Below are 57671 nucleotides of genomic sequence, written 5' to 3'. Positions count from 1 at the left end.
CCGGTACATCGGTGCTGGCGGCCGCTGCCACCTACGCGGGCATCCAGGTGCGCGGCACGCTGCGGGAGCTGCGGGCCCGGCTGCTCCCCTGGGAGAACGCCGCCGCTCTCGAGCAGGAGAGCGCCCTGGACACCGCCAGCCAGGCACTGGTCCCGAGGATCTTGGACGAGGCCGGCCGCGCCGACGTCGCCGACGAGACACTGCGACTGGCAGGGCGGGTCCTGGACCGCTTCGCCGGGGCGCAGCCGGTCTCCGGCATGCTCCTGGCGGATCTTCGCGACGACGAACTTCTCACGCACGACGAGGCGGCCCGGCTGATCCTCGGCCTCCAGGACCGCGCGACCCGTGACCGCGCGGCCGAGTGGATGGAGGGCGACGAGGCCGGACTCGCCCTGCGCCTCTGGCGGTCGCTGGCCCGCCGCTGCGTCGGCCCCTATGGCGAGCACGCCGCGGCGCCGCTCACTCTCGCCGGATGGGTCGCCTGGTCCACGGGCGACGAACTGGAGGCCCGGGAAGCCCTCGCCATGGCCCTGGCCGCGGACCCCGACTATCTCTTCGCCCGTCTCCTGCACGAGGCCTGCAACGAGGGACTCGACCCGGAGTCGATCCGCAGCTGCCTGCGAGCGGAGCGGGACGGCCGTGGGAGCTCGGGCGCCGACGAGTCGGCGGCTCGTGTCGACGGCGTGGGTGCCGGGGCGGGCGGCTCCCTGGCTCGGGCGGAAGAGGCGGAAGAGGCGGAAGAGTCTGCCGATCGGCTCGAGGACCCCCTTGTCCCGATGGACGACGTGGCCGGGCGGGCGACCGGCTCCGTCGAGCCGTGCGACACCTCGCCCGCCCGGTCCACGACCGACGAGATCGCCCCGGGCGAGGCAGCCGCGTCCGATTTCGAGCCGGAGCCCGCAGGCGCGGCCACGCCGGTGCCCTCACGTCGTCGACGCCGTACCCGTTCCACCCGTTCCACCGGTGCGGTCGGCACCACCCCGGGTGATGCCCGCAGGGGAGAACGCATCCCCGGCGCCCGGGGTCCCCGCCGGCGCACACCGGAAGGCCCTACGCGCCCTGCCGGTGCCGCAGAGGTCGGCACGCGTGCCGGGCGAGCGACCGCGGGCACGGCACGGTCCGGCAGCGGACGCACGAGCGGCACGCGTGCGCGTACGTCGGGGAAGACGGCCATGCCATGCGGGAGCATCGGCCAGGAGGGCGCACAGCCCGACCAGGGCACGGAGGGGGAGGAGTGAGTGCCCGCATGGGGTCGGCGACGCACGCGGGGCGGGGACACGGGCGTGACCCGAAGGAGGCTCACGCCGTTCACCTGAGTGGCGGAACGCCTGGACGGGCCGTGACGCCGCACCGCTCCTGCCCCGCCGGAACGCTCCGGCACCGGCGCCCAACCCGATCGAGGCGCACAGAGCGCAGAGGAAGCCTCTCCATGCATCAGCCGACTCCGCCCTCCGCCGCCGACGACCGCCATGCCCCGGGTGGGCCGCCAGCACCTCGTGGGTCGGGCCCCGGCCGGCCCGAGGCAGGCACTCCACGGTCGGGGGCCCAGAACGCCCCTCCGCGGGCGGCGGCACGCGTCGACGGCTTCGGGCCCAGGTTCCCCGGAGGTGCCTCACCCGCCTCGCTGCCCACCGGCCCGGACACCTGCCCGCCCTCGACACAGGCCCGGGGCCGTTCGGCACTCCAGGGGGCGGGCCCGAAACTCCAGGGGGCGAGCCCGAACCGCCGCCCCGGTTCCGCGTCGGCGTACGGCTCGCCCTCGCCGCCCGTGGCCCAGAGCCGGGGCCCGTCCCCCACCGGGCAGCCCGCCGCGCCTCCCCGGGGCGCCACGATCCCCGGGCTGCGCTGGTCCGCCGACCTGCCGCCCGCCCACACCATGATGATCTGTGTCGCGCTTCCCGGTCTGGCCATCTCGACGCAGGAAGGGCAGATGACCGGCCGGGGACTGGAAGGGTTCTACCGCGCCGGCCGGCGGGTGCTCTCCCGGTGCGAAGTCCGCGTGGCCGGGCGGGAACCGCTCGCCGTGCAGGCCCGTATGGCTGCGGCCGACCGCGCCAGGTTCGTGGGCACGCTCCGCACGTCGCCGCAGGCAGGCCCGGACCCGGACGTGGTCGTGGAACGCAACCGTCTCGCGGACGGCACGGAGCGGATCACCCTGCACAACTCGGCTCCCCATCCGCTGCGTCTGCCGGTCGAGGTGTCCCTGGGCACGGACCTGGCCGACCTGGGGGCGATCGCCTCGGGCCGCGCCGGACCCGAACTCCCTGCCAGCGTCCACGACTCAGGCCTGCGCTGGTCCTGCGCCACCGGCAACGCGTCCGTCACGGCCGCACCGCCTCCCTTGGACGCCCTGGCCTCGGCGGGGCTGCTGCGGTGGGAGCTCGACCTGCCGCCGGGCGGCAGCAGAAGCGTGGAACTGCGGGTGCGGCCCGACGGCGCCGGTCCCCTCCGGGCCGTGGGCCGCGCCGCGACCAGCCCCCTCGCCGCCGCACGAGCGGAAGGCGACGACCCGAGAGTCCCCCCACTGCTCAGGACGAGCATCGAGGACCTCCAGGCCCTCCTGCTGCGTGATTCCGCGAACCCCGCTGACACGCACCTCGCGGCCGGGGCACCCTGGCGCTGCGGTCTGGCCCCCGCCGACGCGTTCGTGGCCGCCCGGATGGCACTGCCGCTCGGTACGGGCCTGGCGGCGGGGACGCTGCGGATCCTCGCCCGTACGCAACTCACCGGCCCAGGACCACAGTCCGGGATGATCCCCGGTCCGAGGCGGGACGCGGGCCCGCACCTTCCGCCCCAGTGCACCGGTACGGAGGCCACACTGCTCTTTCCCGCCCTGCTCGCCGAGGCCCGCCGCTGGGGCCTCGGCGAGCAGGAGACAGAGGAACTGCTGCCCGCTGTCGAGCGCTGTCTGACCTGGCTGCGCACCACCGTGGGGGACGACACGTACCTGCGCGACCCGCATCCCGGCGGTCCCGTCCGCTGCGAGACACAGGCCCACGCCCACCGTGCCGCGCTCCTCGGCGCCGACTTGCTCGACGCCTGCGGCCGCACGGGCGGACCGGCACTCCGGCAGTGGGCGCAGGCCTTACGGACCGCCTTCCGCGAGGACTTCTGGGTCGACGACCTCGGGGGTGGCCGGCCCGCAGCAGCCCGTGCCCCGGACGGCAGGCCGGTGCCTCACCTGGGCGCGGCCGCCGTCCACCTCCTCGACACCGGCCTGCTGGGCGAGGGCGCCCTGGCGCCGGGTCTGCTCGACAAGGTGCAGACCGAGAACCTCGCCCGGCTGCTCGGCAGCCCTGTCATGGACTCGGGCTGGGGCCTGCGCGGACTGGGCACCAAGGAACCGGGGTTCAATCCGTTCGGTCACCGCGCCGGGGCCGTACGGGTCCAGGAGACCGCACTCGCCGTCGCGGGCCTGGCCGCCGCCGGCTACGACAACGAGGCGACCTCACTGCTGCGCGGCGTACTCGCGGCCGCCGAGACCTTCGCCCACCGGCTGCCCGACATGTACGCGGGGGAACAGCGCACGGAGGGCAGCGCTCCCCTCCCACACCCGGCCGCCTGCCGCCCCGCGGCCACATCGGCGGCCGCGGGAGTGCTGCTGCTGACCACGCTCGCCGGCATCCGCCCCGACGCCCCGGCAGGGACGGTCACCCTGCGCCCGATGCGCAGTGCGCCCCTGGGCGAGATCGGCTTCACGGGCCTGCGGATCGCCGGCGCCCCGTTCTCCGTGCGGGTCAGCCGGCTCGGCCTCGCCATGGTCGAGGAAGCGGCCGACGGACTTCAACTGGGGGTGTGACCTGGTACGACGTTCAACTGCTGGGCCACCGAGCTCCACAGCGGGGTCCATGTCCGACCGACGTGGATCAGTCGCCGATGGGACCGGCGAAGGGAGTGTTTATCGTCAGGCAGACGACTATGATCGCGGCATGCCCTACGACCCGTCAGCGTTTCCGCCCTTCGCCGTCACCGTGGACCTGGTCGTGCTGACCGTTCGCCGCCATGCCCTGTGTGCGCTGGCGGTACGCAGGGGGGAACCGCCGTTCCAGGGGCGTTGGGCGCTCCCCGGCGGCTTCGTGAGGGCCGACGAGGACCTGGCGCAGGCCGCGGCGCGCGAGCTGGCCGAGGAGACCGGACTGCGCGTCCACGACCCGTCCGTCCCCGCCCAGGACAACGGGGCGCATCTGGAACAGCTCGCCACCTACGGCGACCCCAAGCGGGACCCCAGGATGCGGGTCGTCAGTGTCGCCCACCTCGCACTAGCTCCCGACCTGCCCGCGCCCAGGGCCGGCGGCGACGCCAGCAACGCGCGCTGGGCCCCGGTGGAGGAACTGCTGCGGCAGGGCGGTTACGGGCGTGACGCCGAACCGGTCGCGCCGCTCGCGTTCGATCACGCGCAGATCCTGTCGGACGGAGTGGAGCGCGCCCGCTCCAAGATCGAGTACTCGTCGCTGGCCACGGCCTTCTGCCCGCCCGAGTTCACCGTTGGCGAGCTGCGCCGTGTCTACGAAGCGGTCTGGGGCGTGGCGCTCGACCCGCGCAACTTCCACCGCAAGGTCACGGGCACACCGGGCTTCCTCGTCCCCACCGGTGGGACGACCACCCGCCAGGGCGGGCGCCCGGCTCAGCTCTTCCGTGCCGGCGGTGCGACCCTCCTCAACCCCCCGATGCTGCGCCCCGAGGTCTGACGCGGATCCGGAACGCCAGGCGCCCGCTGCCCGGACAAGGGGCGTGTCGTGCCCGAGGCAGGCCTCGTGCTGCCCGAAAAACCGGACATAGCGCGCTATCTTGCTGCGGGTGATCCAGGCCTTCGGACTGACCAGCAACCCCCGCAAAGGGCTTCCGCCCGCAGCCGATGACGTCTCCTTCGAGGCGCGAGCGGGCCGCGTCACCGCGCTGCTCGGAGCACCGGGGGCCGGCAAGACGACAGTCCTCAGACTCATGCTGGAACTCCAACAGGGCCGTGGCATCACCTACTTCCGGGGCCGCCCCCTGCACCGCATCGCCCATCCCTCGCGCGAGGTCGGTGTGCTGCTGGGCGACGTTCCGGGGCACCCGGCCCGCACGGTCCGCGGTCATCTGCGCATGCTGTGCGCCGCGGCAGGGGTCCCGGTCCGGCGTGCCGACGAAGTCCTCGAGGCGGTCGGGCTCGTGAGCCTGCGCGACGAACGCCTCGGCACCCTCTCGCGCGGCATGGACCGCCGCCTGGGCCTGGCCTGCGTCCTCCTGGCCGATCCGCACACGCTCGTCCTCGACGACCCGGCCGACGGCCTGTCCGTCCGCGAGAGCCACTGGCTGCACGGCATGCTGCGCGCCCACGCCGCCCAGGGCGGCACGGTCCTGCTCACCACGGCCGACCCCAAGGAGGCCGCCCGCACCGCCGACCGCGTCGTCACGATGGAGCAGGGCAGGCTCGTGGCCGATCAGGAGATCGCGGAGTTCTCGCGCACCCGCCTGCGTCCCCGGGTCGCCGTACGCAGCCCGCACGCGGCGCGTCTGGCGGTTCTCCTGACCAAGCAGGCCCGCACCGCGCGGCGCTCCGTCGAAGTCGTACGAGAAGGCGGCAACCGCCTCTCCGTGTACGGCAGTACCTGCGCCGAGGTCGGCGAGACGGCGTTCCGTCACGGCATCGTCGTCCACCAACTCGCCGACGAGATCGGCGACATGGGGCCGGGGGCAGGAGCGGCGCGGGCAGGTGAGCCGCAGGTCAGCCGTGACCCGGTGCCGGGCACGGCAGGGCAGACGGCGGGCGGCTCGCACGCGGCCGCCGACACAGTGCGAACGCCGGCCGGCGCGCTCGGGAACGTCGGCGCCGAGCCGGAGTGTGCCGACCCGGCGTGCGCCGACCCCAGGCCAGGGCACTTCACCGACGCGCACCGGACGACCGTTGCGTTCCAGGCCGCCGACGGTGAACCGCGCCCCTCCCTCGACGCTCCTAAGCCCGTCCCGGTCACGGTCACGGCCGAGCCCGTGGCCGCCGGCGCCGAGCCGCGGCCCCCGGCTGAGTCACGACCTGCCGTTGACGCGCCGAAGCCGGTCACCGACGAGCCGTTGTCCTCCGACGGGCCCGCACAGCCCGCCACAGAGCCGCGGGAAAACCCGGACGTTCCCTCGGTCGGCCACCTGTCCGACGCCGATGCCCGTCCTGAGGAGACGACAGCGCCTCTCGCTCTCCACCGCACCGGCGCACGCACGGCGCGCACACTCGACGCACTGCCCCCTCTGCCGCCTCCCATCTCCGTCCGCCCCGCCCCCAGCCCCCTCCGTCCCCTCCGCTACGAGATCCGCCGTGCCGCCGGGATCGGCACCGGGTTCCTCACCGGGGCCGCCGTGCTCGCCGTGTCCGCCGTGACCGCCGTCGTGCTCGCCCGGATCGGGCACACCCCGCAGCCGCGCCTGCTGGCCGCATGGCCACAGGAGCTGCCCCTGCCGCCCGCGGCGCTAGGCGCGGGACTGCTCGGCGCGCTGGCCTTCGGCGACGAGTTCCGCCACCCCGCCCTGGCCGCGGACCGTGGCACCGTGCCCCGTCGGCTGGGGCTGCTGGCCGCCAAACTGCTCGTCGCCACGGCCACGGCGCTGTTTCTGGCCGCCCTCACCGTCGGCTGCGACGCCGAAGTGCTCTATCTCGTCTACGGACGGGAGCTCGCCCAGGTTCCCGCCGACTGGCTGTCCATGAGTGCGAGTTGGATCGGGCTCGTGGTCGGTTGCGCGTGGGCGGGCGTACTGGCCGCGGGCGTCTTCCGGTCCACCACGGCCGGGCTCGCCGCCGTGGCCGCCGTGCCGCTTCTCGTCGTACCCGCGGTGCACAAGGTCCTGGAAGGACCGTCCGTGCGGACCGCGGCGGGACTTCCCATGCGGCTGCGCGAGGCTCTCCTGCCGCGATGGCCCTTCGGGGGAGAGCGCTATCTGGAAGCAGCGCTCAGCATGATCTCCCAACCCGTCGGCGGCGCACTGACGTTGTCGCTGACCGCACTGCTCTGCGCGTACCTGCTCACCGCGCTGCGGAGCCGGTTCCGGTGACGACTGTCCGTAACCCTTAGTTCGGCCATGCGCACAACTCCCCGCAGAACGCCCATTTCTTTCCGATAAGGCGTCAATTGCGACGGGGTGAGCGATCACCCTTTCGTGTGCTTTTCACCAAAGACCTCAAGGGAGTTGGAGACGGCGCCGACAAAGGATGCGTGAGTACCCTTGCGCACACCATGATGACCGCCGCCCGCTCCGCTGAATCCGGCCTCGCGAGCCCGGGCGAACTCGACCGCTACCCCTTCGCGGAGGCCCCCGCCGTCGACCGCGTCGGTGCCCCTGCCTGGGACGGCGGGGACCCCGAGCTGGGCCGGGTGGGCAGGCGCGCCGCGGGCAGCCGCGGACGCGGGCTGCACGGCCAACTCGTCCAGCAGCTCGGTCAGATGATCGTCTCCGGCGACCTGGGCGCCGACCGCCCGCTGGTGCCCGAGGAGATCGGCCAGCGGTTCGAGGTCTCCCGCACCGTCGTCCGCGAGTCGCTCCGCGTCCTGGAGGCCAAGGGCCTGGTGAGCGCCCGCCCGAACGTCGGCACGCGCGTGCGCCCCGTCAGTGACTGGAACCTTCTCGATCCGGACATCATCGAGTGGCGGGCCTTCGGTCCGCAGCGCGACGACCAGCGCCGCGAGCTGAGCGAGCTGCGCTGGACGATCGAGCCGCTCGCCGCCCGCCTGGCCGCCGGGCACGGGCGCGAGGACGTCCAGCAGCGCCTGACGGACATGGTCGAGATCATGGGGCACGCGTTGGCCCAGGGTGACGCGCTCACCTTCTCCCGCGCCGACTCCGAGTTCCACTCGCTGCTCATCCAGGTCGCCGGCAACCGCATGCTGGAGCACCTCTCCGGGATCGTGTCCGCGGCCCTCCAGGTTTCCGGAGGCCCGGTCGCCGGCTGTGACCGGCCGAACGAGACGTCGCTGGCGCACCACGGCCGCATCTGCGACGCCCTCGCCGCCGGCGACGGAGCCGCGGCCGAGGCGGCGATGCGACAACTCCTCACGGTCCATCCAGAGGTGGAACGCGTAGTGCCCGCTCCTCGCGAGCACTGACCGCGTTCCGCGGGCGGCGCGGCCGGGTGTGCCACCCCCCTCCTGTGGCAGTGCCCGTTCGGTGATCCGCCTCCCGTCGGACCCCGCAGGATCTGGCGATCCTGCGGGGTCCGACGGCGCGAAGGGGCCGCATGATCCGCCCGAGCGGCCGGGTAACAACCAGGTGTGACCTACTTTGCCCACGTTTGATCTATTTTGTGCGCTTACGGGGTGTGACTCGGGCCACGCGAATTGGGCGTAACGCTCGCGGGAAGAACGCGATGACCTAAGAGGTGACAGCCGCGGAGGGAATACGGACGCCGTTCACGGCGCTGTGAATCTTCCCGGCCCCCGCCCGCGCCGTCGGCCCACCCCCAAGCCGGCGGTCGGCTCCTGTCCACTGTGGACGGGGCCGGAAGCCGTTTTCCAACGTTCCGAGAGGTTGTTCGTGTCGGCCAGCACATCCCGTACGCTCCCGCCGGAGATCGCCGAGTCCGTCTCTGTCATGGCTCTCATTGAGCGGGGAAAGGCTGAGGGGCAGATCGCCGGCGATGACGTGCGTCGGGCCTTCGAAGCTGACCAGATTCCGGCCACTCAGTGGAAGAACGTACTGCGCAGCCTCAACCAGATCCTCGAGGAAGAGGGTGTGACGCTGATGGTCAGTGCCGCAGAGCCCAAGCGCACCCGAAAGAGCGTCGCAGCGAAGAGTCCCGCCAAGCGCACCGCCACCAAGACGGTCGCGGCCAAGGCGGTGACCACCAGGAAGCCCACCGCCACCGCCACGCCGGAGGCGCCCGCCGCCGAGCCCGCGGCCGAGGAAGAGGCGCCCGCCAAGAAGGCAGCAGCCAAGAAGACGACCGCCAAGAAGGCGGCCGCGAAGAAGGCTCCCGCCAAGAAGACCGCGGCCAAGAAGACCAGCGCCAAGAAGGACGACGTCGAGCTTCTCGAAGAGGAGGTGCTCGAGGAGGCCGCTCCCGGCAAGGCCGTCGAGGAGCCCGAGGGCACGGAGAACGCCGGCTTCGTGCTGTCCGACGAGGACGAGGACGACGCGCCGGCGCAGCAGGTCGCCGCCGCCGGTGCCACCGCCGACCCGGTCAAGGACTACCTCAAGCAGATCGGCAAGGTCCCCCTGCTCAACGCCGAGCAGGAGGTCGAGCTCGCCAAGCGCATCGAGGCCGGTCTGTTCGCCGAGGACAAGCTGGCCAACGCCGACAAGCTCGCCCCGAAGCTCAAGCGCGAGCTGGAGATCATCGCCGAGGACGGCCGCCGCGCCAAGAACCACCTCCTGGAGGCCAACCTCCGTCTGGTGGTCTCCCTGGCCAAGCGCTACACCGGTCGCGGCATGCTCTTCCTGGACCTCATCCAGGAGGGCAACCTCGGTCTGATCCGCGCGGTCGAGAAGTTCGACTACACCAAGGGCTACAAGTTCTCCACGTACGCCACCTGGTGGATCCGTCAGGCGATCACCCGCGCCATGGCCGACCAGGCCCGCACCATCCGTATCCCGGTGCACATGGTCGAGGTCATCAACAAGCTCGCGCGCGTGCAGCGCCAGATGCTCCAGGACCTGGGCCGCGAGCCCACCCCGGAGGAGCTGGCCAAGGAGCTCGACATGACCCCCGAGAAGGTCATCGAGGTCCAGAAGTACGGCCGCGAGCCCATCTCGCTGCACACCCCGCTGGGCGAGGACGGCGACAGCGAGTTCGGTGACCTCATCGAGGACTCCGAGGCGGTCGTCCCGGCCGACGCGGTCAGCTTCACGCTCCTCCAGGAGCAGCTGCACTCCGTGCTCGACACCCTGTCCGAGCGCGAGGCGGGTGTGGTCTCGATGCGCTTCGGTCTCACCGACGGTCAGCCGAAGACCCTCGACGAGATCGGCAAGGTGTACGGCGTCACGCGTGAGCGTATCCGCCAGATCGAGTCCAAGACCATGTCGAAGCTGCGTCACCCGTCCCGTTCCCAGGTGCTGCGCGACTACCTCGACTAGTCGTCGCGGTCGTACGACGCGGAAGGCCCGGCCCCCTCAGGGGACCGGGCCTTCTTCATGCCTCTCTGCGGGTGCGGGCCGCCACGGCGTGAATCACTCTGGGTGTGTTGCCGACACCACGGAGTGAGGAGTGTGTATGCGTCGTCGCTTTGGCCGGGCCTTGGCCGGACCGCTGGTCGTGGCAGCCGCGGTATCCGCCCTGTCAGTGGGCTCCAGTGCGCCTGCGGCCGCCGACAAGGTGGTCATAGGAGGATTCCCCGTCGACGCGTCGGAGAGCCCCTGGACGGTGGCCCTGTCCAGTCGTGACCGGTTCGGGGGTACGCGTGCGGGGCAGTTCTGCGGCGGCGTGGCGGTCGGCCGCACCACCGTGCTCACCGCGGCCCACTGCGTGGACAAGGAGGTCCTGGGCGGGCCACCGGAGCGCGTACGCGATCTCCGGGTCATAGCAGGGCGCACAGACCTGCTCTCGGACCGCGGTGGCAGGGAGGTCGCCGTGCGGGACACCTGGGTGAACCCGGCCTACGACGGTGTCAGCAACGTCGGGGACTTCGCCGTACTCACGCTGGCCGAGCCCCTCTCCGCCGACTCGGTCATCGACATGGCGGCCGCGGGTGACCCCGCGTATGCCGTGGGCGGGACCGCGACGGTGTACGGATGGGGCGATGTCTCGGGCGCCGGGGAGTATCCGAACAGCCTGCGGGCGGCACGCGTGCGGGTGCTTTCCGACGCTCTCTGTGAGGAGGCGTATCCGGGAGGCGCGGACGGCGTCTACGACCCCCGGAGCATGCTGTGCGCCGGAGAAGTGAAGGGGGGCCGGGATGCATGCCAGGGTGACAGCGGGGGCCCGCTGGTGGCCCAGGGGCGGTTGATCGGCCTCGTGTCCTGGGGGATCGGCTGCGGCCGGGCCGGCAGCCCCGGGGTGTACATGCGGGTGTCCGACATCATGCGCACGCTCGGGTGGTCACGGGCGTGAAGCCGGACACCGGCGTGGGGCTGAATACGGGCGTGAAGCCAGCCACGGGCGTGACGGTGACGCCGGTCACCGTGTGAAGGTCGTGTGCACGTTCGGCTGAGCGTGGGTGTGAAGAAGGCGCGCGGCGTGCGCACAGAGGGACCTGGACGGACGCGCGGGAACGAGGACGGGCGGCTGCCTCGGTGGTGAGGCAGCCGCCCGTTCACCGGCCTGTGCCGGGCTGGCTCGTCGTCGGACGCGAGGTGTCAGCGCTCTTCTTCGGAGGCAGTCGTCGCGGGAGCGGACGTCAGCCGCTCCGTCTCGTCCTGTATCTCAGCGGCGATCTTCTTGAGTTCCGGCTCGAACTTGCGCCCGTGGTGGGCACAGAAGAGCAGTTCTCCGCCGCTGAGCAGGACGACGCGCAGGTACGCCTGGGCGCCGCAGCGGTCGCAGCGATCAGCGGCCGTCAACTGGCTCGCAGGGGTCAGAACAGTAGTCACGTCGCCTCTTCTCTAGCTCGACGAGCTGTCGTACCAGGGTCAACATCCAACCAGCCCCAAAACGTTCCCGCTCGTGGCTTTTCCTCGAAAAAATCTTTGCGAGGCGGCTGTCTGCTGCCGGTTGGCGGCGAATGTGCCGTATTGCGTGTCTATGTGTCTTACGGAGCTTCGCGTTGTATCGGTGGTCGGTCCTCCCGGCTGGGTTGCCGGTTGTTCATGAGGACGTGCCCGGAGCCTAAATGGTTCATGCCTCGAAGGGAACGTGATGTGTGCTTCACTCCAACGAGGGATCGAACAAGCATACGAGTCTCGACTAGGGTGAGTTTCCGATGAGGGTGGCGTTACAACGGCTCTACCAGGCCTCGGTACCCTCTCACCGGTGACTGAAGCCGCGCCCTTACCCATGAGGGCCCCATCTGAAATTCAGCGAGGAGCGAACCGCGTGACCGCCGAAACGTCCGTGCCGTCCACAGCTCTGCTGGCAGGAGCAGACCGGGACGGTTCCAACTACACCGCGCGGCACCTGCTCGTCCTCGAGGGGCTCGAGGCCGTGCGGAAGCGCCCCGGAATGTATATCGGGTCGACCGACAGCCGTGGCCTGATGCACTGCCTCTGGGAGATCATCGACAATTCCGTCGACGAGGCCCTCGGCGGCTACTGCGACCACATCGAGGTCATCCTCCAGGACGACGGCTCGGTCGAGGTCCGGGACAACGGCCGGGGCATCCCGGTCGACGTCGAGCCCAAGACCGGCCTCTCAGGTGTCGAGGTCGTCATGACCAAGCTGCACGCCGGCGGCAAGTTCGGCGGCGGCTCCTACGCCGCCTCCGGCGGTCTGCACGGCGTCGGTGCCTCCGTGGTGAACGCACTGTCCGCCCGTCTGGACGTCGAGGTGGACCGCGGTGGCCACACCCACGCGATCAGCTTCCGGCGCGGTGTCCCCGGTGCCTTCGCCGGAAACGGCCCGGACGCCAAGTTCGAGGCCAAGAGCGGCCTGCGCAAGGCCAAGAAGATCCCGAAGACCCGCACCGGCACGCGCGTGCGGTACTGGGCCGACCGACAGATCTTCCTCAAGGACGCCAAGCTCTCCCTGGAGAACCTGCACCAGCGCGCCCGCCAGACCGCGTTCCTGGTGCCCGGCCTGACCATCGTCGTGCGCGACGAGTACGGGCTCGGCGAGGGCGGCAGCAAGGGCGAGGAGTCCTTCCGCTTCGACGGCGGGATCAGCGAGTTCTGCGAGTACCTGGCGAACGACAAGCCGATCTGCGACGTCCTCCGCTTCTCCGGATCGGGCTCCTTCAAGGAGACCGTTCCCGTCCTGGACGACCACGGCCAGATGACCCCCACCGAGGTCACCCGGGAACTCGGAGTCGACGTCGCGCTGCGCTGGGGCACCGGCTACGACACGACGCTCAGGTCGTTCGTCAACATCATCGCCACCCCCAAGGGCGGCACCCACGTCGCCGGCTTCGAGCAGGCCGTCGCCAAGACGATGAACGAGGTGCTGCGCGCCAAGAAGCTCCTGCGCGTCGCCGAGGACGACATCGTCAAGGACGACGCCCTGGAGGGCCTGACCGCGGTCGTCACCGTGCGTCTCGCCGAGCCGCAGTTCGAGGGCCAGACCAAGGAGGTCCTCGGGACCTCGGCGGCCCGCCGCATCGTGAACAGCGTGGTCACCAAGGAACTCAAGGCGTTCCTGACGTCCACGAAGCGGGACGCCGCCCAGCAGGCCCGCGTGGTCATGGAGAAGGCCGTCGCCGCGGCCCGTACGCGCATCGCCGCCCGGCAGCACAAGGACGCGCAGCGCCGCAAGACGGCCCTGGAGTCCTCCTCGCTGCCGGCCAAGCTCGCAGACTGCCGCAGCGACGACGTCGACCGCAGCGAGCTGTTCATCGTGGAGGGCGACTCCGCGCTCGGTACGGCGAAGCTCGCCCGGAACTCCGAGTTCCAGGCGCTGCTGCCGATCCGGGGCAAGATCCTCAACGTCCAGAAGTCGTCCGTGACGGACATGCTCAAGAACGCCGAGTGCGGCGCGATCATCCAGGTCATAGGAGCCGGATCGGGGCGGACCTTCGACATCGACACCGCCCGCTACGGCAAGATCATCATGATGACCGACGCCGACGTCGACGGCTCGCACATCCGCACCCTGCTCCTGACCCTGTTCCACCGCTACATGCGGCCCATGGTCGAGGCCGGCCGGGTCTTCGCGGCGGTGCCGCCGCTGCACCGCATCGAGATCGTCCAGCCGAAGAAGGGCCAGGACAAGTACATCTACACCTACTCGGACCGGGAGCTGCGCGACAAGCTCATGGAGCTCCAGGGCAAGGGCGTCCGCTACAAGGACTCGATCCAGCGCTACAAGGGTCTCGGCGAGATGGACGCCGACCAGCTGGCCGAGACGACCATGGACCCGCGCCACCGCACCCTGCGCCGGATCAACCTCTCCGACCTGGAGGCAGCCGAGCAGGTCTTCGATCTGCTGATGGGCAACGACGTCGCGCCGCGCAAGGAGTTCATCTCCAACTCGGCGGCGACGCTGGATCGGTCGCGGATCGACGCGTAGCCGCTGCGCCGGCCTTGGCGGGCGCGGAGGCACGGAGCTGGGCCGGGCTGGGCAGGTCCGGCCCGGTTCGATTTCCGATTTCCGTGGTCCTCGTTGGGTCCGGCTCCGCCGGGAAGCCAGCGCATGTGCGAGCCATGCCTGGTGCACCAACGGACCGGCTTGGACGACCCGGTCCGGATACGGCCCTGGTCTGGATACGGCCCTGGTCTGGATACGGCCCCGGCCCGGATACAACCCCGGCCGCCGGGTCCCCGTGCCTGAGCCGTTTCTCCACCCCTGGGTGGAGAAACGCCCGGTCGCGGATCCACCCATGATCCACCCGCACTCCGATCCCGTGACCTGGCGATATCCGTAACGTCGAAGGCGTCGGCGGCACCGCCGCCGGCATCTCCTTCCTCGCTCACGGAGGTCATGATGTCCGGGCTCGTCGACGCGCTGGTGATCGTGGTCGTGGCCATGCTGGTGATCGCCCGGCAGTTCCGCGCAACCCCACTCGACGGCGAGCGCCGCTGGTGGCTCTTGCCCGCGATCCTGGCCGTCGTCGCACTGCGCGAGCCCGGCATACTCGACGACCGTCACCACACGGCCTCAGCGCTGCTGCTCGGTGCCGAACTGCTCGTCGGCCTGGCCACCGGAGCGGCGTGGGCCTGGAGCACCCGCATATGGGTGGAGCCGGACGGCACCGTGTGGGGCAAGAGCAGCCGCGCGAGCGTCGCCGTCTGGCTCGTCGGAATCGGGCTGCGTGCCGGGCTCTTCGCCCTCGGCGCCGTGGTGGGCGTTCACCAGGACAGCCCCGCCCTCCTGCTGGGGCTCGCCGGCACCCTGCTCGTCCGAGCCGGAATCCTGGCCTGGCGCGGTCGGTTGCTGCCCCCTGCCGTGAACTCGAGCCCGGCGTACGGTGACAGCACATCTGCGCCCGCGTGGAAGGAGTGCGTGTGAAGGAGAACGCCTCGACACGCTGGCCTTCCCGGGAGGCGCTCAGCCGCGAGGGACTCTCACGCTCCCGGTGCCTGCTGGCCTGGACGGTGCGGGCTCTGGTCCTCGGCGTGCTCGTGTGGGGTGCCTTCGCCGAGAGCGAGGCGCGTGGCTGGAAGGCGGTGGCCGGAGTCGGCGGGGTGCTTCTGGCGGCGCTGCTCGCCTGGGCGTTCTTCCGGACCACGCTCCAGCACCGGCTCTGGCCGTCGCTGGCGTCGCTCGCGCTGCTTCAGGGCGTCGCCGTCGCCGCCCATCTGTCAGGCTTCAAAGCCGCGGCCCTGGTCCTGTGGTGCGGATGCGCCGTCTCGGCGCTGGAGCGGCTCCCACCTGCAGTCGCCCTCAGCGCAGCGGGCGTGGCGCTCGGTTCCTTCGGGGTCGTCAACAACGACGACCCGATGACATCCGTGGTCACCGGCGTCGGCCTCGCCCTGGCGGGGTACACCCTGCGCCTGGACGCCGAGGCCCGCGGCAGCGCCCAGCGGCTGCTCGCCCAGGAGCGGGCCGCCCGTGCGGCCGAGGCGGAGACTGCGGCGCTCGCGGAGCGGGCCCGCATAGCGCGGGAGATTCACGACGTGCTGGCGCACAGCCTGTCTGCCCAGCTCGTACACCTGGAGGCGGCCCGGCTGCTGATCGAGCGCGGCGGGGAGCAGGAGCAGGTTCTCGAACGGGTGGTGGCGGCACGGGAGATGGCGCGAGGCGGGCTCGCCGAGACACGGCAGGCGCTCTCCGCCCTGCGCGGGGAGCTGACCCCGCTGGAGGAGTTCCTGAACCAATTGGTGGGAACCACCGACGGTGCCGAGATCACCATCACGGGTGAACGCAGAGCGCTGCCGGCCGAGGCTTCGCAGGCGGTGCGCAGAGCGGCTCAGGAGGCTTTGACGAACGCCCGCAAGCACGCCCCGGGCGCCAAGGTGCGCCTGCGCCTCGACTACGACCCGCACGAAGTGACCCTGGATGTGCGGGACTCGGGCGGCTCGCCGGGCGAGCTGACCGGGACGGGAGCCGGATACGGTCTGCTGGGCATGCGGGAGCGAGCAGAGCTGCTGGGCGGTTCGCTGGAGGCCGGGCCGGGTGAGGAGGGGTTCGTGGTGACGTTGAAGGTGCCGGTATGACGGATGAGGCCGAGCGGAAGACCGCTCGGGTGGTGGTCGCGGACGACCAGACCGTGGTGCGGGAGGGCATCGTGATGCTGCTCGGTCTGCTGCCCGGGATCGAGGTCGTCGGCGCGGCGGGGGACGGGGAGGAGGCGGTGCGGCTCGTGGCCGAAGTCGCCCCGGACGTGGTTCTGATGGACCTGCGGATGCCTCGCTGCGACGGAGTGGAGGCGACCCGCAGGATCCGCGCGGAGCACCCTGGTACGCAGGTGGTGGTGCTCACGACATACGCCGACGACGAGTCGCTCTTCCCGGCACTGGCAGCGGGAGCGCGCGGCTATCTCACGAAGGACGCCGGCGCAGAGGAGATCGTGCGGGCGGTGCACAGCGTGCTGTCGGGGGACGCGGGGCTTGCGCCCAGCATTCAGAGGCGGCTGCTGGAGCGTCTGACGGAGACCGGGGTGAGACCGGCCGCGCCGCCCGAGGCCCCGGACGGGCTCACCGTGCGGGAGACGGAGGTGCTGCTGCTCATCGCCGAGGGGCTGAGCAACCAGGAGATCGGCCGCAGGCTGCATGTCTCCACCGCGACGGTGAAGACCCACATCAACAACTTGTTCGCCAAGACAGGGCTCAAGGACCGTGCGCAGGCGGTGCGTTACGCGTACGGAAAGGGGCTGGTCCGTCCCCCGACGCGCTGAGTCACCTGATGGGGTGAAGAGCGCGGGGAAGAAGAGTCGGGGAGCTTTCCGTTCTGTCCATCCTTGGGCATGCAGCCAAGCAAGGGCCGTCCCCGTAGAGACGGGGCTGGTCAGGAAAGTCCGGTCGAGCGACTCGACGGTGTCGGCCCGGCCGAGGAGGCCGGACATCTGAGGTACGACGATCCCTGGTACGACGCCCTCGCCTCCGGGTGGGGCGAGCCGGACGGTGCCGGGGGGCAGACTCCGGTCGTGGTTCCGTCGGCACGCGGGGAGGGCGAGACCGGTGTGGCGGCGGCCGATGTGTATCTGGAAGTGCAGCGCAGCGCGGCCTTCCAGGAGGTGCGGCGGCGGTACCGGAGGTTCGTGGTGCCGGCCTTCGTGGCGTTCTTCGCCTGGTACGTGGGTTACGTCGTGGCTGCCACGGCCGCGCCGGAGCTGATGGCCCGGCCCGTGGTGGGGGCGGTGAACGTGGGGCTGGTGGCGGGGCTCGGGCAGTTCCTGACCACGTTCCTGTTCACCTGGGCCTATTCGCGGCACGCGCGGCTGCGCAGGGACCGGGCGGCGCTCGACCTGCGCTGGGACACACAGGAGCTGACGCGAGGCGTGAACGGAGGTGCCTCGTGACGGATGAACACCAGACCCTGGCGCTGCTGCTGTTCAGCGGGTTCGTCGCGGTCACGCTGGCGATCACGACATGGGTGAGCCGTAACCGGCGCGGTTCGGCGGAGGAGTTCTACGCGGGTGGGAGGCTCTTCTCACCCATGGAGAATGGTTTTGCCATCGCGGGCGACTACATGTCGGCCGCCTCCTTCCTCGGGGTCACCGGGCTCATCGCGCTGTTCGGCTACGACGGGCTGCTGTATGTCGTCGGCTTCCTCGTGGCCTGGCTGGTGGTGCTGTTCCTCGTGGCCGAACTGGTCCGCAACTGCGGCCGGTTCACGCTCGCCGACGTCGTGGCGGCGAGGATGAGGGAGCGTCCGGTACGGATCGCGGCGGGAACTTCCTCGGTCACCGTGTCCGTTCTGTATCTGGTGGCGCAGATGGTCGGCGCGGGCAGCCTGGTGGCGCTGCTGCTCGGGGGCACGAGCGGGGCGGCGCGGGCCTGGACCGTCATCGGCATCGGCGCGCTCATGGTGATCTACGTGTCGCTGGGAGGGATGCGGGCGACGACGTGGATCCAGATCGTCAAGGCAGTCCTGCTGCTCGGCGGCACGATCGCGCTGACGGCGCTCGTCCTGGTGCGTTTCCACGGCGACCTGGACCGGCTGCTGCTCACAGCGGCCGAGCGCAGCGGTCATGGGGAAGCGTTTCTGGCGCCGGGGCTGAAGTACGGCGGGGACTGGACCGCCCGTTTCGACTTCATCAGTCTGGGGCTGGCCCTGGTGCTGGGCACGGCCGGGCTGCCGCACATCCTGTCCCGGTTCTACACCGTGCCCACCGCGTGCGCCGCACGCCGCTCGGTCGTCTGGGCCGTCGGGCTCATCGGCGGTTTCTACCTGATGACGATCGTGCTCGGGTTCGGCGCGGCGGCGATCGTCGGGCCGGACGCGGTTCGCGGGTCGAACGCATCCGGGAACACGGCCGTTCCGCTGCTGGCGCTCGACCTGGGTGGTGGTGCCGGGTCCACGGGTGGAACGGTTCTCTTCGCGGTGGTCGCCGCGGTCGCCTTCGCCACGATCCTCGCCGTCGTTGCCGGGATTACGCTCGCTTCCTCGGCGTCGGTCGCTCATGACCTGTATGCGTCCCTGCGGCGCCGGGGCGGCAAGCCCCGCAGCGAGGTGGCCGTGGCCCGGGTCGCGGCCGTCGGTGTCGGCGTGGTGGCGATCGCCCTCGGTCTGCTGGCGCGGGATCTCAACGTCGCGTTCCTGGTGGGCCTCGCTTTCGCCGTCGCGGCGTCGGCGAACCTCCCGGTGCTGCTCTACTCCCTGTTCTGGCGTGGCTTCACCACGCGGGGTGCCGTGTGGGCCGTCTATGGCGGTCTGATCCCGGCCGTGGTGCTCGTCGGGCTCTCCCCGGTGGCCTCCGGAAGCCCCGACTCGCTGTTCCCGAACGTCGATATCCAGTACTTCCCGTTGCAGAACCCGGGCCTGGTCTCGATCCCGCTGGGCTTCCTCGCGGGCTGGCTGGGCACGGTCACCGCGGCGGAGGTGCCGGACGAGGCCAAGCACGCGGAGACCGAGGTGCGGTCGCTGACCGGCGCGGGAGCCGCGTAGGGGCGGCCCTGCACGGCTGGAGGGCTGTCCCGCACGGCCGTGGAGGGCGGTCCCGCACAGGGCCGTGGGGCTAGGGCGCCACCCACGCGTAGCGGTGTTCGGGCCGGCCTGTGTCGCCGTACTTGAGGGAGAGGCGCAGGCGGCCGGACTGTTCCAGGCGGCGCAGGTAGCGCTGGGCGGTGGAGCGGCTCAGTCCGGTCTCGGCGGCGACCTCGTGGGCGGAGAGCGGGTGGTCGGCGCGGTGCAGGACGCGGCAGATCAGTTCCGTCGTCGGTTCCGAGTTCCCGCTCGGCAGGCCCGGCGACGCGAGGACCGGGGTGGTCCGCAGGGCGCTGAAGATCCGGTCGACCTGTTCCTGGACGGCGACGCCGCGGCCGCCGCCGACCCGCTCGACGGTGCGGCGCAGGGCGGCGTAGGACTCCAGGCGGGTGTGCAGCGCGGCGAAGGTGAACGGCTTGACCAGGTAATGCAGGGCGCCCAGGCGCATGGCGGCCTGGATGGTCGCCACGTCGCCGTCCGCAGTGATCATGATGACGTCGGCGCCGTGGCCTTGTTCTCTCATGCGGTGGACGAGTTCGAGCCCCGTTCCGTCGGGGAGATAGTGGTCCAGCAGCACCAGATCGATCCCTCCGCGCTGAACCGCCGCCAGCCCCTGGGCAGCGCTGTGCGCGCGGGCCGCCACCCGGAAGCCGGGGACCCTTCCCACGTACCTCGCGTTGATCTCGGCGACACGGAAGTCGTCGTCCACGACCAGGACGTCAATCATCGGGCCTCTTTCCCTCAAGGCCATGCGGGCGTCAAGCCCTTGTTTCGGCTACGTTTTTGTATCCCGCGCAAAACGAGCACAACAGGTTCTTGCGAGCAAAAGAACGGTATGCGCTCACAAGACTGATGCCGCCGGCCGAGCCGGACCTACCGTCCCCGGCCATGAGCGCAGACACCAGCCCCGCCATTGAGCTGCGGGGCGCGAGCAAGACGTTCAGGACCCCGTCGGGAGGCCTGCACACGGCCGTCCGGGACCTGGATCTCACGGTCGGCCGTGGGGAGTTCGTCGCGGTCGTCGGCCCCACGGGCTGCGGCAAGTCGACCACGTTGACCCTGGTCAGCGGCCTGGAGGAGCCCACGGAGGGTGACGTGCTGGTCGCCGGGGAGCCGGTGCGCGGCGTCGGCGACAAGGTCGGCTTCGTCTTCCAGCAGGACGCCACCTTCCCCTGGCGCACGGTGCTGTCCAACGTGATGGCGGGACCCCGCTTCCGTGGCGTGCCCAAGGCGGAGGCCAAGCGGAAGGCGCGCGACTGGCTGGCCCGGGTCGGCCTCGAGGCCTTCGAGGACCGCTACCCGCACCAGCTCTCCGGCGGTCAGCGCAAACGCGTCGCGCTCGCCGCGACCTTCGTCAACGACCCCGAGATCCTTCTTATGGACGAGCCGTTCTCGGCACTCGACGTGCAGACCAGGGCGCTGATGTCGGACGAGCTGCTCGAACTGTGGGAAGGCACACGCGCCTCGGTCGTCTTCGTCACGCACGACCTGGAGGAGTCCATCGCGCTGGCCGACAAGGTCGTCGTGATGACCGCCGGGCCCGCGACCGTCAAGCACGTCTTCACCATCGACCTGCCGCGGCCCCGCAAGGTCGAGGCGGTGCGCCTGGAGCCGCGGTTCATAGAGATCTACCGCGAGATCTGGGAGTCGCTCGGCGAAGAGGTGCGGATCACCCGCGAGAGGAGCGCCGCGCATGTCGCCTGAGCTCCTCAGCACACCGGTCGTGGAGACGGCCAAGGCACCGGACCGCGCCCACTCGCGGGCCCGGGCCGCGCGCAAGCGGAAAGTCCTGATCAACCTCGTCCGGGCGCTCCTGCTGGTCGGAGTCCTCGGACTGTGGGAGGTGCTGTCCCGGGCCAAGGTCATCGACCCGTTCAACTTCTCCATGCCCTCACAGATCTGGGACCAGATCTCCACCTGGGTCATGCACGGGACCGCGCTCGGCTCCCTGGGCGAGCAGATCTGGTACACGCTCTACGAGGCACTGCTCGGCTGGGTCCTCGGTGTGGTCACGGGTGTCGTGCTCGGCATCGCGCTGGGGCGGATCGCATTGCTCGCCGATGTTCTTGGTCCATACATCAAGGTGCTCAACTCGATTCCCAGGATCGTCCTCGCGCCGATCTTCGTGATCTGGTTCGGACTCGGCCCGGCCTCCAAGGTCGCCTCGGCTGTCGTCCTGGTCTTCTTCCCGGTGTTCTTCAACGCCTTCCAGGGCGCCCGCGAGGTGGACCGGAACCTCGTCTCCAACGCCCGGATCCTGGGTGCGAGCGACCGCCGGGTGACCTTCCAGGTGGTCATCCCGTCCGCCACGTCCTGGATCTTCACCAGCCTCCACGTCAGCTTCGGCTTCGCCCTCATCGGCGCCATCGTCGGCGAGTACATCGGTGCCACCAAGGGCATCGGCCTGCTCGTCGCGCAGTCCCAGGGCACCTTCAACGCGGCCGGGGTGTACGCGGCGATGGTCATCCTCGCCGTCGTCGCGCTCCTCGCCGAAGGGCTGCTCACGTTCGCCGAGCGCCGCATCTTCCGCTGGAAGCCCGCGGACTCCGAGCACTGACACCCACTCCGGACACCCTCTTTTTTCCTCCCTTCACAAGGACGTGAACCGCCATGCGCACCAACGCCCGATACGCCGCCCTGGCCGCCGTCGGCCTGCTCGCCCTGTCCTCGCTCACCGCCTGTGCCAATGACGCCGCCAGCACGGCGTCGACCGGCTCCGGCAGCGGAGGCGGAGGCAAGGGCGAGCAGGTCAAGATCATGGTCGGCGGTCTGGACAAGGTCATCTACCTGCCCGCCATGCTCACCCAGCGGCTCGGCTACTTCGACGCGGAGGGACTCAATGTGCAGTTGCTGAGCGAGCCCGCCGGCGTCCAGGCCGAGACGGCGCTGGTCTCCGGCCAGGTCCAGGGGGCCGTCGGCTTCTACGACCACACCCTCGACCTCCAGACCAAGGGCAAGCAGGTCGAGTCGGTCGTGCAGTTCTCGCGCGCGCCCGGTGAGGTCGAGATCGTCTCCTCCAAGGCAGCGGGCGACATCACCTCGCCCAAGGACTTCAAGGGGAAGAAGCTCGGCATCACCGGCCTCGGTTCCTCGACGGACTTCCTCACCAAGTACCTCGCCGTCAAGAACGGCGTGAAGGTCAGCGACTTCACGCCCGTCGCTGTCGGTGCCGGCCCGACCTTCATCTCAGCGCTCCAGAAGGGCTCGATCGACGGCGGCATGACGACCGATCCGACGGTGGCGCAGGTCCTGGACAAGAAGGCGGGCAAAATCCTGCTCGACATGCGGACGCCGCAGGGGTCCCAGGAGGCGCTCGGCGGTCCCTATCCGTCGTCAAGTCTGTACATGCAGACGGACTGGGTGAACAGCCACAAGGCCACCGTCCAGAAGCTCGTCAACGCATTCGTCAAGACGCTCACGTGGATGTCCACCCACAGCGCGTCCCAGATCGCCGCCAAGATGCCGGCCGACTACTCGCAGGGCGACAAGGCGCTTTACGCACAGGCGATCAAGAGCACGCTGCCGATGTTCACCAAGGACGGCGTGATGCCCGCGGACGGTCCCGAGACGGTCGAGAAGGTGCTCAAGGCGTTCAACCCCAACATCAAGAGCGCCAAGATCGACCTGAGTCGGACCTACACGACCGAGTTCGCGAAGAAGGCCACGGGCTGACACCCGAAACGGCCTCCGACCGGCACTCTCTAGGCGCGGGTCGCCCACACGTAACGGTGTTCCGGGCGGCCCGCGTCGCCGTATTTCAGGGTCAGCCTGGCCCGTCCCGTGCGCTCCAGGAGCTTCAGATAGCGCTGGGCGGTCTGGCGGCTCACCCCGGTCCGTTCGGCGATCTCCTGGGCGGACAGGGGCCCGTCGGCGTTCATCAGGGACTGACGGACCAGCTCCGCGGTGGTGGGGGAGTGCCCCTTGGGCAGATCCGGCTCGGAGGGGGCCGACAGCGCCCCGAAGATGCGGTCCACCTCCGCCTGCTCCGCCTCCCCGCCGCCGTCGAGGGTGCGGCGCAACTCCGCGTACGCCTCCAGCTTGGCGCGCAGACCGGCGAAGGCGAACGGCTTGACCAGGTACTGCAACGCGCCGTGCCGCATCGCCGCCTGCACGGTGGACACGTCCCTGGCCGCCGTCACCATGATCACGTCGGTCTGGTGGCCGCGCCGCCGCATCTCCTGCACGACCGCGAGTCCCGTCTCGTCCGGCAGGTAGTGGTCCATGAGCACCAGGTCGAGCCGGGGCAGCGTCTCCAGCCGGCTCAGCGCTTCCGCTGCGCTGTGGGCTTCACCCGCGACATGGAAGCCCGGCACCTTCTCGACATAGGCGGCGTTGACCCGCGCGACCCTTGTGTCGTCGTCCACGACCAGGACCTCGATCATCACGACTTCTCCTTGGCGGTCTGCGGACCTGACGGCACGGGCAGGGCCGGTTCCGGGCCCGGCTCGGCCAATGCCTCCGGCAGGACGACGGTGAACTCCGCACCCCCGCCATGAGCATCCCCGACGGTCGCGCTGCCCCCCTGCCGCTCGGCGAGCCTGCGCACCAGGGAGAGTCCGATTCCCCGCTCGCGGTGCGCGGGCGGCTTCTTCGTGGACCATCCCTCGGTGAAGATCAACTCTTGGTGCTCCGGCGGGATTCCCGGGCCCGTGTCGCACACCCGGAGGATCACCGTACGGCCCTCGGCGCGCAGTTCGACCTCCACGCGCGCGTGCGGCTTGCCCGCGACGGCGTCGAGGGCGTTGTCCACCAGGTTGCCGACGACGGTGACGAGCCCCTGGGGATCGATCAGCCGGTCGGGCAGCCTGGTCCGGTCCGACACCCACAGGGCGACGCCCCGCTCGGCCGCGACGGTCGCCTTGCCGACCAGCAGGGCGGCGAGCAGCGGGTCCGCGATGCGTTCGGTGACCTGTTCCGCGGTGGCCCGGTGGTCACCGACCACTTCGCCGACGAACTCCACGGCGTCGTCGTACATCTCCAGTTCGAGCAGCCCCAGGAGCGTGTGCATACGGTTGGCGTGCTCGTGGTCCTGGGCGCGCAGGGCGTCGATCAGGCCGCGGGTGGAGTCCAGCTCGCGGCCCAGCTGCTCCAGCTCGGTGCGGTCGCGCAGGGTGGCCACGGCGCCGCCGTCGTCGGTGGGCATGCGGTTGGCGACCAGCACCCGCTGGCCCCGCACGGTGAGCAGGTCCGTGCCCGTCACGCGCCCGGCCAGCACATCGGCCGTGCGGCCGACGCCGAGCGCCTCGTCGGGGGAGCGGCCCACCACCCCGTCCCCGATGCTCAACAGGCGCTGCGCCTCGTCGTTGACGAGGCGGATACGACCGCTGCGGTCCAGGGCGACGACGCCTTCCCGGATGCCGTGCAGCATCGCCTCCCGCTCCGACAGCAGTGCCGCGATGTCCGAGAAGGCCAGGTCCCTGGTCTGCCGGTGGACCCGCCGGGAGATGAGCCACGCGGCCAGCGCGCCGACGGCCAGGGCACCTCCGGCGTACGCGAGCAGCCCCGGGATCGCGTGGATCAGCCGGGCCCGGACGCTGTCGTAGGCGATGCCGACCGAGACGGCGCCGACGACCGTGCCGTCGCTGTCACGCAGCGGCACCTTGCCGCGGGCGGAGCGGCCGAGGGTGCCGCTGTCGATCTCCATGACCTCCTTGCCGGCCAGGGCCTGGCCCGGGTCGGTCGAGACGATGCCGCCGATCTGCTTCGGGTCGGTGTGGGACCAGCGCACGCCCCGCCAGTCCATCACCACGATGTACTCGGCTTTGGTGGCCTTCCGGATCCTCTCCGCCTCCCGCTGCACCGGACCGTTCGGTGAGGGAGGCGTGTCCCTCACCTCCTCCGCGAGGCCCGGCTGCTGCGCGGTGGTCTGCGCGATGGCGAGGGCGCGGCGCATCGCCTGGTCGTCCAGCTGGTCGCTCAGGGGCGCGAGGAACAGCCCGGTCGCGAGAACCGCGACGCCCGCGGCGATCGCCACCTGCATCAGCAGTACCTGCGAGAACACCCGCCGCGGCAGGCCGAGGCGCAGGCGGCGTGCGGGGGGAGTGGGGCTCATACCCAAGAAGGTACGTGGGGCCGGCTACCTGCCGTAACGGGTGTGGCGTGGATCTCTTGATCAATGCTTGAGGAGACGGCGCGGACCGCGGCCGGCGGACCGGTCAGCCGGCGAGCGCCGTCGTCATCCTCACCTCGTGCACCGCCATCACATCCATCCGCGCGGGTGAACCGAGGACCGCCGCTCCACAGCTCTCCGGCCGGGGCGGCAGCGCCGCGCCCTGGGCCACCTCGACCCGCCAGCGGCGCCCGTCGGCGTGGGCGACGGTCACCTCCCAGCGCGGGGCCGCACCGGCCGTCCGTACGACGCTCAGCGTCTCCGCGGCGTACTCGCCTGTCGTGGTGCGCACGGCGAGCTCGGCCGCCTGGCCGGGCCGTTCCCAGGCCGAGCTGCCCCGGCACCCCTCGACGACGATCCGCCCCTCTCGAGCGCCCTGCAGGACCTCTTTGAGGGTGTGCGCCTCGGCCCGGCCGTACGCGTATCCGTACGGCAGCACGAGCGCTGTCGGGGAGAAGCGGTGACCACCCAGATGGGTGACCTCCCAGACGCCTTCGACTCCGGACGCGGCGAGTTCGGCCGCGAGCGGGCGGCCGAGGAGGGCGCAGCAGCGGTCGCGTTTGCCGTTGGTGCAGACGAGGGCGAGCGGATCGCCGTCGTGGGGCCGTCCGCCGAGCACCGCGTCGAAGGTGCTGTGGTCGCCCCGCCCGAGTGCGGCGAAGTCGAGGTCGAGGAGCTGCTCGGGGTCCGAGGTGGTGGCGCCGTGCAGCCACACGTTTCCCGGAACGGTGTGGGCCGCGTAGACCCGGCGGGTGGTGGGCATCCGGCGGTCCGCGTGACGTCCCGGGCGGCGGATGAGCACGATCCGTACGCCCGTGTTCTTGGCGGCCGCTTCCAGGGCGCGGCCCAGTGCGGGGTCCAGGTGGCTCGAAGTGAGCGCCTTGGCACCCCACGGACCGGGCTGTTCCAGCAACAGCCAGGTCCTCGCGGTGGCCGCGGTTCCCGAAACGGGCTCGTCGGAGTCCCGGGAGACGCTTGAGCACGTACTCACAGAGGTGAGCCTAACCTGAGTTGGGCCGCAGCTCATTTCGGCCCCGCCCTTGCCTACTCCGGCAGTGGCTGCGGCGGCTTCGGCCCCGCGTAGAGACCGCTCGGACGCATGCGCAGCGGGCGCTCGCCGTACTCCTCGAGGGCGTGGGCGATCCAGCCCGCCGTACGGGCCACAGCGAAGATCGTCTCGCCCGCGGTCGGGGGCATGCCGCAGGACGTGGTGAGCACGGCGAGCGCGAGGTCGACGTTGGCGTGCAGCGGGGCGTGGCGGGCGGTGGTCTCGACGATGTCGCGGGCGGCGAGGAGAGCGGGTTCCGCGCGCGGGATCTGCTCCAGGAGGGCGAACAGGGCACGCGCGCGTGGGTCCTCGCCGGGGTAGAGCCGGTGGCCGAGCCCCGGGATACGGCGGCCTGCGCGCAGTTCGTCCGCGATCACCGGTGCCGCGTCGCCCTGGTCGAGCACGTCCTGGAGCAGCCGGTGGGCGAGCCCGCTGGCCGCGCCGTGCAGCGGGCCCTCGATCACCCCGAGTCCGGCGGAGACCGCCGCGTAGGCGTGGGCACGGGCCGACGCGGCGACGCGCACCGCGAGGGTCGAGGCGGCCAGGTCGTGGTCGACGAGGAGGGCGAGCGCGGTGTCCAGGGCCCGCAGGGACGCCTCGTCGGGGTCCTTGTGCGCCGACAGCCTGGTCCACAGGCGGTGGGCCAGGGGGCCTTCGTCACGGCGCCGGCGCGACGCCGGGGGCAGGGCGGCGACCAGCGTGGGAATGAGGGTGCGCGCGGTGCCGAGGACGGCCCCCTCGGACAGGTCGAAGCGCAGGGGATCGGCGGTCGCGGCGGCGATCGTCGCGACGCGCAGCAGGTCGGTGGGCGCGGCGTGTTCGGGCAGTGAGTCGACGGCCCGGCGGGCCACGGCGACCGAGGTGGCCGGCGCGGTGAACGTGCTGCCCGGCCGCATCCGGCCGGTCCACAGCCACTCGGCGACCTCCTCATACGTGTGCCGCGTGGCCAGGTCGACCGCGTCGACACCGCGGTAGTAGTAGCGGTCGCTCTCGATGAGTGTGATGCGGGTCCGTACGGACAACTCGCCGCCGGAAGGGGAACTTCCGGCGCTTTCCCGCCTGTTGCGCCGGGCGAGCGCCTCGACCTCCCTGGCGTCGAAGGTGCTGCCCCGGCCGCCGGCCACCCGCCGGCTGCTGAGCTGACCGCGGCTCACGTAGGCGTACACGGTCTCCGGCTTCACGCCGAGCAGCTCGGCGGCCTCCTTGGTGCTCAGCCGCCGTTCCGCGTCGAGAGGGGCGGGTTCTTGATCGCGCATGGGGGTCACCGTATCCGCCTAGCGGCCCATTGACTGATGCATTGATCCAATCAATATTGACACAACTCAAGTCAACCATGGACAGTCGAATCAAGTCCAGGGAGGAAGACATGTCCGTCAACAGGTCCGCAACCGCTCTCATCGACGCACCGCGGGGACTCGCCGGTGTCGTCGTCACCGACACCCGGATCGGTGACGTCCGTGGCGTCGAGGGCTTCTACCACTACCGGCAGTACTCCGCCGTCGACCTCGCGCGGACCCGCGCCTTCGAGGACGTCTGGCATCTGCTCGTGCTCGGCGACCTGCCGGACGCCGGGCAGAGCGCGGCCTTCGCGGCGCGGACCGCGGCCCTGCGGCGGCTGCCCGACGAGGTCCGCGCGGCCCTGCCGGCCATCGCGGCGGCCGGCGGGCGCTCCGGCCCGCTCGCCGGGATGCGCACGGCGCTGTCGCTGCTGGGCGCGGCCAAGGGCTTCCGGCCCATGTATGACGTCGATGCCGACCGGCGCAGGCAGGACACCATCGAGGCGACCGCGGCCGTACCGACGCTGCTCACCGCGCTGCATCGGCTGGGGAAGGGGCTCGAGCCGGTGGAGCCGCGTGAGGACCTGTCCTACGCGGCCAATTACCTGTACATGTTGACCGGTTCGGTGCCGACCGAGCGGCATGCACGGGCGATCGAGCAATACCTGATCTCAACTATTGATCACGGATTCAATGCATCAACCTTCACGGCCCGGGTCATCGCGTCGACGGGTGCGGACGTGGCGGCGTGCCTCGCCGGCGCGGTTGCGGCCCTGTCGGGGCCGTTGCACGGGGGAGCGCCCAGTCGTGCGCTGGACACCCTGGACGCGATCGGCACCCCGGACCGCATCGACTCCTGGGTGCGGCAGCGGGTGCTCGCCGGTGAGCGCATCATGGGCTTCGGCCACGCGATCTACCGCACGGAGGACCCCAGGTCGCGGATGCTGCGCGAGGTCGCCCAGGGGTTCGGCGGTCCACGGGTGGACTTCGCCGTGGAGGTCGAACGGCACGTCGAGGCGATCCTGACGGAGCTGAAGCCCGGCCGTGAACTCCACACCAACGTCGAGTACTACGCGGGCGTGGTCATGGAACTCTGCGGCCTGCCCCGCGAGATGTTCACACCGACGTTCGCCGCCGCGCGCGTCGTCGGCTGGAGCGCCAACATTCTGGAGCAGGCGGAGGACACGAAGATCATCAGGCCGGTGGCGCGCTATGTGGGACCGGAGGCGCCGGCGCCCGTGCCCGCCTGACGGACGGCGCCACAGGAACACGGAGGGTCCGGCACCAAGAGGTGCCGGACCCGAGCCGCAGGACCGTGCTCGACGGGTGCCCGACCCGCGGGGGCGGCAGGTAAGCCCGCGGACCCGACGGGCACCGACGAGATCAGGCGTCAGGAATATCGGCCTTGGCATCGATTAGGGTCTTGCGCGTGACCACGACGATGCGCTCGTAGTCCGCTCTGGACGCGTCGCCGGGGAGCTTGCCGTCGAGTTCCTCCGTGAGGTCGGTGCCGATTACAGCGAACCTGCCGTCGGACAGCTCGAAGATATCGGGGCAATTGGCACCAGTCGCACTTCCCCGCGCGCTCGGAGGGGTGCCAATCCGACGGATGATGTGGCTCACTGTTCTGGCGTTCCTTTTGATCTCGAGGCTTGGTGCGCACTGTAGCCTGCGGTGCGATGCGGCCCTGTGGGGCCGCGGCCTCGACAACCGGGCGGCGTGGAGCGGCGGTTCGGCGGTGGTCGACCCGGTTCGCGGGATGCGCAGTAGTCAACCTTGTTGGCATCTGGGGAAACGCGCCGGTTTATGGGTTCGTTACCGCCCAGCCGTGTGATGCGTTCGAGAGAGTGATCCGGAAGGTACGGCGCTTACGGCCGAGGCCCGGCGCCAGGGGGCTTCTGGTCGATCTCCACCAGGAGCCCCCTACTCGCCCGGCGGCTCCCCGACCACCCACCACTGGTCGGTGTCCGCCTCCTCCAACTGCACGAGCAGGTCGTCGACCATGCGTCCGAGCCTGGCCTCCTCGGACGAGTCGGCGAGGGTCGCCCGATGCGGGCGGGAGGCGTACCAGTACTCCCTGAAGACGGCGTTCTGCAGCATGCTCCGGGCGAAGCCGAAGAACTCCTCCCGGGTCATGTTGCCCATGCGGTGATAACACAGGGCGTTGGTGTAGAGGGCGTTGGCGAAGAGGAACTGGCGGAGTTTCCTGGGCGAGACGGTCCCGTCGTACACGTCCAGCACCTCGGCCAGCTCCGGATCGTCCATCGCCTTGCTCAGCAACTCCCAGTGCAGGCGCTGCTGGTGGGCGAAGTTGGCCCGGCGCTGTGACTGTGCGGCCTCCTCAAGGTGCTCGATCCGGGTGCGCAACGCATGGAACGCCGGCCGCTGCGCGGCCATGGCGACGACGGCGCCCGCCGCCAGGACGATCCCTGCCGAGGCGGTGGCACCCAGCCCCCGAAAGCTCATTTTCCGTGTGCCCATGTCAACCCCCGATTCAGGCGGCCGTCCGCCGGTCGTCGGTACGCGGGTCGACTGGAGGGGACCGGCGAGCGGTGGGCGGCGCTTGCCGTCTCCCAGAGTGCCGAGCGGCTCTGATCGGCGGGGAGGCGGAGAGGAGGCGCACGGAGGGAAGCGAGGGTCGCACAAACCGGCGCCATGCCCAACGTCTGCCCCGCGAGTGCTGCTAACAATCGTTCACTTCGCCGCGATTCCGACGGCTCGTATCCTGGGGCGGCATCCCATCCTCATACGTGTGCCGGGAACGCGAGCCGGTGCACGCGTCGGCGTGAGAGAGGTCGCACGGTGAGCCTGCCGAGCCCGGAACCGCAGCAGATCCCGGTCGTCGTCCTGGCCGGATTCCTCGGCTCGGGGAAGACCACACTGCTCAACCACCTCCTCCACCGCAGCGGCGGCAGCCGTATCGGCGCCATCGTCAACGACTTCGGGGCCATCGAGATCGACGCGATGGCCGTGGCGGGAGCGCTCGGCGACTCGACGGTCTCGCTCGGCAACGGCTGTCTGTGCTGTGCCGTCGACGCGAGCGAGCTGGACCAGTACCTGGAACGGCTGGCGGAACCCTCCCTCGGCATCGACGTCATCGTCATCGAGGCGAGCGGGCTGGCCGAGCCGCAGGAACTCGTGCGGATGGTGCTCGCCAGCGAGCATCCGGGGATCGTGTACGGCGGGCTCGTCGAGGTCGTGGACGCCGCCGAGTTCGACGACACCCGGTCCAGGCACCCGGAGATCGACCGGCATCTCGCGCTGGCCGATCTCGTCGTGGTCAACAAGCTCGACCGGGCGGCGGACGGCGAACGCGTCCTCGGGCTGGTCCGCTCCCTCGTCGACCGCGCCGCCGTCGTCCCGGCCTCCTACGGCCGGATCGACCCCGAGTTCCTCTTCGACTGCCGGCCGAGTGAGGAACGCATCGGGCAGCTGTCCTTCGACGACCTGCACGAGCGCGGCGCGGACGACCACGCCGAGCACCTGCACAGCGCCTACGACAGCCTGTCGTTCGTCTCGCCGGAGCCCCTCGACCCCCGCCGGCTCATGGAGTTCCTCGACAGCCGTCCCGACGGGCTGTACCGGATCAAGGGCTATGTCGACTTCGGGCCCTACGACGTCCACAACCGCTACGCCGTCCATGCCGTCGGGCGGTTCCTGCGTTTCTATCCGGAGCCCTGGCCGGCCGGTGGCGAACGCCTCACCCAGCTGGTGCTCATCGGCTCCGGCATCGACGCCCCCGCCCTCGACAAGGAACTCGGCGCGTGCAGGAGCGACGCCCCGCACGCCGACGAGCGCGGCATGTGGGGCGTCCTCAGGTACGTACAGAGCCCGGAGGAGGACCCGGCAGAGCCTGCCTGAGCCCTCCGCCGGACGGCTCTAGACCGGCCCCGCCACCACGGCCACCGTCTTCGCCAGGGACACACCCGAGCCGTCACGCCGCGGGTCCATCTCCGGGAGGTCGGCCGGGGTGCCGTTCTTCTGCGCGGCGAGCGCCGGGGCCGGGCCCGCCCAGGCCAGGGACAGGCAGTCCTCGCCCTTCAGGAACCGCTGGCAGCGGACGCCGCCGGTGGCGCGGCCCTTGCGCGGGTACTGGTCGAACGGGGTCATCTTGGCCGTCGTCTGCACGGAGTCGTCCAGCGTGCCCCGCGAGCCGGCGACGGTGAAGACGACGGCGTCCACCGCCGGGTCCACCGCCGTGAACGAGATGACCTTCGCGCCCTCGGCGAGCTTGATGCCGGCCACGCCGCCGGCCGGGCGGCCCTGCGGCCGGACCTGGGACGCCTGGAAGCGCAGCAACTGGGCGTCGTCGGTGATGAAGACCAGATCCTCCTCGCCGGTGCGCAGCTCGACCGCGCCGACGATCCGGTCGCCCTCCTTGAGGGTGATCACCTCGAGCTCTTCCTTGTTGGCCGGGTAGTCCGGCACCACGCGCTTGACGACGCCCTGTGCCGTGCCGAGCGCCAGGCCGGGCGACGACTCGTCGAGCGTCGTCAGACAGACGACCGTCTCGTCGTCCTCCAGGGAGACGAACTCGGCCAGCGGGGCGCCTCCCGCGAGGTTCGGCGCCGGCATCGACTCCGGGAGCTGGGGCAGGTCGATCACGTTCAGCCGCAGCAGCCGGCCCGCCGAGGTGACCGCGCCCACCTCGCCGCGGGCGGTGGCGGGCACCGCCGAGACGATCACGTCGTGCTTGACGCGCTTGGCGCCGGAGTCCTCCGGGAACGGTTCGCCGTTCGCCGTACGGGCCAGCAGACCCGTCGAGGACAGCAGCACCCGGCACGGGTCGTCGGCCACCTGGAGCGGCACCGTGGCGACCGTGGCGCCACCCGACTCCAGCAGGACCGTCCGCCGGTCGGTGCCGAACTTCTTGGCGACCGTGGCCAGTTCCGTGGAGACCAGCTTGCGCAGCTCCGTGTCCGAGTCGAGGATCCGGGTCAGTTCCTCGATCTCCGCGTTGAGCCGGTCCTTCTCGGTCTCCAGCTCGATGCGGTCGTACTTGGTCAGGCGGCGCAGCGGCGTGTCGAGGATGTACTGCGTCTGCACCTCGCTCAGCGAGAACTGCTCCATCAGGCGCTGCTTCGCCTGCGCGGAGTTCTCGCTGGAGCGGATGAGGCGGATGACCTCGTCGATGTCCAGCAGGGCCGTCAGCAGACCCTCGACCAGGTGCAGCCGGTCCCGCTTCTTGGTGCGGCGGAACTCCGAACGCCGCCGCACGACCGTGAAGCGGTGGTCGAGATAGACCTCCAGCAGCTCCTTCAGACCCAGCGTGAGCGGCTGGCCGTCGACCAGGGCGACGTTGTTGATGCCGAAGGACTCCTCCATCGGCGTCAGCTTGTACAGCTGCTCCAGGACCGCCTCCGGCACGAAGCCGTTCTTGATCTCGATGACCAGGCGCAGCCCGTGCTCGCGGTCGGTGAGGTCCTTGACGTCGGCGATGCCCTGGAGCTTCTTCGAGCCCACCAGGTCCTTGATCTTGGCGATCACCTTCTCCGGGCCGACCGTGAAGGGCAGCTCGGTGACCACGAGGCCCTTGCGGCGGGCCGTCACGGGCTCCACGGACACCGTGGCGCGCATCTTGAACGAGCCGCGGCCCGTCTCGTACGCGTCCCGGATGCCGGACAGGCCGACGATCCGGCCGCCGGTGGGCAGGTCGGGGCCCGGCACGTGCTTCATCAGGGCGTCGAGATCGGCGTTCGGGTACCTGATCAGGTGGCGGGCGGCGGCGATCACCTCGCGCAGGTTGTGCGGCGGCATGTTCGTGGCCATACCGACCGCGATGCCCGAGGCGCCGTTGACCAGGAGGTTCGGGAAGGCGGCGGGCAGCGCCACCGGTTCCCGCTCCTGGCCGTCGTAGTTCGGGTTGAAGTCGACGGTGTCCTCGTCGATGGACTCCGTCATGAGGCTCGTGGCCTCGGCCATCCGGCACTCGGTGTACCGCATGGCGGCCGGCGGGTCGTCGTTGCCCAGCGAGCCGAAGTTGCCGTGGCCGTCGACCAGGGGGACGCGCATCGAGAAGGGCTGCGCCATGCGCACGAGCGCGTCGTAGATCGACGCGTCACCGTGCGGGTGCAGCTTGCCCATCACCTCGCCGACGACGCGGGCGCACTTGACGTACCCGCGCTCGGGGCGCAGGCCCATCTCGTTCATCTGGTAGACGATGCGGCGGTGCACCGGCTTGAGACCGTCGCGCGCGTCGGGCAGGGCGCGGGAGTAGATGACCGAGTACGCGTACTCGAGGAAGGAGCCCTGCATCTCGTCGACGACGTCGATGTCGAGGATTCTCTCCTCGTACGAGTCGTCGGGCGGCGGGGTCTTCGTGCTGCGGCGGGCCATCGCTGCCGGCTCCTTGCTGAAGCGTTGAACGAGATCTGACGCCGACCATTGTGGACCGCCGCACTGACAACCGGGACCAGGACCCGGTCTACGGCCTCCCCGGCACGGGACCAGGACCCGGTCTACGGCCTCCCCGGCAGGGGTTCGTACCCGGGCCGAGGATGCCGCTCGCCGGGCTCGGGCGGAGGACCGGACGCTGCCGGAGGAGCGCCGCGGGCCGCCCGGTCGGGCCGGCGGCTTTGGGGGTCTTCCGCCGGTCTTCTCCCGGCCCCGGGACCGGCCCGCCGTCACCACCGCGCACCGCCCCGGCCGCTTCCCTCTCACGCTCTCCGCGTACGCCCCCCGGGAACTTCACCAGGGCCCCGCACGCTTGCATACAGTGGCAGGACTCGCCAGGAAAACCGCGGTTCGAGCGACCGCGCCGCGATCGAAGGGACGTACATGCCCATGGGTCACACGGCCACAGCCCAGGCAGGCTCCGGGGGCCTGACAGCGACCGAGCACCGCCTGGCCAACGGCCTGCGCGTGGTGCTCTCCGAGGACCACCTGACCCCGGTCGCGGCGGTGTGCCTCTGGTACGACGTCGGCTCGCGCCACGAAGTCAAGGGGCGTACCGGCCTGGCTCACCTTTTCGAGCACCTGATGTTCCAGGGTTCCGCCCAGGTCAAGGGAAACGGCCACTTCGAGCTCGTCCAGGGCGCCGGCGGCTCGCTGAACGGCACCACCAGCTTCGAGCGGACCAACTACTTCGAGACCATGCCCGCCCACCAGCTGGAGCTCGCCCTCTGGCTGGAGGCCGACCGCATGGGCTCCCTGCTGGCCGCGCTCGACGACGAGTCGATGGAAAACCAGCGGGACGTCGTCAAGAACGAGCGCCGCCAGCGCTACGACAACGTCCCCTACGGCACCGCCTTCGAGAAGCTGACCGCCCTCGCCTACCCGGAGGGCCACCCCTACCACCACACGCCGATCGGCTCGATGGCCGACCTGGACGCGGCCACCCTGGAGGACGCGCGCGCGTTCTTCCGCACCTACTACGCGCCGAACAACGCCGTGCTCTCCGTGGTCGGCGACATCGACCCGGAGCAGACCCTGGCCTGGATCGAGAAGTACTTCGGCTCCATCCCCGGCCACGACGGCAAGCCCGCGCCCCGCGACGGCGCGCTGCCGGAGATCATCGGCGAGCAGCTGCGCGAGGTCGTCGAGGAGGAGGTCCCGGCGCGCGCCCTGATGGCCGCCTACCGGCTGCCGCACGACGGCACGCGCGCGTGCGACGCGGCCGACCTGGCCCTCACGGTCCTCGGCGGCGGCGAGTCCTCCCGCCTGTACAACCGCCTCGTGCGGCGCGACCGTACGGCCGTGGCGGCAGGCTTCGGCCTGCTGCGGCTCGCCGGGGCGCCCTCCCTGGGGTGGCTGGACGTGAAGACGTCCGGTGACGTGGAGGTCCCGGTCATCGAGTCCGCCATCGACGAGGAGCTCGCCCGGTTCGCCGAGGAGGGCCCCACGGCCGAGGAGATGGAGCGCGCCCAGGCCCAGCTGGAGCGCGAGTGGCTGGACCGGCTGGGCACGGTCGCCGGCCGCGCCGACGAACTGTGCCGGTACGCCGTCCTGTTCGGCGACCCGCAGCTCGCCCTGACCGCCGTGCAACGCGTGCTGGAGGTGACGGCCGAGGAGGTCCAGGAGGTCGCCAAGGCCCGCCTGCGGCCCGACAACCGCGCGGTGCTCGTCTACGAGCCCGTCGCCGGCGAGACGGGCGACGCGGAGACCGCCGAGGACGCCGACACCACCGACGACACCGCAGCCGCGGCCCTGAACGAGAACGAGGAGGCGGCCAAGTGACCGAGCTCGCCACGATGGACTTCCACCCCCAGCCGCAGGCGGGCGACGCCAAGCCGTGGGCCTTCCCGGCCCCCGAGCGCGGCACGCTCGGCAACGGCCTGACGGTCCTGCGCTGCCACCGCCCCGGCCAGCAGGTCGTCGCCGTGGAGGTACTGCTGGACGCACCCCTGGACGCCGAGCCGGCCGGTCTCGACGGCGTGGCCACGATCATGGCCCGGGCCTTCTCCGAGGGCACCGACAAGCACTCCGCCGAGGACTTCGCCGCCGAGCTGGAGCGCGCCGGCGCCACCCTCGACGCGCACGCCGACCACCCCGGCGTCCGGCTCAGCCTGGAGGTGCCGGCCTCCCGGCTCGCCAAGGGGCTCGGCCTGGTCGCCGACGCCCTGAGGGCCCCCGCGTTCGCGGACAGCGAGGTCGAGCGGCTGGTGCGCAACCGCCTCGACGAGATCCCGCACGAGCTGGCCAACCCCGCCCGCCGTGCCGCCAAGGAGCTCTCCAAGGAGCTGTTCCCTGCGGACTCGCGCATGTCGCGGCCCCGCCAGGGCACCGAGGAGACGGTCGCCGCGATCGACTCCGCGGCCGTACGCGCCTTCTACGAGAGGCACGTCAGGCCCGCCACGGCCACGGTCGTGGTCGTCGGCGACCTCACCGGCATCGACCTCGACGCCCTGCTCGGCGACACGCTGGGCGCCTGGACCGGCTCCGCGGCCGAGCCGCGCCCGGTGCCGCCGGTGACCGCCGACGACACGGGCCGGGTCGTCATCGTGGACCGCCCCGGCGCCGTCCAGACGCAACTGCTGATCGGCCGGATCGGCCCGGACCGGCACGACCGCGTGTGGCCCGCGCAGGTGCTCGGGACGTACTGCCTCGGCGGCACCCTCACCTCCCGCCTGGACCGCGTGCTGCGCGAGGAGAAGGGCTACACCTACGGGGTGCGGGCGTTCGGCCAGGTCCTCAGGTCCGCCCCGGACGGGACCGGTGCCGCGATGCTCGCCATCAGCGGCTCCGTGGACACGCCCAACACCGGCCCCGCCCTCCAGGACCTCTGGACGGTGCTGCGCACGCTCGCCGCCGAGGGGCTGACCGACGCCGAGCGGGACGTCGCCGTGCAGAACCTGGTGGGCGTGGCGCCGCTGAAGTACGAGACGGCGGCGGCCGTCGCGAGCACGCTGGCCGACCAGGTCGAGCAGCACCTGCCCGACGACTTCCAGGCCACGCTGTACCGGCAGCTCGCCGCGACCGGCACCGTGGAGGCCACCGCGGCGGCCGTCAGCGCCTTCCCGGTGGACCGGCTGGTGACCGTGCTCGTCGGTGACGCGGCGCAGATCAAGGCCCCGGCCGAGGCCCTGGGCATCGGCGAAGTCTCGGTCGTCGCCGCCGAGTAGGAGCACACGCGCGCAGGGGCCCTGGTTGTCTTCTAAGGCACTAGGGCTCCTTTATGCCCGAATTGGTGCGGAGGTTGCCTGTCTGCCCTGTGGGATGCGCTACAAAAACCGGGATCCGTTTGGGAATTGAAAGTGGCCCCGCTTAGGTTCGTCCGGGCTGTTCGTCAGGCAGTGCGCCGCACCCGCGGCACCGGACAGTCATCGCCGAGTCCCCGTACGGCGCGAGCCAGGGGAGCCGGGGACCCACCGCAGTCCCTGGGGTGAATCGGACGCCCGCGCGAGCCGCGAGGGGGTCCGTAGGAGACCTTCCTGCTCCGAACCCGTCAGCTAACCCGGTAGGCGAGAAGGAAGGAAAGGACCAGGCACTCCATGGCGTTCACCCGCGCCACCGGGAAGCACCGTCGTCCCAGCCGTATGCAGCGCGGCACGGCCCGCGCAGCGGGCGTCGCGGCCCTCGCCACCACCGGCGTCATCGGCACCGTGGCCGCCCCGGCCTTCGCCGCAGAGCCCGCCGTCGAGCAGACCGGACTCACCCCCGTCGTCACCATGGGCGACACCGTGGCCCAGCAGATCGACGCCCAGGCCGCCGCCCAGAAGCAGGCCGCCGAGGAGGCCGCCGCCAAGAAGAAGGCCGAGGAGGCCGCCCGCGAGCGGGCCGCCGAGGCGGCCAAGGAGGCCAAGGAGGCCGCCGAGAAGGCCCGCGAGGCCAAGGAGCGCGCCGCCCGCGAGGCCGAGCGCAAGCGGCTCAACACGTTCGTGCCCCCGATCTCCGGCTCGTACGTCTCCACCGCCTACCAGGCCAGCAGCGGCCTGTGGTCCTCCGGCAGCCACACCGGTGTCGACTTCCACGCCGCCAGCGGCACCTCCGTCCACGCGGTCGGCATGGGCGAGGTCGTCGAGGCCGGCTGGGGCGGCTCCTACGGCAACCAGATCGTGATCAAGATGAACGACGGCACGTACACCCAGTACGGCCACCTGTCGTCCATCAGTGTCTCGGTCGGCCAGAAGGTCACCCCCGGACAGCAGATCGGCCTGTCCGGCGCGACCGGCAACGTCACCGGTGCGCACCTGCACTTCGAGGCCCGTACGAGCCCCGAGTACGGCTCGGACATCGACCCGGTCGCCTACCTCCGCTCGCACGGCGTGAGCATCTGACGGCGTACCACTCCGCTTCCCGAGGCCCCGGCTCCCCGAGCCGGGGCTTTCGGCGTTTGTGACGCCCGGCTGTCCAAAAAATATCCCTGGATTCCGGTCTGCCGTCGGAAATTCCGGCTCATTGCAATAGAGTCACGGAACACGTGTCACTCGTCGACGTTTCACGGGGATTAAACGGAGGTCGGTCATGCGCATTCCGGCGCACTCGGTGTGCACGGCCATCCGGGACGACATCGTCGCGGGTGTCTACGAACGCGGCGGCCGGCTGACCGAGGAACTCCTCGCCCGCCGCTACGGTGTCTCGCGCGTCCCCGTCCGGGAGGCCCTGCGCACCCTGGAGGCCGAGGGTTTCGTGGTGACCCGGCGGCACGCGGGCGCGTGCGTCGCCGAACCCACCGAGCAGGAGGCCGCCGACCTGCTGGAGATGCGGCTGCTGCTGGAGCCGCTCGGAGCGGCCCGCGCCGCCCAGCGCCGCACCGAGGCCCATCTGAAGGTCCTGCGCGGCCTGGTCAGGCTCGGCCAGGAGCGCGCCCGCCGGGGCAACAGCGACGACCTGCGCTCCCTGGGCGGCTGGTTCCACGAGACGCTCGCACAGGCCTCCGGCAGCCCCGCGCTGACCTCGATGCTGACCCAGCTCCGCCACAAGATCGCCTGGATGTACACCGTCGAGGCGCCGGCCGGGCCCGTGGAGTCCTGGACCGAGCACGGCGCGATCGTGGACGCGGTGGCGCGCGGGGACAGTGAGCGCGCGCGGGCGGTCACGGCGCTGCACACCGAGCGCGCGACGGCCGCGCACCGGCTGCGTTTCGGCTCCGCCGGGGAGCGCGCCGAGCGTGTGAGGAACTCGCAACATCCCGTAAACACGGCAAGCCTGCGGCATTAACACGAGAGCCGTATACAAAGAGCAGGTAATTCTCGGGGGATTATTTCTGCTGCCCGGGAACGGGAAATGGACGGCCGTCCGTGACCGGAAATGGCGATCCGCGGCCGGGAATGGCGAAGGGCTCGCCCGGTGAATTCGGACGAGCCCTTCTGGTTGCGCCGGACCCAGGGGTACCGGATCAGACGCGGAAGAATGCTCAGACGGTCTCGGGCAGTTCCTCGAGACCCTCGGAGACCAGCTTCGCCAGCCGGTCCAGGGCGGCGTCCGCACCCTCGGCGTCGGAGGCGAGGACGATCTCCTCGCCGCCCTGGGCACCGAGGCCGAGGACGGCCAGCATGGAGGCCGCGTTGACGGGGTTGCCGTCTGCCTTGGCGATCGTCACCGGGACGCCTGCGGCCGTGGCGGCTCGGACGAAGATGGAGGCGGGGCGGGCGTGGAGGCCCTCGGCCCAGCCGACGTTGACGCGGCGCTCAGCCATGTGTTGCTGCCCTTCGGTTTTCAGGGTTGTCTAGACCAGCTTCCCATACGTGAAGCTGCGCCGGAGCGGTCCTGGTGTACCGCCCGGGGTGCCGTCGGATCGCGGCCTCGACCCGACTGACGCCCTCCACAGACTGCCTCGCGCCGTTGTCAGACGCCAGACGTACTCTGGGGCCCATGCAGACCTCGCCGGACCGGCACGAGTATCCCGCCCACTGGGAAGCCGACGTGGTGCTGCGCGACGGTGGCACCGCGCGCATCCGGCCCATCACCGTTGATGACGCCGAGCGCCTGGTCAGCTTCTACGAGCAGGTCTCCGACGAGTCGAAGTACTACCGCTTCTTCGCGCCGTACCCTCGCCTGTCCGCCAAGGACGTCCACCGCTTCACGCACCACGACTTTGTGGACCGGGTGGGACTCGCGGCCACAGTCGGCGGCGAGTTCATCGCCACCGTACGCTACGACCGGATCGGCGCGGACGGAACGCCCGCGTCCGCACCCGCCGACGAGGCCGAGGTCGCCTTCCTGGTGCAGGACGCCCACCAGGGCCGGGGCGTCGCCTCCGCCCTCCTCGAACACATCGCCGCCGTCGCCCGCGAGCGCGGTATCCGCCGCTTCGCAGCCGAGGTGCTGCCCGCCAACAACAAGATGATCAAGGTGTTCACGGACGCCGGGTACGCCCAGAAGCGCAGCTTCGAGGACGGTGTCGTCCGTCTGGAGTTCGACCTCGAACCCACCGACCGCTCCCTCGCCGTGCAGTACGCGCGCGAGCACCGCGCCGAGGCCCGGTCCGTGCAGCGGCTGCTCGCGCCCGGCTCGGTCGCCGTCATCGGAGCGGGGCGCACCCCGGCAGGCGTGGGCCGCAGTGTCCTCGGCAACATCCGCGACGCCGGGTACACCGGCCGCCTCTACGCCGTGAACAAGGCACTGCCCGAGGGACAGAAGGAGCTCGACGGGGTCCCCGCCCACCGCTCGGTGCGGGACATCGACGGCCCGGTCGACCTCGCGGTCGTCGCCGTGCCGGCCGACCACGTGCCCGAGGTCGTCACCGAGTGCGGCGAACACGGCGTGCAGGGGCTGGTCGTCGTCTCCGCCGGATACGCCGAGAGCGGCACCGAGGGGCGCGAACGCCAGCGCGAGCTCGTGCGGCAGGCGCGCACCTACGGCATGCGGATCATCGGGCCGAACGCCTTCGGCATCATCAACACCTCCCCGCGGGTGCGGCTCAACGCCTCCCTCGCGCCCGAGACGCCGCGCCCGGGCCGGATCGGCCTGTTCGCCCAGTCCGGTGCCATCGGCATCGCCCTGCTGTCCCGGCTGCACCGGCGCGGCGGCGGCGTCACGGGCGTGACCGGCGTCTCCACGTTCGTCTCCTCGGGCAACCGGGCCGACGTCTCCGGCAACGACGTCCTGCAGTACTGGTACGAGGACCCGGACACCGACGTCGTCCTCATGTACCTGGAGTCCATCGGCAACCCCCGCAAGTTCACCCGCCTCGCCCGCCGGACGGCGGCGGCGAAGCCCCTGGTCGTGGTCCAGGGCGCACGGCACGCGGCCGCGCCCCAGGGGCACGCCGTCCGGGCGACCCGGCTGCCGCACACGACGGTCTCCGCGCTGCTGCGGCAGGCCGGCGTCATCCGGGTCGACACCATCACCGAGCTGGTGGACGCCGGGCTGCTCCTCGCCCGCCAGCCGCTGCCGGCCGGGCCCCGGGTGGCGATCCTCGGCAACTCCGAGTCGCTCGGCCTGCTCACGTACGACGCCTGCCTCGCCGAGGGCCTGCGTCCGCACGCCCCGCAGGACCTGACCACGGCCGCCTCCGCCGCGGACTTCCACGCGGCCCTGGCGCGCGCACTGGCCGACGACGAGTGCGACGCGGTCGTCGTCACCGCCATACCGGCGGTAGGGGAGGGCTCGGTCGCGGACGCGGCCCTCGCGCAGGCGCTGCGCTCGGCGGCGGCCGCGGCTCCGGCCAAGCCGGTCCTGGTGGTGCACGTGGAGCTCGGCGGCCTGGCGGAGGCCCTGTCGGCGGCGGCGAGCACGGCACCGCAGGCCGAGACGGACCATCCTCCCCACATCGCCCCTCGCCCGGCATCCACCGAAGAACGACTCCCCGCCGCCGAGGCCCCCGAGGGCGAGCACCTCATCCCGGCCTACCCCGCCGCCGAGCGCGCCGTCCGCGCCCTGGCACAGGCCGTCGGCTACGCGCAGTGGCGGCGCGGCGCCGCCGACCCCGGCAAGGTGCCCGAGTACGAGGACATCGACGAGAAGGGCGCCGCCGCGCTGATCGACGGCCTCCTCGCGCGCGGGCAGGGACTCACGCTCGGCACGGACGAGACCTGCGACCTGCTCGGCCACTACGGCATCGACGTCCACCGGGCCCTGCCCGCCCCGACCACCGACGCGGCCGCCGAGGCCGCCCGCACGCTCGGCTACCCCGTCGCCCTCAAGGCCACCGCCCCGCACCTGCGGCACCGCGCCGACCTGGGCGGCGTACGCCTCGACCTCGCGGACGAGGACCAACTGCTCAGGTCGTACACGGAGTTGACCGAGCTCTTCGGAGCACCGGAGGAGCTGCGTCCCGTCGTGCAGCGGATGGCGCCGCGGGGCGTGGACGTCGTCGTCCGGGCCGTCATCGACCCCGCGGCCGGGGCCGTGCTCTCCTTCGGGCTGGCCGGGGCCGTCTCGCAGCTGCTCGGGGACACGGCCCACCGGCTGATCCCGGTCACCGACAAGGAGGCGACCTCGCTGGTGCGCTCGATCCGCACCGCGCCCCTGCTGTTCGGCTGGCGCGGCTCCGCACCGGCCGACACCCGTGCCCTGGAAGAGCTGCTGCTGAGGGTGTCCCGGCTGGTCGACGACCACCCCGAGGTCGTCGCGGTCACCCTGGAGCCGGTCATCGTCGCCTCGCACGGCCTGAGCGTCCTGGGCGCATCCGTCCGCCTCGCACCACCGCCCGCCCGGGACGACCTCGGCCCGCGGACCCTCCCCGCGTACTGACCGCGGACGCTCCCCCTGTACTGACGCGGGCCCTCCCCGCGGTACTGACAGGGGGCGAGCGGTGCCTCGCAGTCAGTGGGCCCCCGTAGGATGGGCGTCATGGCCAAGACCAGTACGACGACCCAGGGGCTGCGGGCGGCGATCGAGCGCAGCGGCTACTACCCGGCCCTCGTGGCCGAGGCGGTGGAAGCCGCTGTGGGCGGCGAGCCCGTCCGGTCGTACCTGGTCCACCAGGAGACGACGTTCGACCAGAACGAGGTACGGCGGCATGTGACGGTGCTCGTCCTCACGGACCACCGCTTCATCGTCAGCCACACCGACGAACAGTCCGCCGACAGCACCTCCCCGACGCCGTACGCCACGACGTCGACGGAGTCCGTGAAGATGAGCCGGATCTCGTCGATCGTGGTCAGCCGCGTGGTCGCCAACCCGGAGTCGTACAAGCCGGGCACCCTGCCCCGCGAGGTCGTCCTCACCATCGGCTGGGGCGCCGTCTCCCGCATCGACCTGGAGCCGGCCGCCTGCGGCGACCCCAACTGCGAGGCGGACCACGGCTACACGGGCAACTCGACGGCGGACGACCTCAGCCTGCGCGTCAGCGAGGCGGGGGACGGACCGGAGACCGTACGCCAGGCGCTCGCCTTCGCGCAGGCGCTCTCCGAGGCGACCGCGGACACCGCTCGCTGATGGCACACCAGACGGCCTGGGACCAGCACCCCGAACCGCTCACCGTCACCTCCGCCCCAGCCCCCGAGTACGGCAGCGGCTCCCTCGCCGACCTGCTGCCCACGCTGGCCGCCGGCCTGGGCGTACCGGGCATGAGCGCCGCGATCTCCGAGCTGACCCCCGCCGACCGGAACTGCGTGTTCCTGATCGACGGCCTCGGCTGGGAGCAGCTCAGGGCGCACCCCGAGGACGCCCCCTTCATGACGTCCCTGCTCGCCACCTCGCGCGGCGGCACCGGGCGTCCGCTCACCGCCGGCTACCCGGCGACCACGGCCACCTCCCTGGCCTCGGTCGGCACCGGCCTGCCGCCCGGCATGCACGGCCTGCCCGGCTACACCGTGCGCAACCCGGACACCGGCGAGCTGATGAACCAGCTGCGCTGGCAGCCGTGGACCCCGCCCGGCCCCTGGCAGCCGTACCCGACGGTCTTCCAGCTGGCCCACGAGGCGGGGGTGCACGCCGCGCAGGTGTCGTCCCCGACGTTCGAGAACACCCCGCTGACCAGGGTCGCGCTCAGTGGCGGAACGTTCCTGGGGCGGCTGACCGGCGAGGACCGCATGGACTTGGCGGCCGAGCAACTGGCCGCGGGCGACCGCTCCCTGGTCTACACGTACTTCGCCGAGGTGGACGGCGCCGGTCACCGCTTCGGAGTCGACTCCGACACCTGGCGCGGCCAGCTCATGTACGCCGACCGCCTGGTCCAGCGCCTGGCCGAGCAACTGCCGCCGCGCAGTGCCCTCTACGTCACCGCCGACCACGGCATGATCGACGTGCCCTTCGACGAAGAGCACCGCATCGACTTCGACGAGGACTGGGAGCTGAGCGCCGGAGTCGCCCTGCTCGGCGGCGAGGGCCGCGCCCGGCACGTCTACGCGGTGCCCGGTGCCGCCGGCGACGTCCTGACCTGCTGGCGCGAGGTGCTCGGCGAGCAGTTCTGGGTGGCCTCACGCGACGAGGCCATCGCGGCGGGCTGGTTCGGTCCGAAGATCGACGAACGGGTGTACGGCCGGATCGGCGACGTGGTCGCCGCCGCGCGCGACGACGTCCTGCTCATCGCCTCCGAGCGGGAGCCGAAGGAGTCGGCGATGGTCGGCAACCACGGTTCGATGACCCCCGCCGAGCAGTTGGTCCCGCTGCTCGAAGTACGCTCCTGAAGCTCCGCCCCGATCTCTCACGCCTGTCCTCTCTCGCCGAAAGGTGCTCAACTCGACATGCCCGAGCTGGTGTTCTTCTCCGGAACGATGGACTGCGGGAAGTCGACGCTGGCTCTCCAGATCGAGCACAACCGCTCGGCGCGCGGGCTGCAGGGCATGATCTTCTCGCGTGACGACCGCGCCGGCGAGGGCAAGCTGTCCTCGCGCCTCGGCCTGGTCACGGACGCGGTGGAGGTCGAGGACGGCCAGGACCTCTACGCCTACCTCGTCGACCACCTCTCGCAGGGCGGCCGCGCGGACTACGTGATCGCCGACGAGGCGCAGTTCCTCGCGCCGGAGCAGATCGACCAACTCGCGCGGGTGGTCGACGACCTGGGCCTCGACGTCTACGCCTTCGGCATCACGACCGACTTCCGCTCCAAGCTGTTCCCCGGCTCCCAGCGGCTGGTGGAACTGGCCGACCGGGTCGAGGTGCTCCAGGTCGAGGCCCTGTGCTGGTGCGGCGCCCGGGCCACGCACAACGCCCGCACGATAGGCGGCGTCATGGTCGTCGAGGGCGCCCAGGTGGTCGTCGGAGACGTCACCCACTCCGCCGACGAGGTCGGCTACGAGGTTCTGTGCCGCCGCCACCACAGGCGCCGCATGACCTCGGCGACGGCCCGCGCGGCGGCCCTGTCCCCGGACGTGCTGCCGGTGTCGTCCTCCTGACCACCGGGCGGTGCCCTTCTCCCCGGCAGGTCGGCAGAGCGTCAGCGCTGCCGTCGCACCAGCGCGAACCGCGCCCCCTCCGGGTCCGCCACCATCGCCACCCGGCCGTGCGCCGTGTCGTGGGCCGGCTTGAGGACCTGCCCGCCCAGATGCACCAGGTGGTCCAGGGCGTCGTCGACGTCGTCGACCTGGAAGTACGTCACCCAGTGCGGGCCCCGGTCGCGGGGCAGGGCCTGCCCCAGCCCGTGGACGCCGGCGACGGGCCGGCCCCCGAGGTGCAGGGTCACGTAGTCGAGGTCGGCGGACACCACCGGTTCCTCCTGGTAGCCGAACACCGACCGGTAGAACTTGGCGACGCTCGCCGACTCGAAGGTCAGCAGCTCGTTCCAGGCGGGCGTGCCGGGGGCGCCGGAGACGGCCGTGCCGTGGTGGGCGGCGGCCTGCCAGATGCCGAAGACCGCACCCGAAGGATCGGAACAGATCGCCAGGCGGCCCGCGTCGGCGGCGTCCAGCGGCCCCACGCCGATCGTGCCGCCGCAGCTGCGCACCGTCTCCGCGGTCAGATCCACGTTCTGAGAGGCGAAGTAGGGGGTCCACGCGAGGGGCAGATGACGGTCCGGCGGCAGTTGCCCGATGCCGGCCACCTCGTGTCCGTCGAGCAGCGCCCGTACGTACGGGCCGAGTTGCCGGGGGCCCGGCTGGAACTCCCAGCCGAACAGCGCTCCGTAGAACTCCTGGGTCGCGGCCGGCCCGTGCACCATCAGGCTCACCCAGCAGGGCGTGCCGGGCGCGTGCCGAGCGGGTCTTGCGCCGTTCGGGCCGGCGGACTCCCGTGCGTCGGTCATCGTCACTCTCTTCTCGGCCTCGAGGTGGGCGCGCTGTCGCAGCCCACGGGGGAACGCCCTGCGGGGCGGCCCCTGTCCGGGAGAATGCCTGATGTGCGGTGCGCTGCCCCGTGCGGCGCGCTTGTCGGCACCCGTCGTTCAGCTGTACAGCATGCGCTTGTTCCCGTACGGCATGTGCTTGTTCCCGTACAGCGCGTGAGTGTCCCGCTCCGGCCGAGCACAGTAGCCGGAGCCGGACGGCTCGGCCACCCCTGTGCGCGAGGATGGAGTCATGAACGCCATCATCTCCGCATCCGATCTCGCGAGCGAGCTGACGGGTGCCAACCCGCCCGTCCTGCTCGATGTCCGCTGGCAGCTCACCATGGCAAAGGCGACCGGTGAGCCGCCGTACGACGGCCGGGCCGCGTACGAGGAAGGGCACCTTCCGGGGGCCGTCTTCGTCGACCTGGACCGGGAGTTGGCCTCGGCGCCGGGGGAGGGCGGCAGGCATCCGCTGCCCGACCTCGCGCGCTTCGGTGCCGCGATGCGCCGGGCGGGCGTGTCGGCCGGGACGCCGGTGGTCGTCTACGACGGCGGCCAGGGCTGGGCGGCGGCCCGCGCGTGGTGGCTGCTGCGCTGGACGGGTCACCCGGACGTGCGCGTCCTCGACGGCGGGTTGCCGGCCTGGGAGGGGCCGTTGGAGAAGACCGTGCCGACTCCGGCGGAGGGCGACTTCGTGCCCGAGCCCGGAGCGGCCGGCCTGCTCGACGCCGACGCCGCCGCGGCGTTGGCACGGTCGGGGGTGCTGCTGGACGCGCGGGCGGGGGAGCGGTACCGGGGCGAGGTGGAACCGATCGATCCGGTGGCCGGGCACATCCCGGGGGCGGTGTCGGCGCCCACCACGGAGAACCTGGGGGCGGACGGGTGCTTCCTCCCCGCCGAGGAACTGCGCGCGCGTTTTAAGGGGCTTGGCGTGACCGAGGACGCGCGGGTCGGCGTGTACTGCGGGTCGGGGGTGTCCGCGGCGCATGAGGTGCTGGCGCTGGCGGTCGCGGGCATTCCGGCGGAGCTGTACGTGGGTTCGTGGTCGGAGTGGTCCTCGGACCCGGACCGGCCGGTGGCCGTGGGACCGGATCCCCAGTAATCCGGCGGGAGCCGTCCTCGGTGACCCGGCGGCGCCCTCCTCGGCGACCCGGAACGAGGGCGAGGGCCGCGCCCCGGAAAGCGCGGCCCTCGCTCTCGTGCAACCGATCCGGCTACTCCTGCTTCTTGCGCCGCGTCCCGAACACGATCTCGTCCCAGCTCGGGACGGCGGCTCTGCGGCCCGGCCGGACGCCGTCGGCCTCGGCCTGGCGGTCGGTGGCCCCGATGAGCCGGTCGCGGTGGCTGCCGACGGAGCGCGGCATGAGGACGTCCGCGTAGGCGGAACCGGCCGAGGCCGCAGGAGCCGGGGGCTCCTCCTCCTCGGCTTCGGCGACGGGCTCCTCCTCGGGCTCCGGCGCGGGGCGCTCCGGCACCACCAGGTCACCGCGGAAGCTCGGCACCGCTTCCAGCAGGCTGGTCAGCGAGTCCCGTTCACCCGTGCTCTCCTCCACCGGCTCGGACGCCGCCGCCGGAAGGCTGGGCCGCTCCCGGTCGGCGGAACGGTCCAGCGGCCGGTCGCGCGGCAGCCGGGCGATCCGTGGCACGAACGGGAAGCTGGGCTCGGGCGCGGCCAGGTCGTCGGTCTCACCGATGAGCATGCGCGCCTCGTCGTCGACGGCCTGGACGAGCCGCCGGGGCGGGTCGTACGTCCAGCTCGCCGAGTGCGGTTCGCCCGCGACGCGGTAGACCAGCAGGACTTCCCACGTGCCGTCGTCGCGACGCCACGAGTCCCACTGCACGGTGTCCTTCTCGGCACCGCGCAGCAGCAGCCGCTCGGCCACGGCCTCGCCCAGCGGCGGACCGGAGTTCTCGCCGGGGCGGCGGACCGGTGTCTTGCGGGCCCGCTCGGCCATGAACGCACGCTCGGCGAGCACCGGACCCTCGAAGCGGCGGACCCGGTCGACGGGGATGCCTGCCATCTGCGCGACCTCTTCCGCGGTCGCGCCGGCACGTATACGCGCCTGGATGTCGCGGGGACGGAGGTGGCTCTCCACCTCGATCTCGATCTGGCCGAGGCGAGGACGGTCGCCGCGCACGGCGGCGCGGAGCCGTTCGTCGATGGGAAGCGTGTACTCCGTGCTGTCCGCAGCCTTCAGCACCAGCCGTGTGCCGTCATTCGAGACGGCCACGACACGCAGTTCGGGCATGGGGACCTCCCGGGTGGTGCCTGCCGACGTCACGTGCGTCGCTGCTTCCGCTAGTCGAGTGTGGCCTGCCCGGGTGCAGCCTGCCACAACCTTGCCGAGTTGCCCGGCGTGTCGGGCGCGGGCCCTGAATCGCCGTTATGGCACGGTTACCTATTCGCAACGCTAAGTGACGAACTCTGTCACCCTGTGCAACTAGCCCCCTCCCGGCGGTCCTTAAAGGCCCCGTACCCCCTGGCGGGAGACCGGACCCAGGGCTCGCAACAGTACTCCATTCGGGCCACGTGCGTGGATTGGCGCGCCGTCCAACTTCTGGCAAGGGGGCGGACTCGGCCGCCTGCTGCCCGCTTTCCGTGATCTTGAACGTGGTGAAGACCACCCCCCCCGGCGCGTCCCCTACGCCCCGAGAACCCTCCGCAAGTAGTCGTTCTGGAACCGCCGATCAGGATCGAGCCGGTCCCGCAACGCCGCGAACTCCGCGAAGCGCGGATACACCCGGGAGAAGTACTCGGCGTCCCTTGTGTGCACCTTGCCCCAGTGCGGACGCCCTTCATGGGCGGTGAAGATCCGCTCCGCCGCGGTGAAGTACCGCTGGTAGGGCGTGCCCTGGAACATGTGGACGGCGATGTAGGCGGTGTCCCGGCCCGAGGCGGTGGACAGGGTGATGTCGTCCGCCGGGGCGGTGCGCACCTCCACGGGGAAGCTGACCCTCAGGCCGGAGCGGTCGACCATCGTCTTCAGCTCGCGCAGCGTCTCGACGACGGCCGCGCGCGGAACGGCGTACTCCATCTCCACGAAGCGCACTCTGCGCGGAGACGTGAAGACCTTGTAAGGGATGTCGGTGTAGGTCCGCGCGGACAGGGCCTTGCTGGAGATCTGGGCGATCGCGGGGATCGTGGCGGGCACCGCGCGGCCGACCCAGTTGGCCACCTGGAAGACCCCGTTGGAGAGGAACTCGTCCTCGAACCAGCTCTGGAGCTGCGGCACCGGCTTCTCCGGGCCAGCGCTGCGGTTGTTGCGTTTGGTGTTGGTGTTCCCGGTGTGCGGGAACCAGTAGAACTCGAAGTGCTCGTTCTCCGCCCAGAGTTCCTCGAAGTCGGCGAGGACCCGGTCGAACGGCATCGGTTCCTCGCGGGCCGTGAGCAGGAAGACCGGCTCCACGGCGAAGGTGATCGCGGTGACGATGCCCAGGGCGCCGAGGCCGATGCGGGCGGCCGCGAAGACCTCCGGGTTCTCCTTCTCGGAGCAGGTCAGGACCGAGCCGTCGGCGGTGACCAGTTCCAGGCCCTTGATCTGGGCGGCGATGGAGCCGGAGTCGCGGCCCGTGCCGTGCGTGCCGGTACTGGTGGCCCCGGAGACCGTCTGCTCCATGATGTCGCCCATGTTCGTCAGCGACAGTCCCTCGCGCGCCAGAGCCACGTTGAGCCTCTTGAGCGGGGTGCCGGACTCCACCGTGACGGTCATGGCCTCGCGATCGATGTCGCGTATGCCGGTCAACAGTTGAGGGCGGATCAACACACCGTCCGTCGCGGCTATGGACGTGAAGGAATGCCCACTGCCGACGGCCTTCACCTTCAGACCGTCCTCGGCGGCCCGCCGCACGGCGGCGGCCAACTCGTCGACGGAGGCCGGGGTGACCTCCCGCGCGGGCCGCGCGGAGACGTTGCCGCCCCAGTTACGCCACGTGCCGTTTTTTCCGTTCGCCGTGCTGCTCAACGGAGCCTCCCCGACCCGTAGCCGGCCGCTTGAGCCGACGGAATCCGAGGAAACCCACCGCGACCGCGACGGCCCCGGCCACCGCCGGAACCCCGTACCCGGCACGTGCTCCGGCCGCGTCGATCACCCAGCCGGCCGCGGAGGAGCCGAGTGCGACCCCCACCGCGAGCCCGGTGCTCACCCAGGTCATGCCCTCGGTGAGCTGCGCACGTGGTACGTGCTCTTCGATGAGGGACATCGTCGTGATCATCGTCGGAGCGATGGACAGTCCCGCAACGAAGAGCGCCACGGCCAGAAACGGCAAGTTTCCGACCAGTAGGAGGGGGATCATACTCACGGCCATGGCACACACGCCCAGCAACCACCGGCGTTCCGGCGCCCCGGCGAAGTGCAGCAGTCCGAAGACCATGCCCGCCACGCAGGAACCGGCCGCGTACAGCGCGAGGACGATGCTCGCGGCGGCCTTGTTCCCTTCCTCCTCGGCGAAGGCCACGGTGACCACGTCGACCGCCCCGAAGATCGCCCCGGTCGCCGCGAAGGTGGCCACCAGGACCTGAAGGCCCCGCGAGCGCAGGGCCGTGCCCCCGCCGCGCTGCTCGCGCGGGTGCGGCTCCGGCTCGGTGGCGCGCTGCGCGGTCAGCCAGAAGACGCCCACGGCCAGGAAACAGGCGGCGAGCAGCGGACCGGCCTCCGGGAACCAGGCCGTGGACAGGCCGATGGAGATGATCGGCCCGAAGATGAAGCACACCTCGTCCACCACGGACTCGAAGGAGTACGCGGTGTGCAACTGCGGCGTGCCCCGGTACAGCGCCGCCCAGCGGGCCCGGATCATCGCGCCGACACTCGGCACGCAGCCGACGCCGGCGCACGCCACGAACAGCACCCAGTCCGGCCATCCGTAGTGCGCCGCGAACAGCAGGAGGGCCGCCGCGGTCAGAGAGATCAGCGTCGCCGGCCGCAGCACCCGCCGCTGGCCGTACTGGTCCACCAGCCGCGAGACCTGCGGTCCGGCCACCGCCGCCGCCAGCGCGACGGTGGCCGACAGGGCACCGGCCAGGCCGTACCGCCCGGTGAGCTGGGAGACCATCGTGACGACGCCGATGCCCATCATCGAGACCGGAATACGGCCGAGGAAACCCGCGGCGGAGAAGCTCTTGCTGCCGGGAGCGGCGAACAGGGCGCGGTAGGGGCTGGGCACGGGCTCTCCGGAAGGCTCAGTAAGCTGCGAAGGCAGTCGGCACAGATTACGCCTCGGGGTGCGCCCGACGCACCCGTCACGGCTCACTTATGGCCGTCCGGCGCGCAGGCGTCACCCGCCGTTTCCCGGCTGTCAGTGCCGGGTGGCAGGATCGACTCATGCCAGACGCGCGCGATGTCAGCCCCTACGACGCCCTGCTCCTGCTCTCCTTCGGCGGCCCGGAGGGCCCGGACGACGTGGTCCCGTTCCTGGAGAACGTGACGCGGGGGCGCGGCATCCCCAAGGAACGCCTCAAGGAAGTCGGGCAGCACTACTTCCTCTTCGGCGGGGTGAGCCCCATCAACGACCAGAACCGCGCCCTGCTGGACGCCCTGCGCAAGGACTTCGCCGACCACGGCCTGGACCTGCCGGTCTACTGGGGCAACCGCAACTGGGCGCCGTATCTGACGGACACGCTGCGCGAGATGGTCCGCGACGGCCGCCGCCGCATTCTGGTTCTCGCCACCAGCGCCTACGCCTCGTACTCGGGCTGCCGCCAGTACCGCGAGGACCTCGCCGACGCGCTAGCGGCTCTGCGGGCCGAGGGGCTGGAGCCGCCGAAGGTCGACAAGCTGCGGCACTACTTCAACCACCCCGGCTTCCTCGAGCCCATGATCGACGGGGTGATCCGTTCCCTCGCCGAGCTGCCCGAGGACGTCCGGGACGGGGCGCACCTCGCCTTCTCGACGCACTCGATCCCGACGGCCTCCGCCGACACCTCCGGGCCCGTCGAGGACCACGGAGACGGCGGCGCGTACGTCAGGCAGCACCTGGACGTGGCGCGGCTGATCGCGGACGCCGTCCGGGAGCGCACCGGCGTCGACCACCCCTGGCAGCTCGTCTACCAGTCCCGCTCCGGCGCCCCGCACATCCCCTGGCTGGAGCCCGACATCTGCGATCACCTGGAGGAGCGGCACGCGGCCGGTGTCCCGGCCATGGTGATCGCCCCCATCGGCTTCGTCTCCGACCACATGGAGGTCCTCTACGACCTCGACACGGAGGCCAAGGCCAAGGCGGAGGAGCTGGGGCTGCCGATGCGCCGCTCGGCCACCGTCGGGGCCGACCCGAGGTTCGCCGCCGCGGTCCGCGAGCTCGTCGTGGAGCGCGCCGCCGTCGAGCGCGGGCAGGAGGTCACCCCCTGCGCCCTGGGCGCCCTGGGGGCGAGCCACCACCTGTGCCCGGTCGGCTGCTGCCCGGCCCGCGCCCCCCGCCCCGCCGCCGCGGGCGCCGACAGCACCTACGCGTGAGGAGCCCCGTGACCGACCCCCTGCACAAGGACCTGCTCGCTCTCGCCCAGGAAGCCGCCCGGCGCGCGGGCGCGCTGCTGCGGGACGGACGCCCGGCCGACCTCGCGGTGGCCGCGACCAAGTCCAGCCCCATCGACGTCGTCACGGAGATGGACATCGCGGCCGAGAAGCTGATCACCGGCCTGATCGCCGAGCGCCGCCCGGACGACGGCATCCTCGGCGAGGAGGGCGCCGCCACGGAGGGCACGAGCGGCGTCCGCTGGGTCATCGACCCGCTCGACGGCACGGTCAACTACCTGTACGGGCTGCCCACCTGGTCCGTCTCCATCGCCGCCGAGCAGGACGGCGAGACCGTCGTCGGAGTCGTCGCGGCCCCGATGCGCGGCGAGACCTTCCACGCGGTGCGCGGCGGCGGAGCCTGGGCCACCGGCGCCTGGGACGGCGAGCGCAGGCTGGCCTGCCGCCCCGCGCCGCCCCTGGACCAGGCCCTGGTCTCGACGGGCTTCAACTACGTGGCCGAGGTCCGCGCCCATCAGGCCGAGGTCGCCCAGCGGCTGATCCCGCTGCTGCGCGACATCCGGCGCGGCGGTTCGGCCGCGGTCGACCTGTGCGACCTGGCCGCCGGACGCCTCGACGGCTACTACGAGCGCGGCCTGCACGCCTGGGACCTCGCGGCGGGCGACCTGATCGCCCGGGAGGCGGGCGCGCTGACCGGTGGACGCCCCGGAGAGCGCCCGTCGGGGGATCTGACAGTCGCGGGTACCCCGGGCGTCTTCGAGCCCCTCCAGCGCCTCCTGGAGGACTTCGGCGCCTGGCACGACTGACCCCCCCCGAACGACGAAAACGGGCCCCGGCGCTGGATTCGCCGGGGCCCGCTCCGTACGGCCTGATCAGACGCTCGTCGCGCCGACCTCCACACCGTGCTCGGCCGCGAGGCGGCGCAGGTCGTCGAGCTCGCCCTGCTCCACCTCGACGAGGAAGTCGTCGCCCTCGTCGCGAGCCCGGGACAGATCGGACTCGGTCGCCCTTATGCGCTGCAGAAGTCCTGCGGTGAATGCGTCCATGCTGCGCCCCCTCGTCCTGGGTCGTGGGTCGTTGGCACGGGGGTGTGCCGTTCGGAAGGGACGATCACGTCTCCGGTGGATGCCCAGCGCCGCTCAGCTGGGCGGCGACGGTGCCGGACACCCACGCCCGCCCTGCGGAAGCGGGTTGAAGCGCACCGCACGGTGGTGCGGTGCCAGCAGAGCGTGATCGTGGGATGTAAAGCCGTCCTCCCCAAGCTCCCTTCCGTGGAAACCTAACCGCGGGAGAAAATCTCGTATTCCGCATCGGGCCCAGCGCCCTCACCCGCCTTACCTCCGACTTATGGCCGAAAAGGGCAGGATGGAGGGCAACACCAACAGACCGTCGAAGACCCCTGCCCGGCTGCGCCTGTGCGGCGCTACGCGGGTGGACATGAGGAAGGACCAGGGACGTGCGCGTACTCGTCGTCGAGGACGAGCAACTGCTCGCCGATGCGGTGGCCACCGGGCTGCGCCGGGAGGCCATGGCCGTCGACGTCGTGTACGACGGCGCGGCCGCCCTCGAGCGGATCGGCGTCAACGACTACGACGTGGTCGTCCTCGACCGTGACCTCCCGCTCGTGCACGGCGACGACGTCTGCCGCAAGATCGTCGAGCTCGGCATGCCCACGCGCGTGCTGATGCTCACGGCCTCCGGTGACGTCAGCGACCGGGTGGAGGGCCTGGAGATCGGCGCCGACGACTATCTGCCCAAGCCGTTCGCGTTCAGTGAGCTCATCGCGCGGGTGCGGGCCCTCGGCCGGCGCACCAGCGTGCCCCTGCCGCCGGTCCTGGAGCGCTCCGGCATCAAGCTCGACCCCAACCGCCGCGAGGTCTTCCGCGACGGCAAGGAGGTCCAGCTCGCGCCCAAGGAGTTCGCCGTCCTGGAGGTGCTCATGCGCAGTGAGGGCGCCGTCGTCTCGGCGGAGCAGCTGCTGGAGAAGGCCTGGGACGAGAACACCGACCCGTTCACGAACGTCGTCCGTGTGACGGTCATGACCCTGCGCCGCAAGCTCGGCGAGCCGCCCGTCATCGTCACCGTCCCCGGCTCCGGCTACCGGATCTGATACGCCGTGGCAGCGACTCCCGCGCCTCCCCAGGCACCCCCGAAGCCCACCTGGGACCCCCGGCGGCCCGCGCCGCCGCTCCCCTGGCTGCGTCCGACCATCCGCATAAGGCTCACGCTGCTCTACGGCGGCATGTTCCTGATCGCAGGCATCCTGCTGCTGTCGATCATCTACCTGCTGGCCGCCCAGGCGCTGAACGTGGGCAGCGAGCTGCCGTTCAAGATCGTCGAGGGCAAGGTCACCAGCGACATCTGCAACCTGCCCGGCCAGGCCTCGCCCAGCGAGTTCAACCACGCCATGAACCAGTGCGTCAACGACCAGCGGCAGGCCGCACTGGACAACCTGCTCAGCCGCTCGCTCCTGGCCCTGCTGGGCCTGGCGGTCATCGCCTTCGCCTTCGGCTACGCGATGGCCGGCCGGGTCCTGTCGCCGCTGGGCCGGATCACCCGCACCGCGCGCGCGGTGGCGGGCTCCGACCTGTCCCGCCGGATCGAGCTGGACGGCCCGGACGACGAGCTGAAGGAGCTGGCGGACACCTTCGACGACATGCTGGAGCGGCTGCAGCGCGCCTTCACCGCCCAGCAGCGTTTCGTGGGCAACGCCTCGCACGAGCTGAGAACACCGCTGGCGATCAACCGCACGCTCCTCGAGGTCCACCTGTCCGACCCGGGCGCACCGGTGGAACTCCAGCAACTCGGCAAGACGCTGCTGGCCACCAACGAGCGCAGCGAGCAACTCGTCGAGGGCCTGCTGCTGCTCGCCCGCAGCGACAACCAGATCGTCGAGCGGGGCCCGGTGGACCTCGCCGAGGTCGCCGAGCAGGCCATCGACCAGGTGCACGGCGAGGCCGAGGCCAAGGGCGTGCGCATCCGCGGCGAGCAGAAGCCCGCCGTCGTCCAGGGCAACGGCGTGCTGCTGGAGCGGATCGCCCTCAACCTGGTGCAGAACGCCGTGCGGTACAACGTGGCCGAGGACGGCTGGGTCGAGGTCACCACGGACGTCCAGCACGGCCAGGCCGTCCTGGTCGTCTCCAATACGGGCCCGGTCGTGCCGGCGTACGAGATCGACAACCTCTTCGAGCCGTTCCGGCGGCTGCGCACCGAGCGCACGGGCAGCGACAAGGGCGTAGGACTCGGACTGTCGATCGTCCGGTCGGTGGCCCGGGCGCACGGCGGGCACATCTACGCACAGCCGCGCGAAGGGGGTGGGCTCGTGATGCGGGTCACGCTGCCCATCTGAGATCATGTCGCCGATCAACTCGGCGACACACGGGGATGTTCGCTTTGCGCTGAATTTTCGAGATCGCACCGCGCATACCCCGTGTGTGATCGATCACAGGGGCGCCTTTCCGGCCATCCACTCTCCGTGATCATGCACCCTGTCGGAAAGCCGGGAAAATCCCGGTTTTCGAGGGTCTTGATCACGGGAAGTACACGGTGAGACGCCTTTGTAGTGCGGCATTCGGACCGTGTACGGTCCCCATCGCCATCCAAGCCGATCACTCATGAGGAGTCCGGTTGGGTGTCGATTGAGTAACAGACCTTGATGTGAGGCAAAATCTCCGCCTCAGGTCGGGCACAAGTCCGGCCTCTCACGCGTTACGTGCGCTGGAGACACCGCAGACACCCAGAGGGGGAGAGCGACATGGCAACCGATTACGACACTCCACGCAAGACCGACGACGACGTTGACTCGGACAGCCTCGAAGAGCTGAAGGCTCGGAGGAACGACAAGTCGGCCTCCGCAGTGGACGTCGACGAGTTCGAGGCCGCGGAAGGCCTCGAGCTGCCCGGCGCCGATCTCTCGAACGAGGAGCTGGCAGTACGAGTGCTCCCGAAGCAGCAGGACGAGTTCACCTGCATGAGCTGCTTCCTGGTGCACCACCGCAGCCAGCTGGCCCGGGAGAAGAACGGTCAGCCGATCTGCCGCGACTGCGACTGAGGACGGGTCGGCCGTGACTGGCTCGACCCCTCCCTGGAAGCGCCGCTTCTCCAAGCGGAAAGCGGACGAAGGGCCGATCGACGGCCCGCACGGCGCGCGTGACGACGAGCGAGGCTCAACCGGTACGGGGGCGGCCTCGCTCGAACCGGCAGCGGACCGGGGTGACCTCCCGGCGTCCGTCGGCGTCCCCGCACCCGTCGCCCGACGACGGGCGGGGGCGATCCGGGAGAGGGCCTGGGAAGGCGCTCGCAAGGGCGGTGAACGGGCCCGTGCGGGGCTCGCACACCTCGCCGACCGGATCATCGAACTGGCCCCGCGCGTCCCCGTACGGGACCTGGCGACCCTGCGCCGGCAGTTCCCGGGCCTCGGGCCGGAAGAGCTCGCGGACAAACTCGTCGCGGGCGCGGCGAAGGCGACGGCCACGGTCGGAGCGGGCATCGGCGCCGCGGCGATGCTTCCCGTGCCGCCCGCGATGCCGACGGAACTGGCCGCCGAGGTCACCGGCGTCGCGGCGATCGAGCTGAAGCTGATCGCCGAACTCCACGAGGTCTACGGCGTACGGCCGCCCGGCAACCTCAAACAGCGCAGCACGGCGTACCTCGACGCCTGGTCGGGGGAGCGCGGGATCGACGCGACCAAGCCGTCGACGCTGCGCACGGCGCTGAACAGCCGCATGAAGCGCGAGCTGCGGCAGCGGATCATGAAGCGGATGGTCCGCAGCATGCCGAACCTGGTGCCGTTCCTGGTCGGCGCCGCCGTCGGGGCGGCCATGAACCGCAGCGAGACGAGAAAGCTCGCCGCCCGGATCCGCGAGGACCTGCGCAAGATCCAGGTGCCCTGGGAGGACCTGGAGGCGCTCCCCGCCCTGGAGCGTCCGGCGGACGCCCTCGAGATGGGACAGATCGCCGAAGACCCCTTGGGCCGCCTCGACGAGAGAGACGACAAGCGCGACGACGGACGCTGAGGCGACGCCGAGGCGCGACGCGCGGCCCCGTCCGTCATCAGCCTCCGGATGAAGGCCCGCGCAAGTGTGCTACGCCGACTTCGCCGCCTTCAGCGCCTCCGCCAGGCGCTCCGGCTCGCGCGTGGACAGGTACAGATACGGAGTCGGGTCCTCCGGG

The 57671-nt window shown here is 71.3% G+C and carries 50 protein-coding genes and 1 riboswitch (2 of these 51 only partly in view); of the genes, 33 read left to right on the top strand and 17 right to left on the bottom strand.

Translation table 11 applies throughout. The features are described 5' to 3' along the window. The 7 genes from ABZ192_RS07310 to ABZ192_RS07280 form a co-directional block, all read left to right on the top strand. On the top strand, positions 1-1238 hold the 3' portion of the coding sequence (locus tag ABZ192_RS07310; protein WP_356923533.1) for a DUF4192 domain-containing protein. It extends 613 nt beyond the left edge of the window; 1238 of the gene's 1851 nt are visible here — the last part of the coding sequence; its start codon lies beyond the left edge, outside the window; it ends in the stop codon at positions 1236-1238. A gap of 638 nt (positions 1239-1876) precedes the next feature. Beyond that, entirely contained in the window at positions 1877-3799 is a 1923-nt protein-coding gene (locus tag ABZ192_RS07305; RefSeq protein ID WP_356923606.1) for a glycogen debranching N-terminal domain-containing protein, read from the top strand. A 130-nt stretch (positions 3800-3929) separates the two neighbouring features. Next, complete coding sequence (locus tag ABZ192_RS07300) at positions 3930-4688, top strand: NUDIX hydrolase (RefSeq protein ID WP_010034909.1); 759 nt, start codon at positions 3930-3932, stop codon at positions 4686-4688. 109 nt (positions 4689-4797) lie between these two features. Then, the gene (locus ABZ192_RS07295) at positions 4798-7020 is read left to right on the top strand and encodes an ATP-binding cassette domain-containing protein (protein ID WP_356923532.1); all 2223 of its coding nucleotides are present in this window, start codon (positions 4798-4800) and stop codon (positions 7018-7020) included. Between the two features lie 161 nt (positions 7021-7181). Then, on the top strand, positions 7182-8069 hold the full coding sequence (locus tag ABZ192_RS07290; RefSeq protein WP_356923531.1) for an FCD domain-containing protein: 888 nt from the start codon (positions 7182-7184) through the stop codon (positions 8067-8069). Between the two features lie 427 nt (positions 8070-8496). Beyond that, positions 8497-10035: an RNA polymerase sigma factor gene (locus ABZ192_RS07285; RefSeq protein ID WP_356923530.1), complete on the top strand. Its 1539-nt coding sequence runs from the start codon at positions 8497-8499 to the stop codon at positions 10033-10035. Between the two features lie 136 nt (positions 10036-10171). Beyond that, positions 10172-11008 carry a serine protease gene (locus ABZ192_RS07280; protein ID WP_356923529.1) on the top strand — a complete coding sequence of 279 codons (837 nt, stop codon included), beginning with the start codon at positions 10172-10174 and terminating at the stop codon, positions 11006-11008. A gap of 245 nt (positions 11009-11253) precedes the next feature. Here the strand turns inward: ABZ192_RS07280 and ABZ192_RS07275 are convergent, their stop codons facing one another. Further along, on the bottom strand, positions 11254-11487 hold the full coding sequence (locus ABZ192_RS07275) for a hypothetical protein (protein WP_356923528.1): 234 nt from the start codon (positions 11485-11487) through the stop codon (positions 11254-11256). A 442-nt stretch (positions 11488-11929) separates the two neighbouring features. On the opposite strand from ABZ192_RS07275, the gene ABZ192_RS07270 reads away from it, so the two are divergent. The 6 genes from ABZ192_RS07270 (at position 11930) to ABZ192_RS07245 (ending at position 19033) form a co-directional block, all read left to right on the top strand. Beyond that, the gene (locus ABZ192_RS07270; RefSeq protein ID WP_356923527.1) at positions 11930-14053 is read left to right on the top strand and encodes a DNA topoisomerase IV subunit B; all 2124 of its coding nucleotides are present in this window, start codon (positions 11930-11932) and stop codon (positions 14051-14053) included. A gap of 414 nt (positions 14054-14467) precedes the next feature. Continuing rightward, positions 14468-14992 (top strand): DUF1453 domain-containing protein, encoded by a 525-nt coding sequence (locus tag ABZ192_RS07265; protein WP_356923526.1) that lies wholly within the window; start codon positions 14468-14470, stop codon positions 14990-14992. Next, on the top strand, positions 14989-16140 hold the full coding sequence (locus ABZ192_RS07260; RefSeq protein WP_356923525.1) for a histidine kinase: 1152 nt from the start codon (positions 14989-14991) through the stop codon (positions 16138-16140). The genes ABZ192_RS07265 and ABZ192_RS07260 overlap by 4 nt, the downstream gene beginning before the upstream one ends. After that, positions 16137-16820: a response regulator transcription factor gene (locus ABZ192_RS07255; RefSeq protein ID WP_356923524.1), complete on the top strand. Its 684-nt coding sequence runs from the start codon at positions 16137-16139 to the stop codon at positions 16818-16820. The genes ABZ192_RS07260 and ABZ192_RS07255 overlap by 4 nt, the downstream gene beginning before the upstream one ends. 69 nt (positions 16821-16889) lie before the next feature. Next, positions 16890-17444 (top strand): DUF485 domain-containing protein, encoded by a 555-nt coding sequence (locus ABZ192_RS07250; protein WP_356923523.1) that lies wholly within the window; start codon positions 16890-16892, stop codon positions 17442-17444. Next, positions 17441-19033, top strand: a complete 1593-nt coding sequence (locus ABZ192_RS07245; protein WP_356923522.1) for a cation acetate symporter — start codon at positions 17441-17443, stop codon at positions 19031-19033. Before ABZ192_RS07250 ends, ABZ192_RS07245 begins: the two co-directional genes overlap by 4 nt. A gap of 70 nt (positions 19034-19103) precedes the next feature. On the opposite strand, the gene ABZ192_RS07240 is transcribed toward ABZ192_RS07245, so the two are convergent. After that, the gene (locus ABZ192_RS07240) at positions 19104-19799 is read right to left on the bottom strand and encodes a response regulator (protein WP_356923521.1); all 696 of its coding nucleotides are present in this window, start codon (positions 19797-19799) and stop codon (positions 19104-19106) included. 161 nt (positions 19800-19960) lie between these two features. Between ABZ192_RS07240 and ABZ192_RS07235 the strand changes: the two genes are divergently transcribed. Genes ABZ192_RS07235 through ABZ192_RS07225 form a run of 3 tightly spaced genes read left to right on the top strand, consistent with a single transcriptional unit; the run spans position 19961 to position 22744 of the window. Next, the gene (locus ABZ192_RS07235; RefSeq protein WP_356923520.1) at positions 19961-20776 is read left to right on the top strand and encodes an ABC transporter ATP-binding protein; all 816 of its coding nucleotides are present in this window, start codon (positions 19961-19963) and stop codon (positions 20774-20776) included. After that, positions 20766-21629 carry an ABC transporter permease gene (locus ABZ192_RS07230; protein ID WP_356923519.1) on the top strand — a complete coding sequence of 288 codons (864 nt, stop codon included), beginning with the start codon at positions 20766-20768 and terminating at the stop codon, positions 21627-21629. The genes ABZ192_RS07235 and ABZ192_RS07230 overlap by 11 nt, the downstream gene beginning before the upstream one ends. Before the next feature lie 53 nt (positions 21630-21682). After that, positions 21683-22744, top strand: coding sequence for an ABC transporter substrate-binding protein (locus ABZ192_RS07225; RefSeq protein ID WP_356923518.1), 1062 nt, complete (start codon positions 21683-21685; stop codon positions 22742-22744). Between the two features lie 29 nt (positions 22745-22773). On the opposite strand, the gene ABZ192_RS07220 is transcribed toward ABZ192_RS07225, so the two are convergent. The 4 genes from ABZ192_RS07220 to ABZ192_RS07205 form a co-directional block, all read right to left on the bottom strand. Further along, entirely contained in the window at positions 22774-23454 is a 681-nt protein-coding gene (locus ABZ192_RS07220) for a response regulator (RefSeq protein ID WP_356923605.1), read from the bottom strand. Further along, a complete protein-coding gene (locus ABZ192_RS07215) occupies positions 23454-25124 on the bottom strand; it encodes a sensor histidine kinase (protein WP_356923517.1) in 1671 nt (556 codons plus the stop codon). Before ABZ192_RS07215 ends, ABZ192_RS07220 begins: the two co-directional genes overlap by 1 nt. Positions 25125-25227: 103 nt before the next feature. Then, a complete protein-coding gene (locus ABZ192_RS07210; protein WP_356923516.1) occupies positions 25228-26172 on the bottom strand; it encodes a sucrase ferredoxin in 945 nt (314 codons plus the stop codon). A 53-nt stretch (positions 26173-26225) separates the two neighbouring features. Continuing rightward, entirely contained in the window at positions 26226-27485 is a 1260-nt protein-coding gene (locus tag ABZ192_RS07205) for a citrate synthase (RefSeq protein ID WP_356923515.1), read from the bottom strand. A 110-nt stretch (positions 27486-27595) separates the two neighbouring features. On the opposite strand from ABZ192_RS07205, the gene ABZ192_RS07200 reads away from it, so the two are divergent. Further along, positions 27596-28756 (top strand): citrate synthase, encoded by a 1161-nt coding sequence (locus ABZ192_RS07200; protein WP_356923514.1) that lies wholly within the window; start codon positions 27596-27598, stop codon positions 28754-28756. Between the two features lie 133 nt (positions 28757-28889). On the opposite strand, the gene ABZ192_RS07195 is transcribed toward ABZ192_RS07200, so the two are convergent. After that, positions 28890-29129 carry a hypothetical protein gene (locus tag ABZ192_RS07195; RefSeq protein ID WP_020273705.1) on the bottom strand — a complete coding sequence of 80 codons (240 nt, stop codon included), beginning with the start codon at positions 29127-29129 and terminating at the stop codon, positions 28890-28892. Between the two features lie 300 nt (positions 29130-29429). Then, positions 29430-29987 (bottom strand): DUF6082 family protein, encoded by a 558-nt coding sequence (locus ABZ192_RS07190; protein ID WP_356923513.1) that lies wholly within the window; start codon positions 29985-29987, stop codon positions 29430-29432. A gap of 321 nt (positions 29988-30308) precedes the next feature. Here ABZ192_RS07190 and ABZ192_RS07185 point away from each other — a divergent pair, with 321 nt between their 5' ends. Continuing rightward, on the top strand, positions 30309-31367 hold the full coding sequence (locus tag ABZ192_RS07185) for a GTP-binding protein (protein WP_356923512.1): 1059 nt from the start codon (positions 30309-30311) through the stop codon (positions 31365-31367). Positions 31368-31385: 18 nt separating this feature from the next. On the opposite strand, the gene ABZ192_RS07180 is transcribed toward ABZ192_RS07185, so the two are convergent. After that, positions 31386-33842, bottom strand: a complete 2457-nt coding sequence (locus tag ABZ192_RS07180) for a DNA topoisomerase IV subunit A (protein ID WP_356923511.1) — start codon at positions 33840-33842, stop codon at positions 31386-31388. A gap of 441 nt (positions 33843-34283) precedes the next feature. Here ABZ192_RS07180 and ABZ192_RS07175 point away from each other — a divergent pair, with 441 nt between their 5' ends. The 4 genes from ABZ192_RS07175 (at position 34284) to ABZ192_RS07160 (ending at position 39104) form a co-directional block, all read left to right on the top strand. Beyond that, entirely contained in the window at positions 34284-35681 is a 1398-nt protein-coding gene (locus ABZ192_RS07175) for a pitrilysin family protein (protein ID WP_356923510.1), read from the top strand. Next, a complete protein-coding gene (locus ABZ192_RS07170) occupies positions 35678-37066 on the top strand; it encodes a pitrilysin family protein (protein WP_356923509.1) in 1389 nt (462 codons plus the stop codon). Before ABZ192_RS07175 ends, ABZ192_RS07170 begins: the two co-directional genes overlap by 4 nt. A gap of 192 nt (positions 37067-37258) precedes the next feature. Continuing rightward, a riboswitch (cyclic di-AMP (ydaO/yuaA leader) is annotated at positions 37259-37422 on the top strand. 13 nt (positions 37423-37435) lie between these two features. Next, on the top strand, positions 37436-38221 hold the full coding sequence (locus ABZ192_RS07165) for a M23 family metallopeptidase (protein WP_356923508.1): 786 nt from the start codon (positions 37436-37438) through the stop codon (positions 38219-38221). 187 nt (positions 38222-38408) lie between these two features. Continuing rightward, positions 38409-39104 carry a GntR family transcriptional regulator gene (locus ABZ192_RS07160; RefSeq protein WP_086559469.1) on the top strand — a complete coding sequence of 232 codons (696 nt, stop codon included), beginning with the start codon at positions 38409-38411 and terminating at the stop codon, positions 39102-39104. A 196-nt stretch (positions 39105-39300) separates the two neighbouring features. On the opposite strand, the gene ABZ192_RS07155 is transcribed toward ABZ192_RS07160, so the two are convergent. Next, positions 39301-39582 carry an HPr family phosphocarrier protein gene (locus ABZ192_RS07155; protein WP_003993478.1) on the bottom strand — a complete coding sequence of 94 codons (282 nt, stop codon included), beginning with the start codon at positions 39580-39582 and terminating at the stop codon, positions 39301-39303. A gap of 176 nt (positions 39583-39758) precedes the next feature. Between ABZ192_RS07155 and ABZ192_RS07150 the strand changes: the two genes are divergently transcribed. From ABZ192_RS07150 to ABZ192_RS07135, 4 genes are all read left to right on the top strand, one after another. Further along, complete coding sequence (locus ABZ192_RS07150; protein WP_356923507.1) at positions 39759-42581, top strand: GNAT family N-acetyltransferase; 2823 nt, start codon at positions 39759-39761, stop codon at positions 42579-42581. Positions 42582-42671: 90 nt separating this feature from the next. Further along, a complete protein-coding gene (locus ABZ192_RS07145; protein WP_356923604.1) occupies positions 42672-43268 on the top strand; it encodes a DUF5998 family protein in 597 nt (198 codons plus the stop codon). Beyond that, positions 43268-44461, top strand: a complete 1194-nt coding sequence (locus tag ABZ192_RS07140; protein WP_356923506.1) for a nucleotide pyrophosphatase/phosphodiesterase family protein — start codon at positions 43268-43270, stop codon at positions 44459-44461. The genes ABZ192_RS07145 and ABZ192_RS07140 overlap by 1 nt, the downstream gene beginning before the upstream one ends. Before the next feature lie 57 nt (positions 44462-44518). Next, on the top strand, positions 44519-45169 hold the full coding sequence (locus ABZ192_RS07135; protein WP_010034989.1) for a thymidine kinase: 651 nt from the start codon (positions 44519-44521) through the stop codon (positions 45167-45169). Between the two features lie 41 nt (positions 45170-45210). On the opposite strand, the gene ABZ192_RS07130 is transcribed toward ABZ192_RS07135, so the two are convergent. Then, positions 45211-46014: a VOC family protein gene (locus ABZ192_RS07130; protein ID WP_356923505.1), complete on the bottom strand. Its 804-nt coding sequence runs from the start codon at positions 46012-46014 to the stop codon at positions 45211-45213. A gap of 138 nt (positions 46015-46152) precedes the next feature. After that, positions 46153-46287 (bottom strand): hypothetical protein, encoded by a 135-nt coding sequence (locus ABZ192_RS07125; protein WP_356923504.1) that lies wholly within the window; start codon positions 46285-46287, stop codon positions 46153-46155. Between ABZ192_RS07125 and ABZ192_RS07120 the strand changes: the two genes are divergently transcribed. Beyond that, positions 46286-47137, top strand: coding sequence for a sulfurtransferase (locus tag ABZ192_RS07120; RefSeq protein ID WP_356923503.1), 852 nt, complete (start codon positions 46286-46288; stop codon positions 47135-47137). The two genes, ABZ192_RS07125 and ABZ192_RS07120, sit on opposite strands and share 2 nt — an antisense overlap. Before the next feature lie 112 nt (positions 47138-47249). Here the strand turns inward: ABZ192_RS07120 and sepH are convergent, their stop codons facing one another. The 3 genes from sepH to ABZ192_RS07105 all read right to left on the bottom strand — a co-directional run bounded on the left by sepH (position 47250) and on the right by ABZ192_RS07105 (position 51195). Continuing rightward, positions 47250-48284, bottom strand: a complete 1035-nt coding sequence (sepH, locus tag ABZ192_RS07115; RefSeq protein WP_356923502.1) for a septation protein SepH — start codon at positions 48282-48284, stop codon at positions 47250-47252. 393 nt (positions 48285-48677) lie between these two features. Next, positions 48678-49997 (bottom strand): D-arabinono-1,4-lactone oxidase, encoded by a 1320-nt coding sequence (locus ABZ192_RS07110; RefSeq protein WP_356923501.1) that lies wholly within the window; start codon positions 49995-49997, stop codon positions 48678-48680. Then, positions 49957-51195: an MFS transporter gene (locus tag ABZ192_RS07105; RefSeq protein WP_356923500.1), complete on the bottom strand. Its 1239-nt coding sequence runs from the start codon at positions 51193-51195 to the stop codon at positions 49957-49959. The genes ABZ192_RS07110 and ABZ192_RS07105 overlap by 41 nt, the downstream gene beginning before the upstream one ends. Before the next feature lie 158 nt (positions 51196-51353). On the opposite strand from ABZ192_RS07105, the gene ABZ192_RS07100 reads away from it, so the two are divergent. After that, entirely contained in the window at positions 51354-52481 is a 1128-nt protein-coding gene (locus ABZ192_RS07100; protein WP_356923499.1) for a ferrochelatase, read from the top strand. A gap of 8 nt (positions 52482-52489) precedes the next feature. Then, on the top strand, positions 52490-53305 hold the full coding sequence (locus ABZ192_RS07095) for an inositol monophosphatase family protein (RefSeq protein WP_356923498.1): 816 nt from the start codon (positions 52490-52492) through the stop codon (positions 53303-53305). A gap of 66 nt (positions 53306-53371) precedes the next feature. On the opposite strand, the gene ABZ192_RS07090 is transcribed toward ABZ192_RS07095, so the two are convergent. Beyond that, complete coding sequence (locus tag ABZ192_RS07090; protein WP_010035018.1) at positions 53372-53545, bottom strand: hypothetical protein; 174 nt, start codon at positions 53543-53545, stop codon at positions 53372-53374. 410 nt (positions 53546-53955) lie between these two features. Between ABZ192_RS07090 and ABZ192_RS07085 the strand changes: the two genes are divergently transcribed. The 4 genes from ABZ192_RS07085 to ABZ192_RS07070 all read left to right on the top strand — a co-directional run bounded on the left by ABZ192_RS07085 (position 53956) and on the right by ABZ192_RS07070 (position 57514). Further along, a complete protein-coding gene (locus ABZ192_RS07085) occupies positions 53956-54609 on the top strand; it encodes a response regulator transcription factor (RefSeq protein ID WP_016432179.1) in 654 nt (217 codons plus the stop codon). Between the two features lie 6 nt (positions 54610-54615). Next, positions 54616-55848: a HAMP domain-containing sensor histidine kinase gene (locus tag ABZ192_RS07080; protein ID WP_356923497.1), complete on the top strand. Its 1233-nt coding sequence runs from the start codon at positions 54616-54618 to the stop codon at positions 55846-55848. Between the two features lie 405 nt (positions 55849-56253). Then, positions 56254-56550, top strand: coding sequence for a DUF4193 domain-containing protein (locus tag ABZ192_RS07075; RefSeq protein ID WP_003993510.1), 297 nt, complete (start codon positions 56254-56256; stop codon positions 56548-56550). A gap of 13 nt (positions 56551-56563) precedes the next feature. Further along, complete coding sequence (locus ABZ192_RS07070) at positions 56564-57514, top strand: hypothetical protein (protein WP_356923496.1); 951 nt, start codon at positions 56564-56566, stop codon at positions 57512-57514. 69 nt (positions 57515-57583) lie between these two features. Here the strand turns inward: ABZ192_RS07070 and ABZ192_RS07065 are convergent, their stop codons facing one another. Then, positions 57584-57671: the 3' portion of a DUF3093 domain-containing protein gene (locus ABZ192_RS07065; RefSeq protein WP_356923495.1), read on the bottom strand. 371 nt of this gene lie beyond the right edge of the window; 88 of the gene's 459 nt are visible here — the last part of the coding sequence; the start codon falls outside the window, past its right edge — the gene reads right to left on this strand; its stop codon occupies positions 57584-57586.

It is taken from the genome of Streptomyces sp. NPDC006235 (genome assembly GCF_040613735.1).
GTDB lineage: Bacteria > Actinomycetota > Actinomycetes > Streptomycetales > Streptomycetaceae > Streptomyces.
Note: the sequence above shows the minus strand (reverse complement) of the source record. Positions and strands in the feature narration are given on the sequence as shown.

Excerpts from the sequence above, each read along its gene's own strand:
- ABZ192_RS07280 (WP_356923529.1), top strand. The coding sequence starts at position 10,172 with ATGCGTCGTCGCTTTGGCCGGGCCTTGGCCGGACCGCTGGTCGTGGCA.
- ABZ192_RS07240 (WP_356923521.1), bottom strand. The coding sequence starts at position 19,799 with ATGATTGACGTCCTGGTCGTGGACGACGACTTCCGTGTCGCCGAGATC.
- ABZ192_RS07135 (WP_010034989.1), top strand. The coding sequence starts at position 44,519 with ATGCCCGAGCTGGTGTTCTTCTCCGGAACGATGGACTGCGGGAAGTCG.
- ABZ192_RS07145 (WP_356923604.1), top strand. The coding sequence starts at position 42,672 with ATGGGCGTCATGGCCAAGACCAGTACGACGACCCAGGGGCTGCGGGCG.
- ABZ192_RS07140 (WP_356923506.1), top strand. The coding sequence starts at position 43,268 with ATGGCACACCAGACGGCCTGGGACCAGCACCCCGAACCGCTCACCGTC.
- ABZ192_RS07100 (WP_356923499.1), top strand. The coding sequence starts at position 51,354 with ATGCCAGACGCGCGCGATGTCAGCCCCTACGACGCCCTGCTCCTGCTC.
- ABZ192_RS07220 (WP_356923605.1), bottom strand. The coding sequence starts at position 23,454 with ATGATCGAGGTCCTGGTCGTGGACGACGACACAAGGGTCGCGCGGGTC.
- ABZ192_RS07235 (WP_356923520.1), top strand. The coding sequence starts at position 19,961 with ATGAGCGCAGACACCAGCCCCGCCATTGAGCTGCGGGGCGCGAGCAAG.
- ABZ192_RS07255 (WP_356923524.1), top strand. The coding sequence starts at position 16,137 with ATGACGGATGAGGCCGAGCGGAAGACCGCTCGGGTGGTGGTCGCGGAC.
- ABZ192_RS07180 (WP_356923511.1), bottom strand. The coding sequence starts at position 33,842 with ATGGCCCGCCGCAGCACGAAGACCCCGCCGCCCGACGACTCGTACGAG.
- ABZ192_RS07165 (WP_356923508.1), top strand. The coding sequence starts at position 37,436 with ATGGCGTTCACCCGCGCCACCGGGAAGCACCGTCGTCCCAGCCGTATG.
- ABZ192_RS07125 (WP_356923504.1), bottom strand. The coding sequence starts at position 46,287 with ATGACTCCATCCTCGCGCACAGGGGTGGCCGAGCCGTCCGGCTCCGGC.
- ABZ192_RS07200 (WP_356923514.1), top strand. The coding sequence starts at position 27,596 with ATGTCCGTCAACAGGTCCGCAACCGCTCTCATCGACGCACCGCGGGGA.
- ABZ192_RS07225 (WP_356923518.1), top strand. The coding sequence starts at position 21,683 with ATGCGCACCAACGCCCGATACGCCGCCCTGGCCGCCGTCGGCCTGCTC.
- ABZ192_RS07130 (WP_356923505.1), bottom strand. The coding sequence starts at position 46,014 with ATGACCGACGCACGGGAGTCCGCCGGCCCGAACGGCGCAAGACCCGCT.
- ABZ192_RS07265 (WP_356923526.1), top strand. The coding sequence starts at position 14,468 with ATGTCCGGGCTCGTCGACGCGCTGGTGATCGTGGTCGTGGCCATGCTG.
- ABZ192_RS07175 (WP_356923510.1), top strand. The coding sequence starts at position 34,284 with ATGCCCATGGGTCACACGGCCACAGCCCAGGCAGGCTCCGGGGGCCTG.
- ABZ192_RS07090 (WP_010035018.1), bottom strand. The coding sequence starts at position 53,545 with ATGGACGCATTCACCGCAGGACTTCTGCAGCGCATAAGGGCGACCGAG.
- ABZ192_RS07150 (WP_356923507.1), top strand. The coding sequence starts at position 39,759 with ATGCAGACCTCGCCGGACCGGCACGAGTATCCCGCCCACTGGGAAGCC.
- ABZ192_RS07155 (WP_003993478.1), bottom strand. The coding sequence starts at position 39,582 with ATGGCTGAGCGCCGCGTCAACGTCGGCTGGGCCGAGGGCCTCCACGCC.
- ABZ192_RS07250 (WP_356923523.1), top strand. The coding sequence starts at position 16,890 with ATGCAGCCAAGCAAGGGCCGTCCCCGTAGAGACGGGGCTGGTCAGGAA.
- ABZ192_RS07190 (WP_356923513.1), bottom strand. The coding sequence starts at position 29,987 with ATGGGCACACGGAAAATGAGCTTTCGGGGGCTGGGTGCCACCGCCTCG.
- ABZ192_RS07205 (WP_356923515.1), bottom strand. The coding sequence starts at position 27,485 with ATGCGCGATCAAGAACCCGCCCCTCTCGACGCGGAACGGCGGCTGAGC.
- ABZ192_RS07300 (WP_010034909.1), top strand. The coding sequence starts at position 3,930 with ATGCCCTACGACCCGTCAGCGTTTCCGCCCTTCGCCGTCACCGTGGAC.
- ABZ192_RS07215 (WP_356923517.1), bottom strand. The coding sequence starts at position 25,124 with ATGAGCCCCACTCCCCCCGCACGCCGCCTGCGCCTCGGCCTGCCGCGG.
- ABZ192_RS07075 (WP_003993510.1), top strand. The coding sequence starts at position 56,254 with ATGGCAACCGATTACGACACTCCACGCAAGACCGACGACGACGTTGAC.
- sepH (WP_356923502.1), bottom strand. The coding sequence starts at position 48,284 with ATGCCCGAACTGCGTGTCGTGGCCGTCTCGAATGACGGCACACGGCTG.
- ABZ192_RS07160 (WP_086559469.1), top strand. The coding sequence starts at position 38,409 with ATGCGCATTCCGGCGCACTCGGTGTGCACGGCCATCCGGGACGACATC.
- ABZ192_RS07120 (WP_356923503.1), top strand. The coding sequence starts at position 46,286 with ATGAACGCCATCATCTCCGCATCCGATCTCGCGAGCGAGCTGACGGGT.
- ABZ192_RS07305 (WP_356923606.1), top strand. The coding sequence starts at position 1,877 with ATGATGATCTGTGTCGCGCTTCCCGGTCTGGCCATCTCGACGCAGGAA.
- ABZ192_RS07230 (WP_356923519.1), top strand. The coding sequence starts at position 20,766 with ATGTCGCCTGAGCTCCTCAGCACACCGGTCGTGGAGACGGCCAAGGCA.